Origin of the sequence: Winslowiella iniecta, from assembly GCF_001267535.1 — a bacterium.
In the GTDB taxonomy this organism is placed as follows: Bacteria; Pseudomonadota; Gammaproteobacteria; order Enterobacterales; family Enterobacteriaceae; genus Erwinia; species Erwinia iniecta.
Genome location: NZ_JRXE01000002.1, coordinates 38,058 through 93,319, shown reverse-complemented (window position 1 = coordinate 93,319; position 55,262 = coordinate 38,058). Strand labels below are relative to the sequence as shown.

The 55,262-nt window shown below is 52.8% G+C and carries 52 protein-coding genes and 2 tRNA genes; 28 read left to right on the top strand and 26 right to left on the bottom strand.

Going from position 1 to position 55,262, the window contains the following annotated elements; genetic code table 11:
• The 4 genes from NG42_RS01590 (at nucleotide 1) to NG42_RS01575 (ending at nucleotide 2,470) form a co-directional block, all read left to right on the top strand.
• Nucleotides 1-76, top strand: a tRNA-Val gene (locus NG42_RS01590).
• A gap of 4 nt (nucleotides 77-80) precedes the next feature.
• Nucleotides 81-156, top strand: a tRNA-Lys gene (locus tag NG42_RS01585).
• Between the two features lie 206 nt (nucleotides 157-362).
• Nucleotides 363-1,901 (top strand): methyl-accepting chemotaxis protein, encoded by a 1,539-nt coding sequence (locus NG42_RS01580; protein ID WP_052897088.1) that lies wholly within the window; start codon nucleotides 363-365, stop codon nucleotides 1,899-1,901.
• 209 nt (nucleotides 1,902-2,110) lie between these two features.
• Nucleotides 2,111-2,470, top strand: a complete 360-nt coding sequence (locus tag NG42_RS01575; protein WP_052897086.1) for a FlxA-like family protein — start codon at nucleotides 2,111-2,113, stop codon at nucleotides 2,468-2,470.
• Here NG42_RS01575 and NG42_RS01570 read toward each other — a convergent pair.
• Nucleotides 2,467-3,387 (bottom strand): LysR family transcriptional regulator, encoded by a 921-nt coding sequence (locus NG42_RS01570; protein WP_052897084.1) that lies wholly within the window; start codon nucleotides 3,385-3,387, stop codon nucleotides 2,467-2,469. The genes NG42_RS01575 and NG42_RS01570 overlap by 4 nt on opposite strands.
• Nucleotides 3,388-3,484: 97 nt before the next feature.
• On the opposite strand from NG42_RS01570, the gene NG42_RS01565 reads away from it, so the two are divergent.
• Nucleotides 3,485-4,507: a bile acid:sodium symporter family protein gene (locus NG42_RS01565; protein WP_052897082.1), complete on the top strand. Its 1,023-nt coding sequence runs from the start codon at nucleotides 3,485-3,487 to the stop codon at nucleotides 4,505-4,507.
• 33 nt (nucleotides 4,508-4,540) lie between these two features.
• Here the strand turns inward: NG42_RS01565 and NG42_RS01560 are convergent, their stop codons facing one another.
• The 3 genes from NG42_RS01560 to zipA form a co-directional block, all read right to left on the bottom strand.
• Nucleotides 4,541-4,759 (bottom strand): DUF3820 family protein, encoded by a 219-nt coding sequence (locus NG42_RS01560; protein ID WP_052897080.1) that lies wholly within the window; start codon nucleotides 4,757-4,759, stop codon nucleotides 4,541-4,543.
• A 1-nt stretch (nucleotide 4,760) separates the two neighbouring features.
• On the bottom strand, nucleotides 4,761-6,779 hold the full coding sequence (gene ligA, locus NG42_RS01555; protein ID WP_052897079.1) for an NAD-dependent DNA ligase LigA: 2,019 nt from the start codon (nucleotides 6,777-6,779) through the stop codon (nucleotides 4,761-4,763).
• A gap of 69 nt (nucleotides 6,780-6,848) precedes the next feature.
• Nucleotides 6,849-7,829 carry a cell division protein ZipA gene (gene zipA, locus NG42_RS01550; RefSeq protein WP_052897077.1) on the bottom strand — a complete coding sequence of 327 codons (981 nt, stop codon included), beginning with the start codon at nucleotides 7,827-7,829 and terminating at the stop codon, nucleotides 6,849-6,851.
• A gap of 219 nt (nucleotides 7,830-8,048) precedes the next feature.
• On the opposite strand from zipA, the gene cysZ reads away from it, so the two are divergent.
• The 5 genes from cysZ to crr all read left to right on the top strand — a co-directional run bounded on the left by cysZ (nucleotide 8,049) and on the right by crr (nucleotide 13,195).
• Nucleotides 8,049-8,819, top strand: a complete 771-nt coding sequence (gene cysZ, locus NG42_RS01545; protein WP_052897075.1) for a sulfate transporter CysZ — start codon at nucleotides 8,049-8,051, stop codon at nucleotides 8,817-8,819.
• Nucleotides 8,820-9,001: 182 nt separating this feature from the next.
• Nucleotides 9,002-9,973: a cysteine synthase A gene (gene cysK, locus NG42_RS01540; RefSeq protein WP_052897073.1), complete on the top strand. Its 972-nt coding sequence runs from the start codon at nucleotides 9,002-9,004 to the stop codon at nucleotides 9,971-9,973.
• A gap of 530 nt (nucleotides 9,974-10,503) precedes the next feature.
• Nucleotides 10,504-10,761, top strand: coding sequence for a phosphocarrier protein Hpr (ptsH, locus tag NG42_RS01535; RefSeq protein WP_052897070.1), 258 nt, complete (start codon nucleotides 10,504-10,506; stop codon nucleotides 10,759-10,761).
• A 159-nt stretch (nucleotides 10,762-10,920) separates the two neighbouring features.
• The gene (gene ptsI, locus NG42_RS01530; protein ID WP_052897068.1) at nucleotides 10,921-12,648 is read left to right on the top strand and encodes a phosphoenolpyruvate-protein phosphotransferase PtsI; all 1,728 of its coding nucleotides are present in this window, start codon (nucleotides 10,921-10,923) and stop codon (nucleotides 12,646-12,648) included.
• Between the two features lie 43 nt (nucleotides 12,649-12,691).
• Nucleotides 12,692-13,195 (top strand): PTS glucose transporter subunit IIA, encoded by a 504-nt coding sequence (gene crr, locus NG42_RS01525; RefSeq protein WP_052897066.1) that lies wholly within the window; start codon nucleotides 12,692-12,694, stop codon nucleotides 13,193-13,195.
• A 51-nt stretch (nucleotides 13,196-13,246) separates the two neighbouring features.
• On the opposite strand, the gene NG42_RS01520 is transcribed toward crr, so the two are convergent.
• Together NG42_RS01520 and NG42_RS01515 are read right to left on the bottom strand one after the other, a co-directional pair.
• Nucleotides 13,247-14,593, bottom strand: coding sequence for an ATP-binding protein (locus NG42_RS01520; RefSeq protein WP_052897064.1), 1,347 nt, complete (start codon nucleotides 14,591-14,593; stop codon nucleotides 13,247-13,249).
• Nucleotides 14,590-15,270 (bottom strand): response regulator transcription factor, encoded by a 681-nt coding sequence (locus NG42_RS01515; RefSeq protein WP_052897062.1) that lies wholly within the window; start codon nucleotides 15,268-15,270, stop codon nucleotides 14,590-14,592. The genes NG42_RS01520 and NG42_RS01515 overlap by 4 nt, the downstream gene beginning before the upstream one ends.
• A 173-nt stretch (nucleotides 15,271-15,443) precedes the next feature.
• On the opposite strand from NG42_RS01515, the gene NG42_RS01510 reads away from it, so the two are divergent.
• Both NG42_RS01510 and NG42_RS01505 read left to right on the top strand, forming a co-directional pair.
• Nucleotides 15,444-16,637, top strand: coding sequence for an efflux RND transporter periplasmic adaptor subunit (locus NG42_RS01510; RefSeq protein ID WP_052897060.1), 1,194 nt, complete (start codon nucleotides 15,444-15,446; stop codon nucleotides 16,635-16,637).
• Between the two features lie 3 nt (nucleotides 16,638-16,640).
• Nucleotides 16,641-18,581 carry a MacB family efflux pump subunit gene (locus tag NG42_RS01505; protein ID WP_052897058.1) on the top strand — a complete coding sequence of 647 codons (1,941 nt, stop codon included), beginning with the start codon at nucleotides 16,641-16,643 and terminating at the stop codon, nucleotides 18,579-18,581.
• Nucleotides 18,582-18,628: 47 nt separating this feature from the next.
• Here NG42_RS01505 and cysM read toward each other — a convergent pair whose 3' ends face one another.
• The 5 genes from cysM to NG42_RS01480 form a co-directional block, all read right to left on the bottom strand.
• Nucleotides 18,629-19,513 (bottom strand): cysteine synthase CysM, encoded by an 885-nt coding sequence (gene cysM, locus NG42_RS01500; protein WP_052897056.1) that lies wholly within the window; start codon nucleotides 19,511-19,513, stop codon nucleotides 18,629-18,631.
• Between the two features lie 84 nt (nucleotides 19,514-19,597).
• Nucleotides 19,598-20,686: a sulfate/thiosulfate ABC transporter ATP-binding protein CysA gene (gene cysA / locus NG42_RS01495; protein WP_052897054.1), complete on the bottom strand. Its 1,089-nt coding sequence runs from the start codon at nucleotides 20,684-20,686 to the stop codon at nucleotides 19,598-19,600.
• Nucleotides 20,676-21,551 carry a sulfate/thiosulfate ABC transporter permease CysW gene (gene cysW, locus NG42_RS01490; RefSeq protein WP_052897052.1) on the bottom strand — a complete coding sequence of 292 codons (876 nt, stop codon included), beginning with the start codon at nucleotides 21,549-21,551 and terminating at the stop codon, nucleotides 20,676-20,678. The genes cysA and cysW overlap by 11 nt, the downstream gene beginning before the upstream one ends.
• Entirely contained in the window at nucleotides 21,551-22,384 is an 834-nt protein-coding gene (cysT, locus tag NG42_RS01485) for a sulfate/thiosulfate ABC transporter permease CysT (RefSeq protein WP_052897050.1), read from the bottom strand. Before cysT ends, cysW begins: the two co-directional genes overlap by 1 nt.
• A complete protein-coding gene (locus NG42_RS01480; protein WP_052897048.1) occupies nucleotides 22,384-23,400 on the bottom strand; it encodes a sulfate ABC transporter substrate-binding protein in 1,017 nt (338 codons plus the stop codon). The genes cysT and NG42_RS01480 overlap by 1 nt, the downstream gene beginning before the upstream one ends.
• Nucleotides 23,401-23,774: 374 nt before the next feature.
• Between NG42_RS01480 and NG42_RS01475 the strand changes: the two genes are divergently transcribed.
• Nucleotides 23,775-25,238 carry a PhoPQ-activated pathogenicity-related family protein gene (locus NG42_RS01475; protein WP_053115860.1) on the top strand — a complete coding sequence of 488 codons (1,464 nt, stop codon included), beginning with the start codon at nucleotides 23,775-23,777 and terminating at the stop codon, nucleotides 25,236-25,238.
• 198 nt (nucleotides 25,239-25,436) lie between these two features.
• Here NG42_RS01475 and NG42_RS01470 read toward each other — a convergent pair whose 3' ends face one another.
• The 4 genes from NG42_RS01470 to NG42_RS01455 all read right to left on the bottom strand — a co-directional run bounded on the left by NG42_RS01470 (nucleotide 25,437) and on the right by NG42_RS01455 (nucleotide 28,062).
• Entirely contained in the window at nucleotides 25,437-26,333 is an 897-nt protein-coding gene (locus NG42_RS01470) for a Dyp-type peroxidase (RefSeq protein ID WP_052897046.1), read from the bottom strand.
• A 113-nt stretch (nucleotides 26,334-26,446) separates the two neighbouring features.
• Complete coding sequence (locus tag NG42_RS01465) at nucleotides 26,447-27,061, bottom strand: RpoE-regulated lipoprotein (protein ID WP_052897044.1); 615 nt, start codon at nucleotides 27,059-27,061, stop codon at nucleotides 26,447-26,449.
• A gap of 66 nt (nucleotides 27,062-27,127) precedes the next feature.
• The gene (locus NG42_RS01460; protein ID WP_052897042.1) at nucleotides 27,128-27,577 is read right to left on the bottom strand and encodes a DUF2919 domain-containing protein; all 450 of its coding nucleotides are present in this window, start codon (nucleotides 27,575-27,577) and stop codon (nucleotides 27,128-27,130) included.
• Between the two features lie 59 nt (nucleotides 27,578-27,636).
• Nucleotides 27,637-28,062, bottom strand: coding sequence for a GNAT family acetyltransferase (locus tag NG42_RS01455; RefSeq protein WP_052897040.1), 426 nt, complete (start codon nucleotides 28,060-28,062; stop codon nucleotides 27,637-27,639).
• Between the two features lie 207 nt (nucleotides 28,063-28,269).
• Here NG42_RS01455 and amiA point away from each other — a divergent pair, with 207 nt between their 5' ends.
• Together amiA and hemF are read left to right on the top strand one after the other, a co-directional pair.
• Nucleotides 28,270-29,139 (top strand): N-acetylmuramoyl-L-alanine amidase AmiA, encoded by an 870-nt coding sequence (gene amiA / locus NG42_RS01450; protein ID WP_052897038.1) that lies wholly within the window; start codon nucleotides 28,270-28,272, stop codon nucleotides 29,137-29,139.
• Nucleotides 29,140-29,175: 36 nt separating this feature from the next.
• A complete protein-coding gene (hemF, locus tag NG42_RS01445; RefSeq protein ID WP_052897036.1) occupies nucleotides 29,176-30,090 on the top strand; it encodes an oxygen-dependent coproporphyrinogen oxidase in 915 nt (304 codons plus the stop codon).
• A gap of 39 nt (nucleotides 30,091-30,129) precedes the next feature.
• On the opposite strand, the gene maeB is transcribed toward hemF, so the two are convergent.
• Nucleotides 30,130-32,409, bottom strand: a complete 2,280-nt coding sequence (gene maeB / locus NG42_RS01440; RefSeq protein ID WP_052897034.1) for an NADP-dependent oxaloacetate-decarboxylating malate dehydrogenase — start codon at nucleotides 32,407-32,409, stop codon at nucleotides 30,130-30,132.
• Between the two features lie 525 nt (nucleotides 32,410-32,934).
• Here maeB and tal point away from each other — a divergent pair.
• Nucleotides 32,935-33,885: a transaldolase gene (gene tal, locus NG42_RS01435; protein ID WP_052897032.1), complete on the top strand. Its 951-nt coding sequence runs from the start codon at nucleotides 32,935-32,937 to the stop codon at nucleotides 33,883-33,885.
• A gap of 93 nt (nucleotides 33,886-33,978) precedes the next feature.
• Nucleotides 33,979-35,979: a transketolase gene (gene tkt, locus NG42_RS01430; protein ID WP_052897030.1), complete on the top strand. Its 2,001-nt coding sequence runs from the start codon at nucleotides 33,979-33,981 to the stop codon at nucleotides 35,977-35,979.
• Nucleotides 35,980-36,683: 704 nt separating this feature from the next.
• Here tkt and NG42_RS01425 read toward each other — a convergent pair.
• The 4 genes from NG42_RS01425 to NG42_RS01410 all read right to left on the bottom strand — a co-directional run bounded on the left by NG42_RS01425 (nucleotide 36,684) and on the right by NG42_RS01410 (nucleotide 40,775).
• Nucleotides 36,684-37,742 carry a DUF1176 domain-containing protein gene (locus NG42_RS01425; RefSeq protein WP_052897028.1) on the bottom strand — a complete coding sequence of 353 codons (1,059 nt, stop codon included), beginning with the start codon at nucleotides 37,740-37,742 and terminating at the stop codon, nucleotides 36,684-36,686.
• Nucleotides 37,743-37,971: 229 nt separating this feature from the next.
• A complete protein-coding gene (nudK, locus tag NG42_RS01420; RefSeq protein ID WP_052897026.1) occupies nucleotides 37,972-38,550 on the bottom strand; it encodes a GDP-mannose pyrophosphatase NudK in 579 nt (192 codons plus the stop codon).
• Between the two features lie 125 nt (nucleotides 38,551-38,675).
• Nucleotides 38,676-40,172, bottom strand: coding sequence for an L-asparagine permease (ansP, locus tag NG42_RS01415; protein WP_052897024.1), 1,497 nt, complete (start codon nucleotides 40,170-40,172; stop codon nucleotides 38,676-38,678).
• A gap of 327 nt (nucleotides 40,173-40,499) precedes the next feature.
• Nucleotides 40,500-40,775 carry a YdgH/BhsA/McbA-like domain containing protein gene (locus tag NG42_RS01410; RefSeq protein ID WP_052897022.1) on the bottom strand — a complete coding sequence of 92 codons (276 nt, stop codon included), beginning with the start codon at nucleotides 40,773-40,775 and terminating at the stop codon, nucleotides 40,500-40,502.
• A 526-nt stretch (nucleotides 40,776-41,301) separates the two neighbouring features.
• Here NG42_RS01410 and NG42_RS01405 point away from each other — a divergent pair.
• The 6 genes from NG42_RS01405 to NG42_RS01380 all read left to right on the top strand — a co-directional run bounded on the left by NG42_RS01405 (nucleotide 41,302) and on the right by NG42_RS01380 (nucleotide 47,119).
• Nucleotides 41,302-42,159 carry a metal ABC transporter substrate-binding protein gene (locus NG42_RS01405; protein WP_241488286.1) on the top strand — a complete coding sequence of 286 codons (858 nt, stop codon included), beginning with the start codon at nucleotides 41,302-41,304 and terminating at the stop codon, nucleotides 42,157-42,159.
• Entirely contained in the window at nucleotides 42,156-42,944 is a 789-nt protein-coding gene (locus NG42_RS01400; protein ID WP_052897018.1) for an ATP-binding cassette domain-containing protein, read from the top strand. The genes NG42_RS01405 and NG42_RS01400 overlap by 4 nt, the downstream gene beginning before the upstream one ends.
• Nucleotides 42,941-43,792 (top strand): metal ABC transporter permease, encoded by an 852-nt coding sequence (locus tag NG42_RS01395; protein ID WP_052897016.1) that lies wholly within the window; start codon nucleotides 42,941-42,943, stop codon nucleotides 43,790-43,792. The genes NG42_RS01400 and NG42_RS01395 overlap by 4 nt, the downstream gene beginning before the upstream one ends.
• The gene (locus NG42_RS01390) at nucleotides 43,789-44,628 is read left to right on the top strand and encodes a metal ABC transporter permease (RefSeq protein WP_052897014.1); all 840 of its coding nucleotides are present in this window, start codon (nucleotides 43,789-43,791) and stop codon (nucleotides 44,626-44,628) included. Before NG42_RS01395 ends, NG42_RS01390 begins: the two co-directional genes overlap by 4 nt.
• An 82-nt stretch (nucleotides 44,629-44,710) precedes the next feature.
• Nucleotides 44,711-46,405 carry a nitrate/nitrite two-component system sensor histidine kinase NarQ gene (gene narQ / locus NG42_RS01385; protein WP_052897370.1) on the top strand — a complete coding sequence of 565 codons (1,695 nt, stop codon included), beginning with the start codon at nucleotides 44,711-44,713 and terminating at the stop codon, nucleotides 46,403-46,405.
• Nucleotides 46,406-46,486: 81 nt separating this feature from the next.
• On the top strand, nucleotides 46,487-47,119 hold the full coding sequence (locus NG42_RS01380) for a response regulator (protein WP_052897012.1): 633 nt from the start codon (nucleotides 46,487-46,489) through the stop codon (nucleotides 47,117-47,119).
• Between the two features lie 145 nt (nucleotides 47,120-47,264).
• Here the strand turns inward: NG42_RS01380 and NG42_RS22855 are convergent, their stop codons facing one another.
• Complete coding sequence (locus NG42_RS22855) at nucleotides 47,265-47,432, bottom strand: hypothetical protein (protein WP_162231007.1); 168 nt, start codon at nucleotides 47,430-47,432, stop codon at nucleotides 47,265-47,267.
• Here NG42_RS22855 and acrD point away from each other — a divergent pair.
• On the top strand, nucleotides 47,350-50,466 hold the full coding sequence (gene acrD / locus NG42_RS01375) for a multidrug efflux RND transporter permease AcrD (RefSeq protein ID WP_052897010.1): 3,117 nt from the start codon (nucleotides 47,350-47,352) through the stop codon (nucleotides 50,464-50,466). The genes NG42_RS22855 and acrD overlap by 83 nt on opposite strands.
• 100 nt (nucleotides 50,467-50,566) lie before the next feature.
• Here acrD and ypfM read toward each other — a convergent pair whose 3' ends face one another.
• Nucleotides 50,567-50,626 (bottom strand): protein YpfM, encoded by a 60-nt coding sequence (gene ypfM / locus NG42_RS22545; RefSeq protein ID WP_101505280.1) that lies wholly within the window; start codon nucleotides 50,624-50,626, stop codon nucleotides 50,567-50,569.
• A gap of 189 nt (nucleotides 50,627-50,815) precedes the next feature.
• Here ypfM and NG42_RS01370 point away from each other — a divergent pair, with 189 nt between their 5' ends.
• Nucleotides 50,816-51,253: a GNAT family N-acetyltransferase gene (locus NG42_RS01370; protein WP_052897008.1), complete on the top strand. Its 438-nt coding sequence runs from the start codon at nucleotides 50,816-50,818 to the stop codon at nucleotides 51,251-51,253.
• An 87-nt stretch (nucleotides 51,254-51,340) separates the two neighbouring features.
• Here the strand turns inward: NG42_RS01370 and NG42_RS01365 are convergent, their stop codons facing one another.
• From NG42_RS01365 to NG42_RS01360, 3 genes are all read right to left on the bottom strand, one after another.
• Nucleotides 51,341-51,493, bottom strand: coding sequence for a Hok/Gef family protein (locus tag NG42_RS01365; RefSeq protein ID WP_052897368.1), 153 nt, complete (start codon nucleotides 51,491-51,493; stop codon nucleotides 51,341-51,343).
• A gap of 332 nt (nucleotides 51,494-51,825) precedes the next feature.
• Nucleotides 51,826-51,945, bottom strand: coding sequence for a Hok/Gef family protein (locus tag NG42_RS21800; RefSeq protein WP_241488280.1), 120 nt, complete (start codon nucleotides 51,943-51,945; stop codon nucleotides 51,826-51,828).
• 366 nt (nucleotides 51,946-52,311) lie between these two features.
• Entirely contained in the window at nucleotides 52,312-52,464 is a 153-nt protein-coding gene (locus NG42_RS01360; protein ID WP_052897006.1) for a Hok/Gef family protein, read from the bottom strand.
• A gap of 321 nt (nucleotides 52,465-52,785) precedes the next feature.
• On the opposite strand from NG42_RS01360, the gene NG42_RS01355 reads away from it, so the two are divergent.
• Genes NG42_RS01355 through NG42_RS01345 form a run of 3 tightly spaced genes read left to right on the top strand, consistent with a single transcriptional unit; the run spans nucleotide 52,786 to nucleotide 54,511 of the window.
• Nucleotides 52,786-53,169 carry an ArsC family reductase gene (locus tag NG42_RS01355; protein ID WP_052897004.1) on the top strand — a complete coding sequence of 128 codons (384 nt, stop codon included), beginning with the start codon at nucleotides 52,786-52,788 and terminating at the stop codon, nucleotides 53,167-53,169.
• A gap of 1 nt (nucleotide 53,170) precedes the next feature.
• Complete coding sequence (gene dapE / locus NG42_RS01350) at nucleotides 53,171-54,298, top strand: succinyl-diaminopimelate desuccinylase (protein WP_052897002.1); 1,128 nt, start codon at nucleotides 53,171-53,173, stop codon at nucleotides 54,296-54,298.
• A gap of 24 nt (nucleotides 54,299-54,322) precedes the next feature.
• Nucleotides 54,323-54,511 carry a YpfN family protein gene (locus NG42_RS01345; protein ID WP_052897000.1) on the top strand — a complete coding sequence of 63 codons (189 nt, stop codon included), beginning with the start codon at nucleotides 54,323-54,325 and terminating at the stop codon, nucleotides 54,509-54,511.
• Nucleotides 54,512-54,565: 54 nt separating this feature from the next.
• On the opposite strand, the gene NG42_RS23210 is transcribed toward NG42_RS01345, so the two are convergent.
• The coding region (locus NG42_RS23210) for a GNAT family N-acetyltransferase (protein WP_241488279.1) at nucleotides 54,566-55,262 on the bottom strand (697 nt) is incomplete at its 5' end.

The following is a 55,262-nucleotide window of genomic DNA, read 5'->3' as shown; positions in this document are numbered from 1 at the left end:
GGGTGATTAGCTCAGTTGGTAGAGCATCTCCTTTACACGGAGGGGGTCGGCGGTTCGAGCCCGTCATCACCCACCATTTCGGGTCGTTAGCTCAGTTGGTAGAGCAGTTGACTTTTAATCAATTGGTCGCAGGTTCGAATCCTGCACGACCCACCAAATTCAGAAACAAGCACCCTATGGGTGCTTTTTTCGTTTCTGACCTTCTCACTCCCCCGCTCTTCCCTCCACCTTGCTTTAATCGACGCCGATCACAGAATTACATCAAGTTTTCAACACTAATGCCGATTTATCCCTCTTCAACGAGCGCAATGAAAAGCGCTTACTGTATTTAATTCAGAGGGATATCAGTGAAAGCTTCAATAATGAATTTAAAAGTCGGCGTCCGGCTGGGCGCAGCCTTTAGCCTGGTGATACTGCTGCTGATTATCGTCAGCGCCACGGCGATGGTGAAAACCAGCAATATTAATGAAGCGATTGAAAATATCGTTAACGACCGTTACGTCAAAGTGCGACTGGCCTTTGACGCACGCGACGGCGTCAACGATCAGATTAAGTTTTTGCGCGGGATGGTGATTGATACGGCAAAAACAGATGCCAACCAAAAACGCTTAGTTCAGCTCGACAGCGCAATCCAGCAAACCGATAACGCCATTGCGAAAATAGCCAAACTGCAAACCACTGCCGTCGGCCAGAAGAAAATCCAGGCAGTGATTGAGGCCGGGCAAGTTTTTGCTACTGCCAGACAGCAGCTGATCGCCATGATTCAGGCGGGCAATGAGGAGGAAGCGTCGGAGTTCGTGCTGCGTAAAATTACCACCACGCAGAATGCGTTTCTCGATATTGTGGTCAAATTTGCCGATTCGCAATCCGGGCAGCTACAAGCCGAAGGCAAGAAAGCATTGGCGGATGCCACTACTGCCATTAACGTCACCCTGATTTTCTCCGCCCTGGCGATCATTGCCGCGATTATTCTTGGCCTGGTACTGACACGCTCGATTGTCCGTCCGCTGCGGGAAGCGGTCAGCATTGCTGAAAACGTGGCCGCCGGCGATCTGCTCACCACGATTCAGGTTAACTCCGCCGATGAGACGGGTCAGTTGATGCAGGCGCTGAAGAAGATGAATGACAATCTGCTGACGATTGTCACTGAAGTGCGCGCGGGCACCGACCTGATTGCCACCGCCTCCGGTGAAATCTCCGCCGGCAATATGGATCTCTCTTCACGCACCGAGCAGCAGGCAAGCTCGCTGGAAGAGACGGCATCGGCAATGGAGCAGATGACCTCGACGGTGAAACAGAATGCGGATAACGCGCGTCAGGCCAATCAGTTAGCCGCACAGGCTTCAAAAGTGGCACTGCAAAGTGGCGATGCGGTGAAGCAGGTGGTCAGCACCATGGATATGATTAACGGTTCGTCGAAAAAGATTGTCGATATCATCAGCGTAATTGATGGCATCGCTTTCCAGACCAATATTCTGGCATTGAACGCCGCTGTAGAAGCGGCGCGCGCCGGTGAACAGGGGCGCGGTTTTGCCGTTGTCGCCTCGGAAGTGCGCAGTCTCGCACAACGCTCGGCTTCCGCTGCCAAAGAGATTGCCCAGCTGATTGGCGATTCGGTTGCCAAAGTCGACGAAGGCGGCAAGCAGGTTGCCCGAGCCGGAGCCACCATGGAAGAAGTGCTTACCAGCGTTAAAAGCGTGACCGAAATCATCGGTGAAATCTCGATCGCCAGTTCCGAGCAAAGCACCGGTATTGATGAAATCAATATGGCGATTACCCAGATGGATCAGGTGACTCAGCAAAACGCCGCGCTGGTCAATGAATCGGCTGCGGCGGCACAGTCGATGCAGGAACAAGCCGAGCAGCTCTCTCAGGCGATGCAGGTGTTTAAAACTGTCTGACCACAGTGGCGGGGTTAACCCCCTGCATACCATCAGGACGGGAGCCGAAAGCGGCTCCCCAACAATATTCCAGTAATCCCGGTGACTGGCCTTAAACGTCTCCCCTTTTTCGCCTTGACAGCATGCTGGCAAAAGTTTAACGCTTTGCTGACTCAAGCTTTGTCTCTCTGTTCCGATACTTCAACCGATGAACGTTACAGGAGGCCTCTATGTCATCAACTATCTCAACCACTACCACCACCCGCATTGGTCAGGGTAGCGACAGCAGTACCAACAGCAACAACGGCAGTATCTCATCGCAAATCGCCAGCGTCACAAAACAGATCCAGAGCGCCACTCAGCAATTGAAAGAACTGGCAACCACTGCCGATCTCACCACCGAGCAGAAAGCCGAACAGCAACAACTGCTGGAATCGCAGATACAGATGTTGCAGGCGCAACTGGCCCAGCTGCAACAAAAGCAGGCGGAAAAAGCGCAGTCAAAGCAGGATTTATCCAGCACCACCGCCTTCAAAGCCGATGGTGTTAACCGGCCAGACGACAACAATGCGCTGAACGTCTATATCTAAAACGCCGGATTCGCTTCTCTTCGTTGCGTCAGCAGCACCGCTTGCTGACGCACTTCCTGCCAGATTGCTTCTGCTGCGGGCGATAACGAGCGGTTTTTACGTCGAATCAGCATCAACGTACGGTTAATCACCGGGAAAATACGTCGCACCATTAATGGCCGCCCTTCCGGCAAGGGTAACGCCAGCGCGGGTAAAATACTGATGCCGATCCCTGCTTCCACCATCGGGTAGAGCGTCACCGGGTGACCAATCTCCTGCACGATCTCTGCCTGCACCTGTTGCCCGCGGAGCGCTTCATCAATTAGCCAGCGGCTACCCGACGCATAATCCTGTAGCACCATGGTGCGACCATTCAGCAGCGACCAGCTGATCTCCGGCGCACTCGCCAGGCTATCGTCACGCCGACACAGCAGCAGGAAGGGTTCATCAAGAATCGGCTCGCAGGCGAAATCGGGCGACTGTAGCGGCCCCACTACAATGCCAAAATCGACCTCGGCATTGCGCACGCTCTGCAATACCCACTGCTGCGGGCGATCGCGCAGCATGATTTTAATATCCGGGAAAGCCTGCTGACTGGCAGCCAGCGTTTGCGGCATCAGCTGCGCTGAAATGGTCTGGCTGGCGGCGACGCGCACCGTACCGCTCCGCTGCTGTCCGTAGCTGCGCACATCAAGCAAGGTGGTGTTCAGCTCCTCCAGCAGGCGTTCCAGCCGCGTCGCCAGCTGCTGTCCGGCCTCGGTCAGCATCACTTCGCGCGTGGTTCTGTCCAGCAGACGAATGCCCATCTCCGCTTCCAGCTCTTTAATACTGTGGCTGACTGCCGACTGACTCAGGCCAATGCTCTGGCCCGCCTGACTGAAACTGCCATGCTGCGCAACAGCGACAAAGACTCTGAGTTGGCGAATACTGTAATTCATCGATTTAATTCATATATAAATTCAATAAATCAATTTTATTTCTAAAACCAGTCATCGCACAATAGCCGGATGTATTAAATTAACCAGGCATTAACAAATGGGTATTTTTCGTCTTGATCCGATGATGGTAAAACTGATTATCACCGTGCTGCTGGCCAGTTTCCTGCCCGCACGCGGTGATTTCGTGGTGTTTTTCCACTGGCTGACCACCGCCGCGATTGCGCTGCTGTTCTTTATGCATGGCGCCAAGCTGTCGCGCGAGAAAATCATCGCCGGTAGCAGCCACTGGCGGCTGCATCTGTGGGTGATGTTCAGCACCTTTGTGCTGTTTCCGATTATCGGCCTGCTGTTTGCCTGGTGGCATCCGCTAAAAGTCGGTGACGAAATTTATACCGGCTTTATGTATATGTGTATTCTGCCGGCCACTGTACAGTCTGCCATCGCCCTCACCTCGCTGGCGGGCGGCAACGTCGCTGCCGCTATCTGTAGCGCCTCGGCCTCCAGCCTGCTCGGCGTATTTATCTCGCCACTGCTGGTCGGTCTGGTGATGAACATTCACAGTGACAACGCAGGCGGCAGCTTTGAACAGATTGGCAGTATTATGATGCAACTGCTGCTGCCGTTTGTTATCGGGCATCTTTCTCGCCGCTGGATTGGCGGTTGGGTGGAAAGACATCGCGGACTGATTGGCAAAACCGACCAGGCATCGATTCTGCTGGTGGTGTATTCCGCCTTTAGTGAGGCGGTGGTGAACGGCATCTGGAACCGCGTTGGCGTGACCACGCTGCTGTTTATCCTCGTTGGCTGCCTCGGCATTCTGTTTGTGGTGCTGGCGATTAACCTGCTGGCTGCCCGTCTGTTTGGCTTTAACCGTGCGGATGAGATTACCATTCTGTTCTGCGGTTCGAAAAAGAGCCTGGCAAACGGCGTGCCGATGGCTAACATCCTGTTCCCGGCTTCGGCAGTGGGGATTATCGTGCTGCCGCTGATGATTTTCCATCAGGTGCAGCTAATGGTCTGCTCGATGATTGCTCAGCGCTATAAGAAAAAAGGCGAAGCGGAAGCGGCCAGAGAGCTGGCGAGTCATCAAAGCAAAGCGGTGGTTGAATCGCAGAAGTAAAAAAAAACGGCTCGTGAAAACGAGCCGTTTTTTTTATCCGTTACGCCGTAAAGGCTTCACCAGACCTTCGAGTCCATCGACCTTAATCGCCAGTGTCAGTTCCATCAGTTCGCCCAAGTGCCCCTGTGGAAACTCCCCCTTGCGGGCAAACCACAGCAGATATTCTTCCGGCAAATCAATTAACACGCGCCCCTGATACTTACCAAACGGCATCACGGTATTAGCGATCTCAATCAGGTGCTCTTTTTCCATTTTATTCACCCAGCAGACGAATCATTTCGGCTTCATCAATAACCTCAATGCCGAGCTCCTGCGCCTTCGCCAGTTTGGAGCCTGCCGCTTCACCGGCAATCACCAGATCGGTTTTTTTCGAGACGCTACCGCTCACTTTGGCACCCAGCGCCACCAGTCTGGCTTTGGCATCATCACGCGACAGAATGGTCAGGCTACCGGTCAGCACCACGGTTTTGCCGGAGAACGGGCTGTCGATCTCTTCCGGCTTAATCACTTCCACCGCTGTCCAGTGAATGCCGATATCCTCCACCAGCTGCCGAATCACCTCGCGGTTACTCTCTTCTTCCATAAAGTTACGCACATGGCTGGCAACCACCGTGCCGACATCCGGCACCGCAATTAATGCTTCCAGATCGGCATCCATAATCTGCTCCAGCACGCCAAAATGCGCCGCCAGATTCGCTGCGGTAGCTTCACCGACCTCACGTATGCCCAACGCATAGAGAAAACGCGCCAGCGTGGTTTCTTTCGCTTTATTCAGGGCATCGACCACATTCTGTGCCGATTTCGGCCCCATGCGATCCAGCCCGGTCAGCAGGCCAGCGCTCAGACGGAACAGATCGGCTGGTGTTTTGACATACTCTTTGTCCACCAGCTGATCGATAATCTTTTCGCCCATCCCGTCAACATCCATCGCGCGACGCGAGACGAAGTGCTTCAGCGCTTCTTTCCGCTGTGCACCGCAAATCAGCCCGCCGGTACAGCGGGTCACCGCTTCGCCTTCAACGCGCTCGACATCGGAACCGCACACCGGACAGTGTTCGGGGAAAACAATCTCGCGCGTATCTTCAGGACGCTCTGATTCCACCACGCCTACCACCTGCGGAATCACATCACCGGCACGACGAATCACCACCCGGTCGCCAATGCGTAAGCCGAGGCGCTCAATTTCGTCGGCATTATGCAGCGTGGCATTACTGACCATCACGCCCGCAACCTGCACCGGCTCAAGACGCGCCACCGGGGTAATCGCGCCGGTACGCCCGACCTGGAACTCGACATCACGCACCGTGGTCATCTGCTCCTGTGCCGGGAACTTAAACGCCACCGCCCAGCGTGGCGCACGCGCCACAAAGCCCAGCTGTTCCTGCAACGGCTGCGAGTCGACTTTAATCACCACGCCATCGATATCAAAACCGAGTGTCGGGCGGTCAGCCTCAACCTGATGATAAAACGCCAGCACCTCTTCCGCGCTGTGGCACAGGCGAATCCGATCGCTGACCGGCAAACCCCAGGCTTGCAACTGTTGCAGGCGCTGCCAGTGGCTGGCAGGCATTTCCCCGCCCTCCAGCAGGCCAAAGCCGTAGCAGAAAAAGGTCAGCGGACGCTTAGCAGTAATGCGCGGATCCAGCTGACGCAGTGAGCCAGCGGCGGCATTACGTGGGTTGGCAAACACCTTATTGCCGCTACGCCGCGCTTCGTCATTCAGTTTTTCAAAGCCCGCCTGCGGCATAAACACTTCGCCGCGCACTTCAATACGTGCCGGAATATTTTCACCGTGCAGGCGCAAAGGAATGGCGCGAATGGTACGCACATTGGCGGTGATATTCTCACCGGTGGTGCCATCACCACGGGTTGCCGCCTGCACCAGCAAACCATTTTCATACAGCAGGCTGACCGCCAGACCATCGAGTTTCAGTTCACAACAGAACGTGATGTCGTCGGTGGTTTTCAGCCGGTCCTGTACCCGCTTGTTAAACGCGAGGTAAGTGGCTTCATCAAAGGCGTTATCCAGCGACAGCATCGGCACTTCATGGCGCACCTGCTCAAAGGCGGTTAATGGCGCGGCACCCACGCGTTGGGTCGGCGAATCCGGCGTGATTAATTCAGGATGCTGCGCTTCCAGTTCACGCAGTTCCCGCATCAGGCGATCATATTCTGCATCCGGCACTTCCGGCGCATCCATAACGTGATACAGGTATTCGTGATGACCAAGCGTGGTTCGCAAATGGGTGATTTTGTTTTGTATAGATTCCATAAGCACCATCGGAGATAAAAAACCCCCGACAAGCGGGGGTTCAGGGGATAATGATTAAACCGTCGACGTTTACATATTCGCTTCGATCACATCGCGAATTCGTGCTTTATACGTTTCCAGCTTCTGCGGCGTCATCATTCGACGCTCGTCATCCAGCACCACACCACCGACATCGTCAGCAATGCGCTGTGCCGATTGCAGCATCAGCTTAAAGTTCTGATTTGCATCGCCATAAGACGGCACCATCATAAAAATAGAGACGCCAGGCGTGGAAAAGTCAGACATTTCATCGGGGTTGAAGGAGCCAGGCTTCACCATATTCGCCAGACTGAACAGCACCGGGCCGCTGCCCGCCGGGTTCAGGTGACGATGGAAAATATTCATTTCGCCAAACTGGAAGCCAGCCTGCAACACACCCTGCAACAGCGCTTCACCGTTAATCACGCCACCGGCATGCGCGGCGACATGCAGCACCAGCACCGTCTCTTTACTGCGCTCTTTTACCGGCTCAGCAACTGGCTGCGGCTGACGTTCTTCAACCTCTTCCTCGTCCTCTTCCGGCTCGTCATCCAGCAGTGGATCAAACTGCGGCGCTGATTTCACTGGCTGTGGTGGCGCAGGAACAGGCTCGGGTCGACGCGCCGGTTCTGACGCACGTGGCGGCTGCGCTTTCGGCTCAGCAGCATACGGCGGTTCAGCATCGAACAGCGGGTCCAGCTCAGGCGACTCTTCAACCGCAGGCACATGACGTACCGGCTCAGGCTGTTTGCGTGGCGCAGGCTGACGCGGCGGTTCATCATCATCAGCCGCATCGAAGCCGCCAAATGACGGTTCATCGTGCTTAGACGGTGAACGACGCACACGCACCTCACCAACACCTTCGTCGTCGTCGGCCTGGCTTTCTTGTTTATCGTGCTTTAAACGCTTGTGAGGGCGATCGCGAAAAACGGATGAGCGCTCTTTACGGCTAGTCCAGAGGCCGTGAAGGAGAAGCGCTATTATGGCGATCGCGCCAACAACGATTAATATCAGACGCAAATCCTGCATCATTGTATTCTCTGTTGTTCCAATACCTTGCCACCGCGGCAAACTTTATCCTCTAACTGTATTTGCCCAAGTACACAAGTGCAAGTCTGTGCACTATTTTCTGACAAATTAGATCGCGCCAGCACGCTTATTTGCTGTTTTTTCGTCCAATTACCCGTTAGCCAGAGTAAAAAGCTGCGTTATGATAGCCGTGCACCACCGCCAAATGGAGAAAAGCTGTCGATGGTTAGTGAGAATAATCTTAACGCACATAACGGAATTCATTATTTCATCCAGGGATGGAAACTGATTCGCCTGCCGGGGATTCGTCGTTTTGTCATCCTGCCGCTATTGGTCAATATCCTGTTGATGGGTGGCGCGTTTTACTGGCTGTTCAATCGCCTGGGGCACTGGATTCCTGCGCTGATGGCGCATATTCCTGACTGGTTACAGTGGCTCAGCTATCTGCTGTGGCCGCTCACCGTGATATCGATTGTGCTGGTATTCAGTTATCTGTTTTCTACCGTGGCCAACTGGATTGCCGCGCCGTTTTGCGGCCTGTTGGCCGAACAGCTTGAAGCGCGCCTGACCGGCGAGCCGCTGCCCGATAGCGGCTGGATTGCCCTGATAAAAGATATCCCGCGCATTATGAAGCGCGAATGGCAAAAACTGGCTTATTACCTGCCGCGTGCGCTGGGGCTGCTGCTGCTCTGGTTTATCCCTGGCTTTGGCCAGACGGTGGCCCCGGTACTGTGGTTTTTATTCAGCGCCTGGATGTTGTCGATTCAGTACTGTGACTACCCGTTTGATAACCATAAGGTCAGTTTCCAGCAGATGCGGGCGGCGCTGCGTCAGAACAAAACCGACAATATGCAGTTCGGGGCGCTGGTCAGTCTGTTTACCATGATCCCGATTCTGAACCTGGCTATTATGCCGGTCGCCGTTTGTGGCGCGACCGCCATGTGGGTCGACCGTTATCGTGGTCAGCTGGGGCAACATCTGCGTACGCAATAACCCTGTAAACAGTGCGGGCGGCGTTTTCGCCGCTCGCGGACGGCTTATTCCCGCGCCTTATGCCATTTCGCTAAGCCTTATTTCACTCAATCATATACATATACGATTTCTTTCCTTCCTTGCAGAATTTGAACGGGTATGCTCTTAGGGTTGCCAATATTTCATACAGTTAAGGACGGGCTATGAGTAAGATCTATGAAGACAACTCTTTGACCATCGGTCATACGCCGCTGGTTCGACTGAACCGCATCGGTAATGGGCGCATTCTGGCGAAGGTAGAATCCCGTAACCCAAGTTTCAGCGTCAAATGCCGTATCGGTGCCAATATGATTTGGGACGCAGAAAAACGTGGCATTCTGAAACCCGGCATTGAGTTGGTGGAGCCGACCAGTGGTAACACCGGTATCGCGCTGGCTTACGTTGCCGCTGCACGGGGTTACAAATTAACGCTGACCATGCCAGAAACCATGAGCGTGGAGCGCCGTAAGCTGCTGAAAGCGCTGGGCGCAAACCTGGTGCTGACCGAAGGTGCCAAGGGCATGAAAGGGGCGATTGCGAAAGCCGAAGAGATTGTGGCAGGCAATCCGGATAAGTTTGTGCTGCTACAGCAGTTCAGCAACCCGGCCAACCCGGAAATTCATGAAAAAACCACCGGCCCGGAAATCTGGGAAGATACCGATGGTGAAGTGGATGTGTTTATTGCCGGTGTCGGCACCGGCGGTACGCTGACTGGCGTCAGCCGCTACATTAAAAATACCAAAGGCAAAAAAGATCTGATTACCGTCGCCGTTGAGCCGACGGATTCCCCGGTTATCGCGCAGGCGCTGGCGGGCGAAGAAATTAAACCAGGACCGCATAAAATCCAGGGTATCGGTGCGGGCTTTATCCCCGGTAACCTCGATCTTAAACTGGTTGATCGCGTGGTGGCGATCACCAACGAAGAATCCATTTCCACTGCCCGTCGTCTGATGGAAGAAGAAGGGATCCTGGCCGGTATCTCTTCAGGTGCCGCCGTAGCCGCCGCCCTGAAACTGCAAGAAGATGAAGCTTTCGCCAACAAAAATATCGTGGTGATCCTGCCCTCTTCCGGTGAACGTTATCTCAGTACCGCCCTGTTTGCCGATCTGTTCACTGAAAAAGAACTGCAACAGTAAATATCGCCGTCAGTGATGATTTGTGACGCTATAAAATGATGCCGACATAAAACGCTCCTTCCGGAGCGTTTTTTTATCGTGCTGCAATTAGTCTGATTTTCGCAGTTTTACACAGCCGAGGCTGGATAAAATCTCAGCGTAAAACCGATGAAAAATCACCTGGCGCAACCGATGGAACCGGCTTTTTTTGTGACCGCCATCAAATTTTAATGGGGGTACAGATTGATTTTACCCTCCCTGGTCTGGTATTTAAGCTGCCAATTATTTCGATCCACAAAATTAATCGCCGCGCAAAATGGATCAAGCTGAATCGATTTACTGGTTTGGCGCAGCAGCGCAAAGCGCGGCATAATGGGAAGTGGGGCAGCGAAGCATTTTTATGATGTTGTTACGCTGCAGCTTATACCCTTAATTGCGCATTTTTTGGCGAGTCCTGTACTCATGCCAGCGCGACCAACACAGGCTAAAGTCCGCCCTCCAGGCTAGACTTTAGATCCACAACACCAAACCAATTAAGTTGGGGAAACATAATGTTCCAGCAAGAAGTGACAATTACCGCACCAAACGGTCTTCATACTCGCCCGGCTGCACAGTTCGTTAAGGAAGCTAAAGGCTTCGCTTCTGAAATCACCGTAACCTCCAATGGTAAAACTGCCAGCGCGAAAAGCCTGTTCAAGCTGCAGACTCTGGGTCTGACTCAGGGCACCGTTGTCTCACTGTCGGCTGAAGGTGAAGATGAGCAACAAGCTGTTGAGCATCTGGTTAAACTGATGGCTGAGCTCGAGTAATTCGCCCAGTCTTTCAAGAAAGCTGTTTCATCAGGCTAGCTGAGTGCAAACACTTTGATCGCGGACATGACGTCCGCGTTATTGCTTCCGTAAAGTATGCTTTTGCAACACTGGCACTGCACTTCGCCTTATGAGCCATCGTTATAAAAAGGTAGGGTTATGATTTCAGGCATTTTAGCATCACCGGGTATCGCTTTCGGCAAAGCACTTCTGCTGAAGGAAGATGAAATCGTCATCAACCGGAAAAAGATCTCTGCTGAACAAGTGGACCAGGAAGTAAAACGCTTCCTTGATGGCCGTTCTAAGGCCGCGGAGCAGCTCGAAGCAATCAAAATCAAAGCCGGTGAAATATTCGGTGAAGAAAAAGAAGCGATCTTCGAAGGCCACATCATGTTGCTGGAAGATGAAGAGCTTGAGCAAGAAATCATAGCCCTGATCAAAGACGAGCTGGCTTCTGCCGATGCTGCGGCTCACTCAGTGATCGAAGGTCAGGCCAAAGCGCTGGAAGAACTCGACGACGAATACCTGAAAGAGCGTGCGGCTGACGTGCGTGATATCGGTAAGCGCCTGCTGCAAAACATTCTTGGCCTGCATATCGTTGACCTGAGCGCGATTAAAGACGAAGTGCTGCTGGTAGCGAAAGACCTGACCCCATCAGAAACCGCGCAGCTGAACCTGAAAAAGGTACTGGGCTTTATCACTGATTTGGGCGGTCGTACTTCCCACACCTCGATTATGGCGCGTTCCCTTGAACTGCCTGCCATCGTCGGTACCGGTGACGTCACCAGTCGCGTTAAAAACGATGATTATCTGATTCTCGATGGCGTTAACAATAAAATTTATGTTAACCCGACTGCTGAAGTTATCGAGGAACTGAAAGCGGTACATAATCAGTATGTTACTGAGAAAAACGATCTGGCTAAACTGAAAGATCTGCCGGCTATCACGCTGGACGGACATCAGGTTGAAGTCTGCGCCAACATCGGTACCGTGCGTGATATCGCCGGTGCAGAGCGCAATGGCGCTGAAGGTGTTGGCCTGTATCGTACCGAATTCCTGTTTATGGATCGCGACGCGCTGCCAACCGAAGAAGAGCAATTCCAGGCCTATAAAGCGGTTGCTGAAGGTATGGGCTCGCAAGCGGTTATCGTGCGTACCATGGACATCGGCGGCGATAAAGACCTGCCGTATATGAATCTGCCAAAAGAAGACAACCCGTTCCTCGGCTGGCGCGCCATTCGTATCGCGATGGATCGTAAAGAGATTCTGCATGCACAGCTGCGTGCGATTCTGCGTGCCTCTTCGTTCGGCAAACTGCGCATCATGTTCCCGATGATTATTTCGGTTGAAGAAGTGCGGGCACTGAAAGCTGAGCTGGAGCTGCTGAAAGCGCAACTGCGCGATGAAGGCAAAGCCTTCGACGAGAGCATTGAAGTCGGCATTATGGTGGAAACCCCGGCCTCAGCAGTGATCGCGCATCATCTGGCAAAAGAAGTTGATTTCTTTAGTATTGGAACCAACGACCTGACACAGTACACTCTGGCGGTTGATCGTGGTAACGATCTGATCTCCCATCTCTACAACCCAATGACCCCTTCTGTCCTTGGCCTGATCAAGCAAGTTATTGATGCTTCTCATGCTGAAGGCAAATGGACCGGCATGTGTGGTGAGCTGGCTGGTGATGAACGTGCTACACTACTGTTATTGGGAATGGGGCTGGATGAATTCAGCATGAGTGCCATTTCTATCCCACGCATCAAGAAAATCATTCGTAATACGAATTTTGAAGATGCGAAGGCATTAGCAGAGCAGGCTCTGGCTCAACCGACCGCGGAAGAGTTAATGAACCTGGTCAACAAGTTCATTGAAGAAAAAACACTCTGCTGATTCCGCGAGACGCTGGCCCAATATTACTGCTTAGGAGAAGATCATGGGTTTGTTTTCAAAACTTTTTGGCGATAAATCAGAAACAACCTCTGGTGCCATTGAGATCGTTGCACCACTGTCTGGTGAAATCGTAAACATTGAAGATGTGCCGGATGTTGTGTTTGCAGAGAAAATTGTTGGTGATGGTATCGCCATCAAGCCTGCTGGCAACAAAATGGTAGCGCCGGTAGACGGTACCATCGGTAAAATTTTCGAAACTAACCATGCTTTTTCTATCGAATCTGACAATGGCATTGAGCTGTTTGTTCACTTCGGTATTGATACGGTTGAGCTGAAAGGTGAAGGCTTCAAACGTATTGCCGAAGAAGGTCAGAAGGTTAAGAAAGGCGATGTAGTCATCGAGTTTGATCTGGCTCTGCTGGAAGAGAAAGCGAAATCAACGCTGACGCCGGTAGTCATCTCCAATATGGATGAGATCAAAGAGCTGATTAAACTGACGGGTAGCGTGACCGTGGGTGAAACCCCGATCATTCGCATCAAGAAGTAATTCGCCTTACAGTAAAAAACGGCACCTCAGGGTGCCGTTTTTTTTTGCTGCTTACATCAGCCAGCGCGGCAGGCGAATGGTCAGCTCCAGCCCGCCCTGCTCCGCATTCACCGCCTGCACTTCACCATGATGCGCCAGCACCACTTTACGCACGATTGACAGGCCCAGGCCGTAGCCTTTGCCCATCAGCGGAGAATTAACGCGCACAAAGGGGTCAAAAATACTGGAAAGTTTATCTGCATCGACGCCTGGCCCTTGATCGCTGACGCAAATGGTCAGCCAGCTGCTCTCCTGCTTCAGGCTGACAGTAACTTGCTGCCCCTGCTGCGAAAAACGCAGTGCGTTTCGCACCACATTTTCGACCGCCCGGCGGATCAGTTCAGCATTGCCTTTCACGGTATAGTCGGCGTCCTGACTGGCTTTCAGAACAATCTCTACCCCTGGCACCTGCGCCTCAAAGCGCGCATCGTTAACCACCGCTTCCAGCAAGCCCGACAGATCGAAATATTGCTCATCCGGCATCGTTTCATTTTCGGCACGCGATAAAGTCAGCAGCTCGCCAATCATCTTATCCAGCCGACGTGCTTCCTCGTCGATGCGATCAAGCGAGCTGTTAACCGAAGCGGGGGTCTGACGCGCCAGACCGGTCGCCAGTTGCAGACGTGCCAGCGGTGAGCGCAGTTCATGGGAAACATCATGCAGCAGCTCTTCACGCGCACGCACCAATACTGACAGGCGTTCGACCATTGCATCAAAATCACTCGCTACCATTGACAGTTCATCACGGCGGCGGCGCATCGTCGGAAACAGTCGCACCGATAAATCGCCGTTCGAGACGTTGGCAAAACCTTCGCGCAACTGGCGCATCGGGCGCGTCAGATTCCAGGCCAGCAACAAACTGAACAGCAGACCCACGGCACCGGCAATGATAAACATCGGCTCAGGGATATTGAGGAAGCTGCGCGGATGCCCCATTCTGCTGTCTTCACGCAGCCCTTTGACGTCATAGCGCAGCTGATATTGCTGACCATCAGCGCCGGTAACCCATTCAATCACTTCACTGGGGAACTCACCGGGCGGTAAGACGCGATCAAGGTCGCGGCGCGGCTTCTCCTGCGGTGGCATCGGCATCGCCACCACAGAGAAAAAGCGTCTGTCGCCCGGCGACCAGTCGGCCATCATATCATTCAGCGCCGACAGGCCACCGCGCTGCAACACCGACACTGCCGAGGTCATTTGCAGGTTAACGATGCGGCGGACGGTGATATTTTCCGGTGGCTCATGATGCTTACCGTTAAGCGAAAAACCCAGCCATAACAGCTGGCCTATTAGCAGAAACACCAGCCAGAAACCAAACAGAATTTTCCAGAACAGGCGACCACGAAAACGGCTGTTCATCGAATACGGTAGCCGATGCTGCGCACCGTCTCAATATTGATGGTATCGCCCGTCAGCTGCGACAGCTTCTGGCGGATATTGCTGATATGAACATCGACGCTGCGGTCGTAGGCTTCACGTGGACGGCCTAAGCCTTTTTCCGACAGCTCATCTTTAGATACCACGCGGTCAGGCGAACGCAGTAGCAGATCGAGCAAGTTAAACTCCGAGGCAGTCAGATCAAACGGCTGTTTTTTCCACTCGCTGATGCGGGTTGCCGGATTTAGCACCAGCTCTCCCCAGCTAATCAGATCTTTTTTCTCGGCTACCGGCGTCTGCTCTTCGAAACGGCGCAATACCGCGCGCAGACGCGCCACCAGCTCACGCGGGTAGCATGGCTTGGGCATATAATCATCGGCTCCCATCTCCAGACCAATCACGCGATCGATATTGTCGCCTTTGGCCGTCAGCATGATTACCGGTATACGGCTGTTTTGCCGCACCTGACGCAGCACATCGATACCACTCATATCCGGCAGCATAATATCAAGGATCATCGCGGTGTAATCACCGGATAGCGCCCCTTCCACCCCGGCTCTGCCGGTCAGCACCAGCGAGGCATCAAAACCTTCACCAATCAGGTATTGGCTGAGCATGGTGCCTAATTCAACATCATCATCGACTAATAAAATTTTCATGCGGGCTATCCTGGTCATCGTTGGCGCTATTTTCACCTTTACCAAAGGCTTTGGCAGCTGATTTTACTCAATCCTTACAGTCAATCAGCGCACACTTGTCGCGTGGTTTAGCTTTATTGGCGTAAAATTTTACGTTATATCTGTCCCTAAAGGGTTTTAAGGATTTTTTTGCTATGGAATTACGCCGTTCACCAGGCCGTCGTTGGATAATCATTATCGTACTTATTGTGGCCGTTGCCGCAATTATTGGCTGGATGACCCTGCATCAGGGCCAGCAGAAAGCCGATTATATAACCGCCGTTGCCGAGCAACGCGATCTACAGCAAACCGTGCTGGCGGACGGAAAAATCACCGCCAGTAAACAAGTCAGCGTGGGTGCGCAGGCTTCCGGCCAGATAAAGTCGCTGCTGGTGTCGCTGGGTGACACGATCAAACAGGGCCAGCTGATTGCTGAAATCGACAGCATGACGCAACAAAATGAGCTGAAAAACGCGCAGGCGGCGCTGAAAAATATCGAGGCACAGCGCGCGTCAAAACAGGCGATTCTGACGAATTATCAGGCAACCTTCTTACGCCAGAAAGCGATGCTGGCAAAAAACCTGACGGCAAAATCTGACTATGATGCCGCGCTGGCTAACCTTAACAGCACCGAAGCCGATATTCAGGCGCTGGATGCACAAATTGTGCAGTCGCAGATTCAGGCCAATAATGCTCAGGTCAACCTCGGTTACACCAAAATTTCCTCGCCAATCGACGGCACCGTGGTGTCGATTCCGGTAGAGGAAGGACAGACGGTTAACGCCGTGCAGAGTGCGCCGACCATCATTAAAGTGGCGAATCTCAATACCATGACGGTAAAAGCACAGATCTCAGAAGCTGACGTGGTGAGCGTAAAACCGGGCATGAAAGTGTGGTTTACCATCCTCGGCCAGCCGAATAAACGCTACAACGCCACGCTGCGCGCCATTGAACCTGCGCCCGACTCAATTAATACCGACAGCAGCCTCTCCAGCTCCAGCTCTGACAGCTCATCTTCAACCACCGAAGCGATTTATTACTATGGGCTGTTTGATGTCGATAATCCGGGGCAAGTATTACGTATCTCAATGACGGCAGAAGTGCATATTGTGGTCAGCGATCAACCTGATGCCATAGTTATCCCTTCCACCGCGCTGGATACCGTTAACGGTAAAAACACCGTGCAGGTGGTGGACGGGCAACAGAAAGTCAGCCGTCGTGAGGTTGAAGTCGGGATTAATAACAATATCGAAGCGCAGATTATCAGCGGCCTGAAAGCCGGCGAACGCGTAATTATCAGCCAGGGAGCCGCGCAGGACAGTTCACACGGCTCGCCGGTGGGGACGTAATAGATGGCGCTTTTGCAGCTTAATCAAATTAATCGCGAGTTTATCAGCGGCGAGCAGCGCATCCGCGTACTGAAAGATATCAATCTGTCGGTTGAGGCTGGCGAGTTCGTGGCGATTGTCGGTGCCTCAGGCTCCGGTAAATCGACACTGATGAACCTGCTGGGCTGCCTAGATAAACCGAGCAGCGGCGATTATCAGGTTGCCGGTAAATCGACAGTTAAGCTGGAAAGTGATGCGCTGGCCGAACTGCGGCGCGAGCATTTTGGCTTTATCTTTCAGCGCTATCATCTGCTGGGCGATCTCAGCGCGCTGGGCAATGCCGAGATCCCGGCGATTTATGCCGGTAAGAGCCACACTGAACGCCGTGAGCGCGCCACTGCGCTGTTAACACGCCTCGGGCTGGGTGAACGTCTGCACTATCGTCCGGGTCAGCTTTCTGGCGGTCAGCAGCAGCGAGTCAGTATTGCTCGTGCGCTGATGAACGGCGGCGAAGTAATCCTTGCCGATGAGCCAACCGGCGCACTGGACAGCCACAGCGGTGAGGAAGTACTGACTATTCTGCGCGACCTGCATCAGCAGGGGCATACCGTGGTGATTGTGACCCACGATATGCGTATCGCACAAAATGCCGACCGCATTATTGAAATTCATGACGGCGAAATCATTGCTGATACCTGTAGCCAGAGCAGCCGGACGCATGCGCGCCTGCCCCAACCAGCACGTCATTCTGCCCAGCCGTGGCGCGCACTGCGCGACCGTCTGAGCGAAGCGTTTAAAATGGCGCTGGTGTCGATGATGGCGCAACGACTGCGCACTTTCCTCACCATGCTGGGTATTATTATCGGTATCGCGTCGGTGGTATCGGTGGTGGCGCTGGGCAAAGGCTCACAGCAAAAAATCCTGGCCGATATCAGCGCGATGGGGACCAGTACGCTGGACGTTTATCCGGGTGCGGATTTCGGCGATATGAACTCCGCGCGCATCCAGACGCTGCGCCCCAGTGATGCCGATGCGCTGGCACAACAGCCCTATGTGCATAGCGTTACGCCAACCATTACCAACAGCACCACGCTAAAATACCGTAATCAGGCGTTAACCGTGACCGTCAATGGTGTCGGCGAGCAATTTTTTACCGTCCGCGGCTACACCCTTTCGCAGGGGATGGCGTTTAATCGCGCCAGTGTTGATGCGGTTGCTCAGGAAGCGGTGATTGATGAAAACACCCTGAAAAAACTGTTTCCGCAGAATCAGAATCCGATTGGTCAGGTGATTATGCTCGGCAATATGCCGGTACGCATCGTCGGCGTGGCTACCCGCCAGAGTAGCTTCGGCAGCGACAGTAGTCTGAATATCTGGGTGCCTTACACCACCGCGATGAAACGGATGATTGGTAAAACCTTTCTTAGCGGCATCACGGTGCGAATAAAAGATGATATTGATCTTAACCTCGCCGAACAGGCCGTGACTAAACTGTTGCAGCAGCGCCACGGCAGCAAAGATTTCTTTATCTTCAATACCGACACGATCCGCAACGCGATTGAAAGCACCACCAATACCATGACATTACTGGTCGCGGCTATTGCGCTGATTTCACTGCTGGTTGGCGGTATCGGGGTGATGAATATTATGCTGGTGTCGGTAACGGAAAGAACGCGTGAAATTGGCGTGCGTATGGCGGTGGGGGCGCGCGCCAGCGATATTATGCAGCAGTTCCTGATAGAAGCGGTGCTGGTCTGCCTGACGGGCGGCATCCTCGGCGTGTTGCTGGCGCTGGTGCCAGGTATTTTATTGGGGCAAACCAGCACTCACTTCGCGATGATCTATTCACCCTTCTCGATCATCGCGGCGTTTGTCTGCTCAAGTATGATGGGCGTACTGTTTGGCTTCTTCCCGGCACGTCGCGCGGCGCGGATGGACCCGATTCATGCCCTGGAACGTGAATAACAAGCAGGTATCGCAGGGGGCCGCCTGTGCCGAAAACGGCTCCCCTGTCATTCGTGATGCACACCGGTCGATAAATAGCGGTCGCCGCGATCGCAGATAATCGCCACCACCACACTGCCAGGCTGCTCCGTGGCAATACGTAACGCGCCGGCTACGGCACCACCAGAGCTGACGCCGCAAAACACCCCTTCACGCTGAGCCAGCAGGCGCATAGTCTGCTCGGCATCCTGCTGATTAATATCCATCACCTGATCCACCAGTTCCGGGCGATAGATGCCTGGCAGATACGCTTGCGGCCAGCGACGAATGCCCGGAATCGCGCTGCCCTCTTCCGGCTGCAAACCGACGATTTTCACGTCGCGACTCTGCTCTCGCAGAAAACGCCCGACGCCGGTAATCGTGCCGGTGGTGCCCATGCTGGAAACAAAGTGCGTCAGACGCCCAGCGGTCTGTTGCCAGATCTCCGGCCCGGTGGTGCGGTAATGGGCCAGCGGATTATCCGGGTTATTAAACTGATCCAGCACCTTGCCTTCGCCGCCGGTAGCCATCGCCTGCGCCAGATCACGCGCACCTTCCATGCCCAGCACGCGGCTGACCAGAATCAGTTCGGCGCCATAGGCTTGCATCGCCGCCTGACGTTCAATGCTCATATTGTCCGGCATCAGCAACTTCAGCCGATAGCCTTTCATTGCCGCAATCATCGCCAGCGCGATACCGGTATTCCCACTGGTGGCCTCAATCAGCACGTCGCCTGGCTGGATTTCACCACGCTGCTCCGCTTGCTGAATCATCCACAACGCCGCGCGATCCTTGACTGAACCGGCCGGATTATTGCCTTCCAGCTTTAGCCAGATTTCACTGCCGTTGTCCGGCGTCAGGCGTTGTAATTTAATCAGCGGCGTATTACCGATGGTCTGTTCGAGAGTGGTCACTGTATGTTCCTGACGGCAAATAGACAAAGAAAGAGGCGGGAAAAATCCCGCCTCTGACAAGTTATGAGATATGCAGAGAAAATATCAGGCGCTTTCGGCTAAGGCAACCGCGCGTAATGGAACATCGCCGTTATACAGGCGTGCCTGTTGTAAACCGACAAATAAGCGCTCTCCGCGTACCGGTGCCACACTGTCACCTTCCAGCACCAGCGTAATGGGCTCATCATGCCAGCCAGCCGGTTGAGCCACCAACTGCCAGTAATGACCACGTGGGCTGACTTCCAGAATCTGAACCGGCAATGGGGTTTCCAGGCTGCTCTGACGGCTGACGTCAATTTCCCACGGGCGCAGGAATAGCTCCACCTTACCCTGATGGGCTGGCGCATAGCCCAGCGGCCAGTGATGCGCGCCAACATGGAATTGCGAACCGTGGATTTCACCGTCAAAGCGGTTCACTTCACCGAGGAATTCCAGCACAAAACGGGTCGCCGGATCGCGCCAGACTTCATCCGGCGTGCCAACCTGTTCGATATTCCCCTGGCTCATCACCACCACCCGATCAGCCACTTCCATCGCTTCTTCCTGATCGTGGGTAACAAATACACTGGTGAATTTCAGTTCTTCATGCAGCTGACGCAGCCAGCGGCGCAGCTCTTTACGCACCTGAGCATCCAGCGCACCAAAGGGTTCATCCAGCAGCAAAATCTGCGGTTCAACCGCCAGCGCACGCGCCAGCGCCACACGCTGTTTCTGACCACCGGATAACTGTGCCGGGTAGCGATTCGCCAGGTGGCCTAACTGCACCATCTCCAGCAGTTTGGTGACTTTCTGCTTAATTGCGGCGGCAGAAGGACGCTCGCGACGCGGGAGCACCGTCAGACCAAACGCAATATTGTCGAAAACCGTCATATGGCGGAACAGCGCATAGTGCTGGAAAACAAAACCAACCTGACGATCGCGCGCATGCAAACGGGTGACGTCTTTGCCATGGAAACTCAGCTGACCGCTGTTCTGATGTTCCAGACCGGCAATAATGCGCAGCAGTGTGGTTTTACCGGAGCCTGATGGCCCCAGCAGCGCCACCATTTGGCCAGAAGGGATATCCAGCGAGATGTCATTCAGCACCTTAGTGCGACCAAACGATTTATTGATGTAATTAATCTCAATGCTCATGATTTCCCTCCTGTTGCAAACGCTTCTGCTGGTTCTCTAATCGCCATTGCAGTGCGCTCTTCAGAAACAGTGTCACTATCGCCATCAGGGTCAGCAACGCGGCGGCGGTAAACGCGCCGACACTGTTGTAATCCTGATGCAGTAATTCAACTTGTAATGGCAGCGTATAGGTTTCGCCGCGAATCGATCCCGATACCACCGAGACCGCACCAAATTCACCAATCGCACGGGCATTGGTCAGCACGATACCGTATAGCAACGCCCAACGGATATTCGGCAGCGTTACGCGGCGGAACATCTGCCAGCCGGATGCGCCTAACAGCACCGCAGCTTCATCTTCGTGGCTGCCCTGGCTCAGCATCACCGGCACCAGTTCACGCACCACAAACGGACAGGTGACAAACACCGTCACCATGACCATACCCGGCCACGAGAACATCAGCTGAATATTGTGCGCATCCAGCCAGCCGCCAACCGGGCCATTAGTGCCGTAAAACAGCAGATAAATCAGACCGGCAACCACCGGTGAAACCGCAAACGGCACGTCAAACAGCGTTAACAGCAGCTGACGCCCTGGAAAAGTAAAGCGCGTCACCAACCATGCCAGCAGCGTACCGAACACCAGGTTAACCGGTACGGTAATCAACGCCACCATCACCGTCAGCCAGATGGAGTGCAGCATATCCGGGTCTTGCAGATTGCTGAATACCGCACCCATCCCCTGAGCAAAAGCTTCAGCGAAGATGGCGATCAGCGGGACCACCAGCAAAAACAGCGAAATCAGCATGCCGAGGCCAATCAGAATCCATTTACCCCAGTTAAAACGCGGACGCACCGCGCCCTTAAACTCAGAGACATCAGCCATTAATGACCTCCCAGACGACGGCCAAAGCGGCTCTGCAAGGTATTAATGCTAAACAGCAGCAGCAACGATGCCGCCAGAATCACTGACGCAATCGCACTGGCCGCCGGATAATCAAATTCCTGCAGGCGAACAAAAATCATCAGCGAGGTCACTTCGGTTTTCCACGCGATATTACCGGCGATGAAAATCACCGCACCAAATTCACCGAGGCTGCGGGTAAACGACAATGCTGTACCGGCCAGCAGCGCCGGTGCCACTTCCGGCAGCACCACGCGACGGAAGCTCTGCCACGGCGTCGCGCCCAGCGTCTGCGCGGCTTCTTCATACTCCGGCCCTAACTCTTCCAGTACCGGCTGAACGGTGCGAACCACAAACGGTATGCTGGTAAACGCCATTGCCACCGCGATACCGAGCCAGGTGTAAGAAACCTTGATGTCATACTGTGCCAGCCATTCGCCATACCAGCCGTTAACTGAAAACAGCCCGGCGAGGGTTAAACCCGCGACGGCGGTCGGCAATGCAAAAGGCAGATCCATCAGCCCATCAAGAATACTGCGCCCTGGAAAGCGATAGCGGGTTAAAATCCATGCCATCAGCATGCCAAACAGCGCATTAAAAATAGAGGCCACGCCCGCTGACAGCAGAGTCACTTTATAGGCTGCCACCACTTGCTCGTTGGTGATCACTTCCCAGTACTGCGCCAGCGTCATTTGTGACAACTGCATTAACAACGCACTCAGCGGTAGCAACAACACCAGACAGGTGAAAAACAGGCTACTGCCAAGACTGATACCAAAACCGGGCAGCACCCGTTTACTGCTTGCTGCAAACATTAACCCCGCCCCGCCGCTAACAACTTATCTAACTCGCCACCGCTGGCGAAATGGGTTTTCATCACTTGCTCCCAACTGCCGAAAGCGTCTTCCACCCGGAACAGTGCCGTGGCCGGGAAGCGCGCCTTTTGTTGCGCCATCAGTTCAGGATTATTCACGCGGTAGTAGAACTGCGTGATGATCTGCTGTGCCTGTGGCGTATAGAGATAGTTCAGGTAATTTTTGGCAGCTTCAGTGGTGTTATTGGCGGCGATATTTTTATCGACCCATGCCACCGGAAACTCGGCCAGAATATTGGTTTTTGGAATGATCACTTCGTAGTCATCTTTGCCGTACTGATTACGAATGTTATTCACTTCCGATTCAAAACTGATCAGCACATCACCCAGTCCACGTTCGACAAAGGTGGTGGTCGCGCCACGTCCGCCGGTATCAAAGACTTCGACGTTTTTCAGGAATTGGGTCATAAACTGCCGGGTTTTGGCCTGGTCTTTGCCATCCGCCTGATCCGCCGCACCCCATGCCGCCAGATAAGTGTAACGCGCATTACCCGACGTTTTTGGATTCGGGAAAATCAGCTTTACATCGTCGCGAACCAGGTCACTCCAGTCATGAATGTTTTTTGGATTGCCCTTACGCACCAAAAAGCCCATGGTGGAATAGAATGGCGAACTGTTGTTCGGCAGGCGCTGCTGCCAGTCCGCTGCAATGAGCTTGCCGCGATCGTGCAAAATCTGCACGTCAGTCACCTGGTTGTAGGTGACGACATCCGCTTTCAGACCCTGTAAAATGGCCAGTGCCTGTTTGGATGAACCTGCATGAGACTGTTTAATAGTGAGCTTGTCACCCGGATGCTGCTCGGCCCACTGCTTTTCGAAAGGCGCGTTCAGCGCGACAAACAGCTCGCGTGAGACGTCGTAAGAGCTATTCAGCAGCTCAGTCGCCTGCGCACTACCTGCCAGCAGCAAAGAGAATGCTGCACCGCTTATGAATTTTTTCACCCTCGGAGAATTCATTTCGCACCCTGATTTCCGGAATCGGCCCATGCCACCCTATCCTGTCAGTGTATTTATAACCCGACTAAAAGCTGTAACGGTTTTATATACCGTTTGGTGATTTGGAAGTCGAAAAAGCTATAAGCCCACTGGAAAGGTTATGCGCATGATGGGAATGGGTATCTGTTATAGCACCGCCCTGCTTTAAGCCTCACACTTTTTTGAACCATTCGTTTCATATGAAAAAAAATGAAATTTTATGTACAAAATCATTTGCCGGGACACCCCAGCGCTGTATATAATTTAATCAACCCGGTCGGGGGATTTAAATTATCAGGCGAACTTATTCCAGCGAAAGATCTCGCTGCGACACAAATTGCACAAGGAGAATAGCGATGCTACGTGCAAAATATCTATCATTTGTTGCTCTCTTAATTATCAGCGGCAATAGCTGGGCAGGGAGTTCTGAAACATCCTGCTTAAGTCCGGATAGCGACTATTCACATCTATTATCCTGCTATCGTCAAAAATTGCTTTCTCTGCCCTTAACATATAACTTTATTAATAAGCAAAACTTACCTGAAGTTGAGCTGCGGCATTACGAATTAATTTCGCAAAACTGGCCCGAAAAAAAATCCATCTGGTTACAATGGCAGCATAAAGTCGATATCTATATTCCTGAAAAGCCGCTCGCTAAACGCGCGCTGATTTTTATTAATAACGGCATTAACCGTAATATCGAAGGTAGACTCGCGGAATTGCCTTCAGATATGAGTCAGCAGTCACTGGCATCTGTCGCCCGACTCACCCGAACCATTGTGGTTTCCGTCAGTAACATTCCCAATCAGTATCTGACTTTGGCCGGAGAAAGTATTCTCCGTAAGGAGGATGATGCTGTGGCTTACAGCTGGTCACTGTTTCTGCAGGATCCAGCTAAAAATGCAGAAATCCCGTTACACATTCCAATGGCCGCTGCTGTTTCTCAGGCGATGTCGCTCGCAGAGCGAGAGTTAACCGACTGGAAAGTTGACCGATTTGTGGTGAGCGGCGTGTCAAAACGCGGCTGGACATCCTGGCTGACGCTGGTCTCCGACCCGCGCGTGGATGCCATCGTGCCGTTTGTTTTTGACTTACCGGGTATCCGCCTGGCACTAACCCATATGTATCGCTCGTATGGTAATAACTGGCCAGTCGCTTTTTATCCTTATTATATGCAGAATATTGATACGCAAATTGAAAGCAACGGATTTACCAGACTGCTGAGCATGATTGATCCGCTGCAATATAAAGATACCCCTTATCACTCCCGGCTGTCAGTACCCAAATATATGATTAATGCCAGCGGTGATGATTTTTATGTCCCGGACAATACGCGTTATTACTATGACCAACTGGCAGGCGTTAAATCACTGCGCGTCGTTGCTAACAGTGGCCATTACGATATTATAAAGTATGCCGAGTCGTCGCTGGTGCCATTTATCAATCGTCTGCAACAGGATAAAATTCTGCCAGTGATAAAAACTGTGCACCAACAACAAAACCTGTCGTTCTCTTTTTCCGAACCACCGAAAATGATTAAACGCTGGAGCGCCATAAATAAGCAGGCGCGCGATTTTCGCTACGCCTGTGGCATTCGTTATACCGCTACCACTATTCCGGTAAGCAATAATATTGATATCACACTGGATACGCCGCAACAGGGATGGCAGGCCAGCTATATTGAAGCAACCTTCAGTGATGGCTATGTGGCAACGTCACAGGTCTATATTACGCCCGACGGCAAATATCCGGTTACCGCACCGCCGGTGGTGGGTGAGGCATGCAAAACATTGCCCGGACGCGGGCTGGGTGCAGGTTAAGGTCATTTGAACACGTCTGACGCCGCCCGTGCCGAAGTTTGGCACGATGCATATTTTTAACACGGGGGCCGAAAACGGCTCCCCTACGGTATTCGGTGAACCGGGTAAACAACCTGCACCAGACACTTAGGTGGTTATAACGGCGTATTATGTAGAGGCGGCGTTCTCGCCGCCCATGCCGAGTGATAGCACCAGACCTTATAACGCCATCAGTTGCTCAACTGAGGGAGCAAAGAAGTAGCTGCCGGTAACCGGTTTAGTAAATCGCAACATCGCATCGTACTTGCCGTCGGTTTCACCGAACATGCTCAGCAATTGCTGCTCAATATTATATAAGGTGGCACAGTAAGCGATAAAAAATAACCCGTTAGTGCCGCTGGCGCTGCCGTAAGGCAGGCTCTGGCGCAAGATTTTCAGCCCCTGACCATCCTCTTTTAAATCCACCCGACTCACGTGCGACGTGACCGGTCGTGTCTCGCTGTCCAGCTCTTCATTGCTGACTTTGGTACGCCCCATTACCTGCTCTTGCTTACTGACGTCCAGCCGTTGCCACTGCTTCAGATTATGCTGCCAGCGCTGAGTCAACACATAGCTGCCACCCGCGTCTTCACCGTCGGCAATAATCGCTACCTGCTGGCGCTTCTCGCCCTGCGGGTTTTCGGTTCCGTCAACAAATCCGGAAAGATCACGCTCTTCGACCCAGCGGAAACCATGAGTCTCGTCTTCAACGGTGATGGCATCACCAAATGAGGCCAGTGCTGCCTGCGCCACGCTGAAATTAACATCATGGCGTAGCGACTGGATATGAATCAGCAGATCACGCTGGGTAGCGGGGGCAATGCCTTTGCCAAGCGGCTGAAAGTCTTTTAACTGCGCTGCGCCCTGACCGCCGCTCAGATCGCGCCACAGGGTATTACCAAAGGCGATAACCGCACCGAGGCCGGCATCCGGGAAGGTTTGCTGTAGCTCAGTCAGCTGTTGCAGGAACTGTTTGCTGCCACTGGCGATAGCCGCGATATCACCTTGCGCGCTGGCTTCAAGATAAATCGCAAAACGGCGATGCTCCAATAAAATGCCGCTCTGAAACTGAGACATGCTAATGCTCTCCTGCAATATGATGCTTACCGACGGAATGTGGCGCTTATCATACCCGATGTTTCAGGCGGCATCTTGCGTCATGGCAAAATAACCGTGGAATCAATACGTCATTAACGACGCCAGATGATTTTACTCAGCGTCCAGTTTTTCAGCGTGTCATCGGACGGCATTAAACCTTCCGGACCATGCCAGTCGCCGCTGTAGACATAGCTGATATGCTGGCTGTTTGGCACTTTACACTCCACAGCGTTGTTTTCAGTGGTTTCCGCTTTCTGACAGGCACCAAACGCTTTGCTGTAAAGATCGCTGAATTTGTTGCCAATTTTGCTGCCATCCGCGCTGGCAATGGCTTCATCCATCACTTCAATGCTGCTGACGGTACTCTGGCCGTTAATCACCAGCTTAACGTTGTCGTCATCCAGTGCCTGCCAGAATGAAACCACCTCACCGTTGCTGCTGCGCATGCCTTTACGCAAGGTGTAATCACCCTTAAGCCCTTTATCAATCGCCTGTTCGGTCATGGCGGTGCTACCGTTAATGCCGCCGACACCTTGCTCACTCACTTCCAGCGAAGAACCAAACCAGTTAAACGGTGACAAGCTTGACCAGGAAACGCCGGAGAACGGGTTCCACCAGCTGGAATCAGACGACGAGCCGGAGCCAGAACTGGCACAGCCGGATAACACTAATGCGGCGATGATCAACGCCGGGCGAACAGATTTCATTGCAACTCCTGTAGTCAACACGTTATGCGTGTGAGTCAGCTTTGAGTGCTGAATAACGAAAAAGTTTTATTCCGCCGCGTTTAGCTGCGGGTTAAAGCAGTTAAGCAGCCGCTGGCTCAGCACCAAATAGCCCAGCGCCAGTAAATCAAACAGCGACAACAGCACCACCAGCAGCGACAGTTGCTCATCGCCCTGCCATAGCGTCAGACCCTGCATCAGCATCATCGCCAATAGCGCACCACATAATACCCAGCGCCAGGCTTGCCAGAGTCGTGGCAGCCGCTGACGATAACCCGTAAGCAGCAGACCCAGCGCCGCCGGTATGCCCAGCGCCATGCCGATCCAGAATGCCCGGGTGTCAGGATAAAACAGCTCCAACAGGTCGCTGCCCTGCTCGCGCGAGGCACCGGCCATGACAAATAACAGCCAGGTACGCGCCTGTAACAGCAGAATAAACCAGAAGGTAAAAGGCAGCCGCAACTGGCCTTTATGATCGTAATCGTCGGGGGAAATCATAGACAGGCGGAAACCGTTGTTAAGGTCAAAATGGGCGAGAGCACTCGCCCGCAGGCAGCCTAATATTCACGGTCTTCAATCAGACGCTTGCCGAGGCACACAGAATCCTGCATTTCGTAATCGAGCTTTTCATAAAAGCCGATCACCGCATCGTTCTCTTCACGCACCATCAGATTGATTTTCGGGCAGCCGCGCGCGATCAGCTTTTTTTCCAGCCGGTTAATCAGCGCATTAGCGAAACCACGACCACGATAGTCAGGGTGGACGCCAAGATAGTAAGCCGAGCCGCGATGACCATCGTAACCGCCCATTAGCGTGCCGACGACTTCGCCGCCAACCACCGCCACCAGAAACAGGTCGGCGTCATGATTCAGTTTACGTTCAATATCCATCTCAGGATCGTTCCACGGACGTAACAGGTCACAACGTTCCCAGAGAGTGATCACTTCTTCAAAATCTTCCTGGCGGAATACGCGGATTTCCATGAAATTTACTCAGATGTTTAGCAGAATTTGCTGATTATCACGCTTTCTTTTACCGGTGCAAGCTTCGAATCTGTTTCCGGAGAAAAAAAAGCGTTTTTGCTTTGTCAGCTTGCTGAAATAAATAGTAAAACGCTGAAATAGTTCCGGGGTCGCCTGCGCGCGATTGTTACGATATAACAATACGTTTTTACGCCGAGCGGAACCGATATGATGAAGATGACGCAATTGACCCCACTGGCATCACGCCGCCAGCTGCTGCTTTCCGGCCTGGCGCTGGCGTTATTGCCAGTGAAACCGCTACAGGCGAAAACTGAGGACGCGACGCTGAAAGTCGCCTCACGCCAGAGCAAACCCGCTCCGCCGCCCGGCAATGGTAAAAAGATCGTAATGATCGATCCGGGTCACGGCGGCATTGATTCCGGTGCCATCGGCCATGAAGGCTCGGAAGAGAAACATATCGTGCTGGAGATCGCCAATTATATTCGCCATAAACTCAGCAGTCATAAGGGTATTGAAGTGCGCCTGACGCGCGAAAGCGATCATTTTATCCCGTTGTTTCAGCGCGTTGAAATCGCCCACCAGCATGGTGCCAGTTTGTTTATGTCGATTCATGCGGACGGTTTCACCAGCCCGGATGCTAATGGCGCATCGGTGTTTGCACTGTCAAATCGCGGTGCCAGCAGCGCGATGGCACGCTATCTGTCGGACAAAGAGAACGCCGCTGACGAGGCTGGCGGCGTAAAAGCTGCGGAGAAAGATCACTATCTGCAACAGGTGCTGTTCGATCTGGTGCAGACCGATACGATTAAAAACAGTCTGACCCTCGGCAAACATGTGCTGAATCAGATCCGCCCGGTGCACCATCTGCACAGTCAGCATACCGAACAGGCGGCGTTTGCGGTGCTGAAATCACCGTCAATTCCTTCCGTACTGATCGAAACCTCGTTTATCACTAATCCGGCCGAAGAGCGGCTGTTGGGCACCACCGCCTTTCGTCAGAAGATTGCCGGAGCCATCGTTGACGGCATTGTCAGCTACTTTGATGAGTTTGATCGTCACAATCGTCGTCCGGGTTAGGTATAATCAGCGCAAATTTTTGCAGATGGCAGGCTTATGAACACTCCTGATATTGCACGCGTAAAACAATTTCTGCTCTCGCTACAGGACAATATTTGTCAGCAACTGGCGCTGGCCGACGGCGGCGCACAGTTTGAAGAGGACAGCTGGCAGCGTCCGGGCGGCGGCGGCGGGCGCAGCCGCGTATTGCGTAACGGCGGGCTGTTTGAACAGGCCGGCGTCAATTTTTCCCATGTGCATGGCGACGCGATGCCCGCTTCAGCCACCGCGCATCGCCCGGAACTGGCGGGACGCAGTTTTGAAGCCATGGGGGTTTCGCTGGTTATCCACCCGGAAAACCCGTATATCCCGACCAGCCATGCCAATGTGCGCTTTTTTATTGCTGAAAAGCCCGGTGCGGAGCCGGTTTGGTGGTTTGGCGGCGGCTTTGATTTAACCCCCTACTACGGCTTTGCTGAGGATGCGCAGCACTGGCATCAGACCGCGTTTAATCTCTGCCAGCCGTTTGGCGAAGCGGTATATGACCGTTATAAAAAGTGGTGTGATGACTATTTCTATATCAAACATCGTGATGAGCAGCGCGGCATCGGTGGCCTGTTCTTTGACGATCTGAATACGCCGGATTTCGATCGCTGCTTCGACTTTATGCAGGCGGTCGGCAACGGTTTCCTCGATGGCTATCTGCCGATTGTCGAGCGCCGCAAAGCGCTACCGTGGGGCGAACGCGAGCGTCAGTTCCAGCTGTATCGTCGCGGGCGTTATGTAGAATTTAATCTGGTGTGGGATCGCGGCACACTGTTTGGCCTGCAAACCGGCGGGCGCACCGAGTCCATTCTGATGTCAATGCCGCCGCTGGTTCGCTGGGAGTATGATTACCAGCCGGAAGCCGGTTCGCCGGAAGCGGCGCTGTATAGCGACTTCCTGCCGGTCAGAGACTGGCTGGCGAAATAATCCGGTTCCCTCCCCCAGCGCATGGGGGAGGAATACCGGCTACAGCGGCTGTGTCTGCGCTTCCACCACCGCCAGCGCCACCATATTGACGATTCGGCGCACCGAAGCGATTGGCGTCAGGACATGCACCGGTTTGGCAATGCCCATTAATACCGGCCCTACCGTCACCCCTTCCGAGCAGGAGACGCGCAGCAGGTTATAGCTGATTCGCGCAGCTTCCATATTTGGCATAATCAGAATATTGGCCGCGCCTTTTAACGGGCTGTCCGGCATCAGATCATGACGGATACTCTCGACCAGTGCCGCATCGCCATGCATCTCACCATCAATCTCCAGTTCCGGTGCGCGGGCATTGACCAGCGCCAGCGTGTCGCGCATTTTACGCGCCGCCGGTGCATCTGACGTGCCAAAACTGGAGTGTGACAGCAGCGCCACCTTCGGTTCGATACCGAAACGGCGCACGGTTTCTGCCGCCATAATGGTCAGTTCAGCCAGCTCCTGCGGCGTCGGGTCTTCATTAACATAGGTATCGGCGATAAAAGTATTGCCGCTTGGCAACAGCAGCGCATTCATCGCCCCGGCCATTTTCATATCCGGGCGAAAACCAAACAGTTTTTCCACAATATTATAATGTGATTTGTAATCACCAATGGTGCCGCAAATCAGCGCATCGGCCTCGCCGCGATGAACCATAATCGCGCCAATTAACGTCGGGTTACCAATCACCGCGCGCTGCGCCTCTTCTGCTGAGACACCGCGACGCTTCATCATCTGGTAGTACTCATTCCAGTAGGTTTTAAAGCGTGGATCGGATTCGTTATTTACCACTTCGAAATCTTTACCGGCTTCAATTTTCAGCCCCAGTTTTTTCAGCCGCATCTCAATCACGCTGGGACGACCAATCAGAATCGGTTTCGCCAGTCCGAGGGTTACCAGCTCCTGCGTGGCATGCAGCACCCGCGCCTCCTCTCCCTCCGCCAGCACCACGCGCTGCGGATCTTTGCGCGCCTGAGCAAAGATCGGTTTCATAAACAGGTTGGTGGTATAAACAAATTCCGCCAGTTTTTCGCGATAAGCATCAAAATTGTCGATTGGCCGGGTGGCAACGCCGGAATCCATCGCCGCTTTCGCCACTGCCGGGGCGATTTGCACGATCAGGCGCGGATCGAAGGGTTTCGGGATCAAATATTCCGGGCCGAACGACAGCTCCTGATCGCCATAAGCTGAAGCCACCACTTCACTCTGCTCTGCCAGCGCCAGCTCGGCAATCGCATGCACCGCCGCCAGTTTCATCTCTTCATTGATCGCCGTGGCTCCGACATCCAGCGCGCCGCGAAAGATAAACGGAAAGCACAGCACGTTATTGACCTGGTTGGGATAGTCCGAGCGGCCGGTGCAAATAATCGCATCCGGGCGCACTTCTTTCGCCAGGGTTGGCAAAATTTCCGGCTCCGGGTTGGCCAGCGCCAGAATCAGCGGATCCTTTGCCATCCGTTGCACCATCTCCGGCGTCATGACTTTCGGGCCGGAGCAGCCAAGGAAAATATCGGCGTCGGTGATCACTTCATCCAGCGTGCGCCTGCCGTCATCCACAACCGCATACGCCGCTTTGGTTTCGGCCATATCCGCTTCACGCCCCTGGTAAATCACCCCTTTCGAATCACACACCACGATATTGTGCTTCTGCATCCCCAGCGCCACCAGCAGGTTCATACAGGCAATCGCCGATGCGCCAGCGCCGGACACCACCAGCCGCACGTCAGAGATATTTTTCTTCACCACCCGCAGTCCGTTCAGCACCGCGGCGGTACAAATAATCGCGGTGCCGTGCTGATCGTCATGGAATACCGGAATTTTCATCCGCTCACGCAGCGCTTTTTCGATGTAGAAGCACTCCGGCGCTTTGATATCTTCGAGGTTGATGCCGCCAAAGGTCGGCTCCAGGGCGGCAATCACGTTAATCAGTTTGTCAGGATCTCGTTCATCGATCTCGATATCAAACACGTCGATACCGGCGAATTTTTTAAATAATACCCCTTTGCCTTCCATTACCGGTTTACCCGCCAGCGCGCCGATATTCCCCAGCCCCAGCACCGCCGTGCCGTTGGAAATCACCGCCACCAGATTACCGCGCGCAGTATATTTATGCGCCGCTAACGGGTCGCGGGCGATCTCCAGACAAGGTGCTGCCACGCCCGGTGAATAGGCCAGTGCCAGATCGCGCTGGGTGGCCAGCGGCTTGGTGGGGGAAACCTGAATTTTGCCAGGGGTGGGGAATTGGTGAAAATCGAGCGCACTCTGTTTCAATTGTTCGTCCATCGTCTGATTCCTTGGCTTTGGTTATGAAAGGCTGGAACCAAACAGTATAGAAGCGGCAAAAGTGGAAAAAACTTGAGCCGCTTCAAACTTTTCGGCAACCAGGCACAAAGATGGAAACTATTTCCAAAATTTCTCAAACCCGATGCCTCGCCAGTAAAAAAAATCCAGCGGAGGAACCGGCACCTTCGCTGTGCGGCCCCACGCTTTTTTATCCAGCTGCTATACTTTTTGTTCAGCTTTTTTACTGCCCGCTACGCGGTCATTGAGCGAACCCATCGCAACAATCAGAGAAAACGCATTTTCATTACCGGACGTCTGATGCAATGTTTCGCCTAAGAACACTCAGCCGTGTCGGTTAGCGCCGTTGTACCGTCTTTGTCCTGGCGCCTGTACAGGCAAAGGCAGCGACATGCCACTCCAGGTCGCCCGCTGGTTAAAGCGCACGCCCCTCTGGCAAGACAACTGCGGCGATAACTGCGCCACGGCTCTATTCGCATTATTGATTGCACATCAAGGAGCCATGAGATGAACCAGCTAGAGGCATTAAAACAGTTCACTACCGTCGTCGCTGACAGTGGTGATATTGAATCGATCCGTAATTACCATCCTGAAGATGCCACCACCAATCCTTCTCTGATCCTGAAAGCATCCGGCCTCGACGCCTATAAACACCTGATCGACGATGCCGTCAACTACGCCAAAAAACAGGGCGGCAGCAAAGAGACGCAGATTATCAACGCCAGTGACAAAGTGGCGATTAACCTTGGCCTCGAAATTCTGAAAAGCGTGCCGGGTCGCGTATCGACTGAAGTCGATGCTCGTCTCTCTTTCGATCGCGGTATGTGTGTCACCAAAGCAGAAAAACTGGTGAGAATGTATGAAGAGCACGGCATTGACCGTTCACGCATCCTGATCAAACTGGCGTCCACCTGGGAAGGTATCCGCGCGGCGGAAGAGCTGGAAAAAAATGGCATCAACTGTAACCTGACGCTGCTGTTCTCCTTCGCCCAGGCGCGTGCTTGCGCCGAAGCTGGCGTATTCCTGATCTCGCCATTTGTTGGCCGTATTTATGACTGGTACAACACGCGCAAACCACTTGACCCGTATGTGGTTGATGAAGATCCGGGTGTAAAATCAGTGCGCAGCATTTATGAGTATTACAAGCAGCATCGCTATAATACGGTGATTATGGGTGCCAGCTTCCGTAAAGTTGAGCAGATCCTTGCGCTGGCCGGTTGCGACCGCCTGACCATTTCTCCTGACCTGCTGAAAGACCTGCAGGCCAGCGATGCGCCGGTTGAGCGCAAGCTGAAGCCATCTACCGAAGCTTTCAACCAGCCAACGCCACTTTCTGAATCCGAGTTCCGCTGGGAACATAATCAGGATCCAATGGCGGTAGAAAAACTGGCGGAAGGTATTCGTCAGTTCGCGGTCGACCAGCAGAAACTGGAAGATGTGCTGGCTGCTAAGCTGTAATTCATCCGCCGTATTCAACGTGCAACCTGCACGACCGGGCGGCATCACTGCCGCCCGACAGATTTTTTGAATCAATCTAACAGGGGAGAAAATATGTCCTCACGCAAAGAGCTTGCTAACGCCATTCGCGCACTCAGTATGGATGCAGTGCAAAAAGCCAAATCGGGCCATCCAGGTGCACCGATGGGAATGGCGGATATCGCCGAAGTGCTGTGGCGCGATTTCCTCAAGCATAATCCGACGAATCCGGCCTGGGCCGATCGCGACCGCTTTATTCTGTCAAACGGACACGGCTCAATGCTGCTGTACAGCCTGCTGCATCTCACCGGCTACGATTTGCCGATTGAAGAGCTGAAAAACTTCCGTCAGCTGCACTCGAAAACCCCAGGCCACCCGGAAATTGGTTATACCCCAGGGGTGGAAACCACCACCGGCCCGCTGGGTCAGGGTCTGGCTAATGCCGTAGGCTTAGCGATTGCCGAACGTACGCTGGGTGCGCAGTTTAACCGCCCGGATCATGAGATTGTTGACCACTTCACCTATGTGTTCATGGGCGATGGCTGCCTGATGGAAGGCATTTCCCATGAAGTCTCTTCCCTCGCCGGTACGCTGGGACTGGGTAAACTGATCGGTTTCTACGACCATAACGGTATCTCCATTGATGGCGAAACGAAAGGCTGGTTTACCGATGACACCGCCAAACGCTTCGAAGCCTATAACTGGCATGTGGTGCATGAAATTGACGGCCACGATCCACAGGCGGTCGCCGACGCCATCAAAGAAGCGCAAAGCGTCACGGATAAACCTTCACTGATTATCTGCCGCACCGTTATCGGCTTTGGCTCACCGAATAAAGCGGGTAAAGAAGAAGCACACGGCTCACCGCTGGGTGATGAAGAAGTCGCACTGACGCGTAAAGCGCTGGGCTGGAATTATCCGCCGTTTGAAGTGCCAAAAGAGATCTACAGCCAGTGGGATGCCAAAACCGCGGGTCAGCAACGTGAGCAGAGCTGGAACGATAAGTTCGCCGCTTATAAAGCCGCACATCCGGAGCTGGCAAAAGAGTTCAGCCGTCGTATGGATGGCGGAATGCCGGAAAACTGGCAGGCTGAAACGCAGAAATTTATCGAGCAGTTGCAGGCGAACCCGCAGAAAATCGCCAGCCGTAAAGCTTCGCAAAACGCGCTGGAAGCGTATGGCAAACTGCTGCCTGAATTCCTTGGGGGTTCTGCCGACCTCGCACCCAGCAACCTGACGATCTGGTCCGGATCGAAATCGATCAAGGATGATCTTGCCGGTAATTATATCCACTACGGCGTGCGCGAGTTTGGTATGACGGCGATTGCTAACGGTATCGCGCATCACGGTGGCTTTGTGCCTTATACCGCTACTTTCCTGATGTTTGTCGAATATGCGCGTAATGCGGCGCGTATGGCCGCACTGATGAAAGCCCGTCAGATTATGGTGTATACCCATGATTCGATTGGCCTTGGCGAAGATGGCCCGACGCACCAGCCGGTTGAACAGCTTGCCAGCCTGCGCGTAACGCCGAATATGAGCGTCTGGCGACCGTGCGACCAGGTGGAAACTGCGGTAGCCTGGAAACATGCGGTTGAACGCCATAACGGCCCGACCGCGCTGATTCTGTCACGACAGAATCTGGCACAGCCACCGCGCAGCCAACAGCAGCTGGAAGATATCTCACGCGGTGCTTACATTCTGCAAGATGCCAACGGCACGCCGGATGTGATTCTGATCGCTACCGGTTCCGAAGTGGAAATCACTCTTGGTGCCGCCGAGAAACTGTCGGCTGGCGGCCACAAAGTGCGTGTGGTTTCGATGCCCTCAACCGATCTGTTTGATAAGCAGGATGCCGCCTACCGTGAGTCAGTACTGCCGTCTACCGTTACTGCCCGCGTGGCGGTCGAAGCGGGTATCGCCGACTACTGGTACAAATATGTGGGTCTTAACGGTGCGATCGTCGGCATGACCGGCTTTGGTGAGTCCGCCCCGGCAGAGAAACTGTTTGCCGAATTTGGCTTTACGGTGGAAAACATTGTCAGCAAAGCGGAAGCCTTGTTAAAACCGCACTGATGTTGGCTTTACTCTTAGCACATTAATTAAACAATCCGTCATGCTTCACCGGGTGGCGGATTTTTTTTGCCCCCCGCCCGCGTCCGAAAATATCCCCTGAAGCGCCTTCGCGATCGCCGTCACGGTAAAAAACTAATTACCGTGTGAAATTAATCAGAATAACTCATCTTTCACCTCTGCACGCGGAAGCCGTGACGAGATAAAACAAACCGGACAGGACGTCTGAACCATGAACGATAATCGTGCAGCCCGTCAGGGAGATGCGCTGATGCACGCCAGCGTGTTTGCCGAGATCACCAGCCGATTGGGATGGCGTGCGGGCTGAATCTTTATGCTTGTGCGCCGAATTCGCTATCGTGGAGTGATCCTCTGGGGTTAATGGCATGTAATGATAAAACTCGTGTCCGTCATTATACGGACCGGAAAGGTTCAGTTGCTATTTAAGAAAGTACACTAATCAAAGCTCAAGAGTTAGGTTAGTGATACTGGAAATGACCTGTCAGGAATCAAGCGGGTTATTGATTTTAGCCGTTGATAATATGCTGAATGAAACATACCGTCAGCAACAGGAGAAATATCCCTGTAGAATCTGTGCTCAAAGAACCAGCACCTCGACAGGGCTGCACTACAATCTTTTTCGTTGCTATAACCCGTTGTTGGAGCGGTTTACACAACATGATCCGGCTGCCAGCTAGCTCAAAAATTCACTCCGCCCGCTGGCTCACCCATAGCGTCGGCCAGTCGTCGCTGCTATGCCAGGCATCGCAGGTTGATTCTTCGGCATATTCCGCCAGCACAAAATTGCGGCCATCAAACTGCCAGCGCGAGGCGTTGCCGCAATCTCCTAATCCACGACCTTTGGCAAAGGTCAGTAGCTGACTGGTCGCCGCGTCATATTCGGCATTAATCAGTTCCATCTGTTTTTCACTGCGATTTGGCGGGGTAAAAGGCAGATTAAGTGTCAGGCCACGCGCGACATAAGGTAAGGTACGGGTCACTTCAAATGCCAGCTGAATCACGTTGTACGCTCCCATTTCACAGCTGACCAGCAGTAAAGCCTTTTTATCACTCAGCGGCGCAACACTGACTTCTCGCCGCATTGGGTCAAGCGAGCATTCATCCGTGTTAACGCGCCAGGTACCAAAATCGATTAATCCCGTGCTCTCTTCGCGCGTCAGCGGCTCTGGAGGCTGTTGCGGCGTACGCAACAATGGCGGCTGCGGTTCCGGCGGCACATCAAATGCCACGCGATCGCCGCGCCGGACCCAGGCGCTCATGCCATTTACCCTGCCCTGTATATCATCCATCAGCAGTAAGGCGGCTTTCATTCCATGCAGCGAAATCGTCGCCTGCGGGCGGAAAGTCAGCTGAATAGTGTCAGCATCCATCACCTGCGAGAGAAACTCATCAATAGAGATGGGGTGTGAGGTCGAGAGATGATGCGGCTCAACCGTCCAGTGTTTCAGATCGGGACGCAGGCGCTGCTGATCGAGCAACAGATTATCTTTCAGCGTGCCGCCGTTCAGCTCGCCGCTGTAGCGATTACCATAATCGATGCGCAATAACGGACGATCGCTGACACCCGCATGACGGGAAATGGTCATCGCCAGGCCGTTGTCGCCCGGAAGGCTTCTGGCCTGACAAAAATTAAGGTTATTACAGGTCACTTGCCAGTCGGAAAAAGTCTTTTGCAGCGGCTCTGCCCGCACGCATGCGACGAACAGAAAAGGCAATAACAGCAGCGATTTCATCCAATATGGCATTAAATAATCTGGTCCCGAATAGTTGAAGCGGTGATGATAACGCAACGGCAACCAATCAACATGCCTTAATCTGTGACCTGGCCCATAAAGCGGAGCCAGGCGGTGAAAGATCAGGCGTAACAGAGTGTGTTGCTAAGCTTTTATCATCCTGACGCAGAGTCAGTAGCTCAATCAGATTTATCGGACAAGTAATCACCAGTAACGGACGAGGCAGCGACCCGCAATAAAATCAGGCTTTCAGCCAACCGGCAATCTGCGCATGTTGCAGCAGCATAATGGTTTTTCCGTCACGGATACGGCCATCTTTCACCATTGCCAGCGCCTCAGGAAAAGGCACTTCCATCACGTCGATATCTTCATCTTCTACCCCGCCGCCGCGATTATCACGCAGCGATTCATCATACTCAGCGGCAAAGAAATGAATCAGTTCGGTAACGCCACCCGGCGACATATAGGCTTCAAAGATCTTTTCCACTTGTCCGACAGCATAACCGGTCTCTTCAATCGCCTCTTTGCGGATGCAATCTTCCGGTGAATCATCATCAAGCAGGCCTGCACAGGCTTCAATCAGCATGCCATTGTCATTGCCGTTAACGTAAGTGGCGATGCGAAACTGTCGGGTCAGCACCACGCTGTTTTTATCGCGGTTATATAACAGGATAGTGGCACCGTTGCCGCGATCGTACACCTCGCGCTTGTGGCGTAGCGTCGAGCCATCTTTGCCAACAAGGTCGTAGGTGAAATTACGCAATACGAACCAGTTTTCTGACAGGAGTTTATTTTTAATAATTTCAACTTTCGCTGACATACCGTCTCCATACCACAATAAAGGAGCCTGTTATCTTAAGATGCGTAGCGAGAGAAAACTATCTGAAAGCGAAGGATTAAGCAGATACCGGTGGGCCAGCACAGGCCAGCCCACCGCGGTGCTATTTAGTGTGGCAGTTTTTCTGCCGGGCGATCCTGTTGGTCATGCACTTCGTGATGGTCCTGCTCGCTATGCCCAAGCGTATGGACGCGTTTACGCACGCCAAACCAGCCAAGAATCAGCACCACCGCAATCACGGGAATTGAGGCGATAGTGTAAGTGCCGTTCGGATAGTCGAACGCCATCAGCACCAGCACGCTGGCAAGGAACAGCAGCGTCAGCCACGAGGTGAATGGAGCCCATGGCAGTTTAAAGCTGACATCATCGGCTTTGCCCTCTTTGATCGCCTTACGCAGCCGCATCTGGCATACCACGATAAATGCCCAGGAAGTGATAATTCCCAGCGAGGCAACGTTAAGCACAATCTCAAACACCTGTGACGGCACGTAGTAGTTCAGCACCACACCAATCACATACACGCCAATAGTGACCAGAATCCCCGCGTAGGGCACCTGCTGCTTACTCATCTTCGACATAAACTGCGGTGCGGAACCGCCCATCGACATTGAACGCAGGATACGGCCAGTGGAATAGAGACCGGAGTTGAGGCTTGAAAGCGCCGCACTCAACACCACAATATTCATGATACTGCCAATATACGGCACGCCCAGTTTACTGAAGAAGGTCACAAACGGGCTTTGGTTAGCCTGATAAGCATTCCACGGTAGCAGCAATACCAGCAGGACCACGGAGCCAACGTAAAACAGGCCAATACGCCAGATTACGCTGTTGATCGCCTTCGGCAGCATGGTTTGCGGGTCTTTACACTCCCCTGCGGCAGTCCCCACCAGCTCAATCGAAGCAAAGGCAAACACCACGCCCTGCACCAGCACTAATGCCGGTAACAGGCCATGCGGGAAGAATCCGCCATTGTCCGTGATCAGATGGAAACCGGTGGCGTTGCCGTCCAGCATCTTACCGCTGCCCAGAAACACCACGCCGACGATCAGGAAGATAGCAATCGCCAGTACCTTCACCAGCGCAAACCAGAACTCCATCTCGGCGAACCATTTCACGCCAATCATATTCATAGTTCCGACTATCGCCAGCGCGCCCAGCGCAAACACCCATTGCGGCACATCGCCAAATGCGCCCCAGTAATGCATATACAGCGCTACTGCGGTGATGTCGACGATACCGGTCATCGCCCAGTTGACGAAATACATCCAGCCCGCCACATAAGAGGCTTTTTCACCCAGGAACTCTCGAGCGTAAGAGACAAAACTACCGCTGCTGGGGCGATGAAGCACCAGTTCGCCTAATGCGCGCAGAATAAAGAAAGAGAAGATCCCGCAGACTAAATAGACCAGCGCCAGGGCCGGACCGGCAGCCTGCAGACGCCCGCCAGCACCAAGGAACAGACCGGTTCCGATGGCGCCACCGATAGCAATCATCTGAACGTGACGATTACCCATCGCTTTTTGATAGCCGGTATCGTGGGAATTCAACCAGCGTCGTTTTGCAGCGCGAAGTTCAGCTGCGTTTTTTTTCGTAGCTTTCATTACCTGTCCTATTTTCCTGTCCATTGATAGAGCGCCTGTACGCTCTACCCATCGCCGGATGGCGCAACCAAACGATTGCGCTGCGCCGTCTGAAATGGGGGTAAATCGCTATCACTCTGTTATTTATAATGTTACGAGTGAAGCTAAAATAACGGCGATGAATCCTACCCGTTCTCCGGGGGCGAAGCAAAATATCCCCCGGGTGAATTCGTTATGATTTGTAATTATGTGGAGTGACAGGCAAAAAAAACCGACCGTAAAGGTCGGTCGGTTTAGTCGATGCCCGCAGGCAAACTAAGGCTACAGGGATGGAACGGGAATTAAGGATTAGCGATAAATTTCAGCGGTACCGCTCCAAAGGCTTGAATCGCCTGGATTATCGACACCAACCACACGGTAATGAGTCGCTCCCATCTCTTCCGCTTTTTGCGAAAGCTGGCGCGTTGCGTCATCCAGTGAACCGCTGACGGCGGAAATGGAAACGCTACCCATACTCTGCAAATCTTGCGCCTGTTGACGGTCGACTTGAGTGGCTGCCATGGTAGTAAATGAGGTGGTGGCAAACAGAGCAACAGCAATAATTGCGGGTAATTTAATCTTCATCAGAAGCTCCTCGTCATTCGTTTTACGTTATTCGTAAGGCGTTGCGTTAATCACGAGATTGATTATTACCGTTACAATGAAAACCAACGTTACGGATGGGTAAAAGCATTAAAGCTTTGTGAAGGGAATAAGGAGCAATCCAGGGAAATGTCAGGATGGGTTGTTTTTTGTTCGCCGCGTAACCCGATGTGTACAACCATGTGAAAACAGAAATATTCTGCGCTGAAATCAGCGAAGCCGTCCCACTGTAATGTTTTTCCCCTGCTTTCTTCAAGCCCCCGTGGTGAGCCCCCCTCCCTTTCAGACCCGCGACAAACAATCTTGCCGGACAGAAGCAATAATAATTATCATTTACATTATTCATAGCTCTTGCTAACTAATATAGCCAATGCTATATCTGTATATAAAACCGTCTCTTGTTGCTGTATTTTGATACCTTCTGGTCTGAGGAAAGACTCTTATGAGAATTGTTTCTGCATTGAAGTTTCCTGTTTTCAACAAGCTAATGGCAAGTTGCTCGCTCAGCATGCTGATGATTTTTTCCGCTGGCAGCGCCCATGCAGCGGAAAAATTTAAGGTTGTGACAACTTTCACTATTATTCAGGATATTGCACAAAACATAGCAGGTGATGCAGCGGTGGTTGAATCCATCACCCGGCCGGGTGCTGAAATCCACGATTATCAGCCAACCCCGCGCGACGTGATGAAAGCACAGTCTGCCGACCTGATTTTATGGAACGGCCTGAATCTGGAACGCTGGTTCAGCCGCTTTTTTTCCAACCTGCATGATGTCCCCTCAGTCGTGGTGACCGACGGAATCGAGCCAATGCCGATCAGTGATGGCCCTTACGTCAATAACCCGAACCCTCATGCCTGGATGTCGCCAGCAAATGCGCTGATCTATATCGAAAATATTCGTCAGGCGCTGGTGAAATACGATCCTAAAAATGCTGAAACCTATAACCAGAATGCGAAAACCTATGCTGACAAAATCTCAGCACTGGATGCCCCGCTGCGCGCTCGCCTCGACAAGATCCCGGCCAGTCAGCGCTGGCTGGTCACCAGTGAAGGGGCATTCAGCTACCTGACGCGTGACTATCAGTTAAAAGAAGTGTGGTTGTGGCCAATTAATGCTGATGAGCAAGGCTCGCCGCAGCAGGTAAAACGGGTGATTGATACCGTGCGTCAGCATCAGATTCCGGTGGTATTCAGTGAAAGCACTATCTCCGACAAACCGGCTAAGCAGGTAAGTAAGGAGACCGGTGCACGTTATGGCGGCGTACTGTATGTCGACTCGCTGTCACAGGCTGATGGCCCGGTGCCAACTTATATTGACCTGCTGCAGGTGACGGTCAATACCATCGCGACAGGATTCGGTCAGTGACCGCGCCCGCCCACCTGTCGGTGCAGGATATCACCGTGACATGGCGTAACGGTCATACCGCGCTGGCTGATACCAGCTTTGAACTTAATGCCGGTAGTCTGTGCGCCTTGATTGGCGTCAATGGCAGCGGCAAGTCGACACTGTTCAAAAGCATTATGGGGCTGGTGAAGCCGGTGAGCGGTAAGGTGGAAATCAATCATCAGCCGGTGGGTAAAGCACTGCGCAGTAATCTGGTGGCCTATGTGCCACAGACTGAGGAAGTGGACTGGAATTTCCCGGTCCTGGTCAGCGATGTGGTAATGATGGGCCGTTACGGCAAAATGTCATTCCTGCGCATCCCTTCCGCCGAAGATAAGCGTCAGGTTGAGCAGGCGCTGGAGCGCGTCGGCATGCTGCATTTGCGCAATCGACAGATTGGTGAGCTTTCCGGCGGCCAGCGCAAACGCGTCTTTCTGGCAAGGGCGCTGGCGCAACAGGCCAGTATTCTGCTGCTCGACGAACCTTTTACCGGCGTAGATGTGCAAACAGAAAATGCCATCGTCGATATGCTTAAAGCGCTGCGTGATGAAGGGCATTTGTTGCTGGTCTCAACCCATAATCTCAGTGCCGTTCCGACCTTTTGCGATCGGGTGGTGATGATTAACCGCACGGTGATCGCCGCCGGGCCAACGGCCAGCACCTTTACCCATGACAACCTGCAGCAGACTTTTGGCGGTGTGCTGCGCTATATCAATCTGTCCGCCGCACCAGCAGATTTGCCGCGCGATGGAGGCATACCATCATGATCGACCTGTTGCTGGAGCCGTTTAACTATAACTATATGGTCAAAGCGATAGCCGTCAGTGCGCTGGTCGGTGCCAGCTGTGCCTTTTTATCCGCCTATCTGATGCTGAAAGGTTGGTCGTTAATGGGCGATGCACTGTCGCATTCGGTAGTGCCTGGCGTTGCCGCTGCCTATGCACTCGGCTTGCCGTATGCGCTGGGCGCATTTATTACTGGCATGCTGGCGGCGCTTGGCATGACGCTGGTGCGCCATCTGACGCGCTTGCGCGAAGATGCCATCATCGGCTTTGTATTTTCGACCTTTTTTGCCGCTGGCCTGTTAATCATTTCGCTCAATCCCACAGCGATCAATATCCAGTCGATTATCTACGGCAATATTCTGGGTATTGCCGACAGCGATGTAATTCAGGTGGCGTTAATCAGCGCGATATCACTATTGGTGTTGCTGATTATCTGGAAAGATCTGCTGGCGGTATTTTTCGACGAAGGCCATGCGGTCTCCGTCGGCATCTCGCCTTTAAAGCTGAAAATAATCTTTTTTACTCTACTCAGTGCCTCAACCGTGGCCGCGCTGCAAACCGTAGGAGCCATTCTGGTAATTGCGATGGTCATCACCCCCGGTGCGACCGCCTGGTTACTGACCGACCGTTTTCCGCGATTATTGCTGATCGCAGTATTACTGGGTGCCTCGACCAGCGCGACAGGTGCCTGGCTGAGTTATTTCCTGGATGGGGCCACTGGCGGCGTGATTGTCACACTGCAAACCGTCATTTTCCTGCTGGCATTCTTTTTTGCCCCGAAATACGGCATGTTTTCCCGCCGTGGTAAATCGCGAGGTGCCGCCGCATGAGCAGCTTACTGGAGCTGATTACCCAGCCGCTTAGCTTCCCGTTTATGCAGCGGGCTCTGCTGGCGGCGATGGTCAGTGGCATGGTGTGCGCCATTCTCTCCTGCTATCTGGTACTGAAAGGCTGGTCACTAATGGGTGATGCCATTTCCCATGCGGTACTGCCTGGGGTGGTACTGGCATGGGTTGCTGGCGCACCGATTGTGGTGGGCGCTTTTGCTTCCGGTCTGCTGTGTTCAGTGTTCACCGGCTACATCAAAGAGAACTGCCGCATCAAAGAAGATACGGTGATGGGGATCGTTTTTTCCGGCATGTTTGCCATCGGGCTGGTGCTGTTTGCGCGTATCGAAACCGATCAGCATCTGAGCCATATTCTGTTTGGTAACGTGCTTGGCATCAGCAACGCGGAATTGTGGCAGTGTCTGATTATCAGCCTGATTGTAACGCTGGTGATGCTGGTCAAGCGCAAAGATATGCTGTTGTATTGCTTCGATCCGGCTCAGGCACGCGTCATTGGCCTGAGGGTCAAATGGCTGCACTATGGCTTACTCTGTATGCTGGCATTGACCATTGTCGCCGCATTACAGGCCATTGGCATTGTGCTGGTGATTGCGATGCTGATTACGCCGGGCATCACCGCTTTTATGCTGTGCCGCCGTTTTAATACGATGCTGATTTGTGCGGTACTGACCTCACTGTTTTCTTCGGTGGTCGGTACCCTGGCCAGCTTCTGGCTGGATGCCGCTACCGGCCCGTGCATTGTGCTGGTACAAGCCAGTCTGTTCCTGCTGGCGTGGCTGATAACGGCGATAAAAGGGCCCAATAAAAAACCAGCCTGAACAGGTTATCAGCATTATCAGAGCGCTTTCACAGCAAAAACAGCGCTATAATATCCGCTTGTTGTTTGTGGAAACTCAGCAAGTGATGGTAAAACGTTCGGTAACTGGCAGTATTGCACGTGCGCTGGCCGGCATTGTTATGCTGTCAGTACTCTCCACCGGGCTGGCGCTTCTGACGCTTTCCGGCAGCCTGCGCGATGCTGAAGCGCTGAACGTTGCCGGTTCACTGCGGATGCAAAGCTACCGGCTGGCATGGGATGCCAGCACACAATCGGCTGAGTTTTCTGCCCACTTGCAACTTTATCAGCAATCGCTGGACGCAGCGGCACTGCGTAATCTTGAGCATTTTTATGTTCCCGCCGCACTCAATGCACGCTATCAGCAGTTACAAGCCGACTGGCCTGAACTGCGACAACATCTGAAAACTGGCGATCCGCAGCGTTATCAGCAACATGTAGCGACATATGTCGGCGAAATCGAGCACTTTGTGCTGGATTTACAGCGTTACGCTGAGCTTAAAATGCGCCTGGTGGCTATCACCAGCCTGTTAGGCTTTATTGCCATCGCTGCGCTGACTTTCCGGACTCTCCGCCTGAGTCGTCGGCAAATTGTTATCCCGCTGAATCAGATGGTCACCGCCAGCCGCTATATCGAACAGGGAACATTTAGTTACCCGCCGCTCAATACCCGGCTGCCCAATGAGCTGGGGGTGCTGGCAACGGCCTTTACCCGGATGTCAGGTGAGCTGGAAAAACATTATCAGTTGCTGGAAAAAACTGTCGATGAGAAGACCCGCAATCTGACTCAGGCAAATCATATGCTGAGCACCTTGTACGAATGCTCGCTGGCGCTGGCGGTGAATAAACTCGATCGCAGTGCGCTGCAACAGGTGCTTGAACGGGTTTATCAGCATGAAAAGTTGCGCTGCATTGAGATTGGGATAAATGACGAATGGCGCGTAATGCAAGGCTGTGCCGACAGCGATCTGCCGTGGCATCAGTTGCCGCTGCTGAAAGAAGAGAGCAGCGTCGGCGAACTGCGCTGGCAAACAGCCCATCACTTACCTTCTCCGCGCTTAATGCAAAGTGTTGCCAATATGCTGGCGCACAATGTGCAAATTTACCAGGCGCAGAAACAGTCGCAGCAACTTATGCTGATGGAAGAGCGCGCCACTATTGCGCGGGAACTGCATGACTCGCTGGCTCAGGCGCTCTCCTATTTACGTATTCAGTTGACGTTACTCAAACGCAGCGTTGATAACCAGCCGGAACGCGCGCAAAAAATCATCCAGGACTTTGATCAGGCGCTAAGCGATGCCTGGCATCAACTGCGAGAATTGCTCGCCACGTTCCGCCTGACGATTGATCAGGCCGATCTGGCGGCGGCACTGCAGGAGATGATTGATCCCTTGCGTCAGCAAAGTCAGGCGGAGATTGTGCTGAGCGGTCAGGCCGATGCCCTCGCCCTTGACGCACCGCAACAGGTCCATGTATTGCAAATTATTCGCGAAGCGCTGCTTAACGCCATTAAGCACGCGCAAGCCAGCAAGATTGATGTCCAGGTACAGTCGTTGCCGAATGGTGACAGCCATATCGCTATCGTCGATAACGGCATCGGCATTGCCAGCCTTGAAGAACCGCATGGACATTATGGCCTGACGATTATGAACGAACGGGCAGAAAGACTGGGGGGAACACTGCAAATCCAGCGTCATTTTCCCACCGGCACTCAGGTAACTTTGGTGTTTTCGCCACACCAGAAACCGCCAGCGGGCTGAAACAGAGTTACTGGCCGTTAACAGCCGATTTTATTTGCCAGATATTTTCCCATCGGGAATTTTGCACAGGGAGCCCATTTAATGGAACGCAACAACATCACCGTGATGATCGTCGATGACCATCCGCTTATGCGTCGTGGTATTCGTCAGTTACTGGAGCTGGAACCACAATTTAGCGTGGTCTCTGAAGCCAGCAATGGCAGCGAAGCTGTTGCACAAGCACGCCGTCTGGCGCCCGATTTAATCCTGCTCGATTTAAATATGAAAGGTTTGTCCGGCCTCGATACGCTGAAAGCGTTGCGCCAGGAAGCGATCGGCTCGCGTATTCTGATTCTGACGGTTTCTGATGCCCGCAATGATATTTATACGTTGGTGGATGCCGGAGCCGATGGCTATTTACTGAAAGACAGCGAGCCAGAACAGCTGCTGAAACAAATTTTGCAAGGCGCACAGGGGCAAAAGGTTTTCAGCGACGCGGTCAGTGATTATCTGTCCGGGCGTGAATTCAGCTCCAACCCTTTTGCCTCACTGACCGAGCGCGAACTGGATGTGTTGCAGGAAGTGGCGCGTGGCATGTCAAATAAAGAGGTCGCAGTGACGTTACATATCTCCGAAGAGACGGTAAAAGTGCATATCCGCAATTTGCTGCGCAAACTGAATGTCCGTTCACGCGTCGCGGCGACAGTGCTTTATCTTGAGAGCAAAAATAGCTGAATATGTTGTAGAGAAACTGTCCGTCGAGCTTTACGACGATTATTTACATTTTCTCCTTAATTTCTCCACGATTCTTCAATCCGCTACGGGTAAAGTGAATTACTGCCGGAGCGGCTTGAAACAACAGATAAATTTACCCGGCAAGTCATTTAATCCCTTCGCCAATCAGAGCATCGCTGGCGTTTTTTTCTGCTAATTTTGACGAAACGCTGCTGAGGAGCTCTGATTCGATGGCGAATTTCTTTATTGATCGCCCGATTTTTGCCTGGGTTTTGGCGATCATTATGTGTCTGACCGGCGTCTTGTCGATCATGTCACTTCCCGTTGAGCAATATCCTGATCTCGCGCCGCCTAATGTGCGTATTACCGCCAACTATCCTGGCGCTTCAGCGCAAACGCTGGAGAACACGGTCACTCAGGTTATCGAACAGAGCATGACCGGCATCGATAATCTGATGTATATGTCTTCGCAAAGCAGTAACACCGGCCAGGCGACGATTACACTGACTTTTGATGCCGGAACCAATCCGGATGAAGCACGTCAGCAGGTGCAAAACCAGCTCCAGTCCGCCTTACGTAAACTGCCGCAGGATGTTCAGCAACAAGGGGTAACGGTTAACAAAACTGGCGACACCAATATTTTGATGCTGGCTTTCGTCTCTACCGACGGCAGTATGGATAAGCAAGATATTGCGGATTATGTTGCCAGTAACATCCAGGATCCATTAAGCCGCATCAGCGGCGTCGGCCAGGTTGATGCCTACGGTTCACAATATGCTATGCGTATCTGGCTGGATCCAAACAAACTGATTAACTATTCCCTGACCACCGAGGATGTGGTTAACGCCATCAGCTCGCAGAACAGCCAGATTGCCGTCGGCCAGGTCGGTGGAACGCCATCAGTCGATAATCAGGCGCTGAATGCCACGATAAATTCTCAGTCATTACTGCAAACGCCGGAGCAGTTTAAAGCGATTACGCTGCGTACCAATCAGAATGGCTCGGTGGTGACGCTCGGCGATGTCGCCGAAGTGCAATTAGGCGCGGAAAAATATGACTATCTCAGCCGTTATAACGGCCAGGCCGCGTCCGGGCTGGGGGTTAAACTGGCTTCAGGTGCCAATGAACTGGAAACTGACAAGCTGGTCCGCGCGCGTATCGAAGAGCTTTCCCACTTTTTCCCGCACGGGCTGGAAGCCAAAGTGGCCTATGAAACCACGCCGTTCGTTACCGCCTCGATTCACGATGTGGTGAAAACCCTGTTTGAAGCGGTACTGCTGGTGTTTCTGGTGATGTATCTGTTTTTACAGAATTTCCGCGCCACGCTTATCCCGACGATTGCTGTACCGGTGGTGCTGCTGGGTACTTTCTCGGTGCTGTATATCTGCGGCTTCAGTATCAACACTCTGACCATGTTTGCCATGGTACTGGCGATAGGGTTGCTGGTCGACGATGCCATTGTTGTGGTGGAAAACGTTGAACGAATAATGAGTGAAGAAGGCCTGTCGCCGCGCGAAGCGACACGAAAATCAATGGGCCAGATGCAGAGCGCACTGGTCGGGATTGCACTGGTGCTGTCGGCTGTATTTGTGCCGATGGCATTTTTTGGCGGCACAACCGGCGCTATCTATCGCCAGTTCTCAATAACCATTGTCGCCGCAATGGTGCTGTCGGTACTGGTGGCGATGGTACTGACTCCGGCACTCTGCGCCACTATGCTCAAGCCTCTGGCTAAAGGCCATCATCATGGCCGACGGGGCTTTTTTGGCTGGTTTAACCGAAAATTCAACAGTAGCAGCGAACGTTATGAGCGCGGCGTAGCCAAAATTTTACTGAAAAGCGGCCGCTGGATGCTGCTCTATATCGCCATTATCGGCATCATGGCGTTGCTGTTTATGCGCTTGCCGGGGTCGTTTCTGCCGCTGGAGGATCGCGGCGTGTTTACCACTCAGGTTCAGCTCCCTCCAGGTTCTACCCAGCAACAAACGCTGAAAGTGGTGCAAAAGGTTGAGCACTATTATATGACTCAGGAGCAGGATAATGTTCAGTCGGTGTTCGCCACCGTTGGCTCCGGCCCCGGTGGCAACGGGCAGAACGTTGCGCGTCTGTTTGTGCGCCTGAAAGACTGGGAACAGCGCCCCGGCGCTGAGCGCACCTCTTTTGCTATTATCGAACGTGCCACCCAGGCGTTCAGCAAGATAAACGAAGCGCGCGTGATTGCCAGCAGCCCGCCAGCAATTACCGGAATGGGTAACTCTGCCGGTTTTGATATGGAACTACAGGATCACGCGGGAATGGGTCATGACAAACTGATGCAGATGCGCGATCGGCTGCTGGAAATGGCAGGTAACCATCCGGATCTGGCGCGCGTTCGCCACAACGGGTTAGATGACAGTCCGCAATTACGTATTGATATCGATCAGCGTAAAGCGCAGGCGCTGGGCGTCTCGCTTGATGATATTAACGATACACTGAAAACCGGCTGGGGCTCGACCTACGTCAACGACTTCCTCGACCGTGGTCGGGTAAAAAAAGTATATGTGCAGGCTGCCGCAAAATTCCGCATGTTGCCTGACGACATCAGCAAATGGTATGTGCGCAACAGTGCTGGCGGCATGGTGCCATTTACCGCCTTTGCCAAAACCTCGTGGGAAACAGGTTCCCCGCGGCTTGAACGCTATAATGGCTATTCTGCGCTGGAAATTGTCGGCGAGGCGGCTAGTGGTGTCAGTACCGGCACGGCAATGGATGTAATGGAAAAACTGGTCAGCCAGCTGCCACTGGGCGTGGGTTTTGAGTGGACCGGTGCCTCTTATCAGGAGCGCCTTTCCGGCTCGCAGGCTCCGGCCTTGTACGCCATCTCATTACTGGTGGTGTTCCTCTGTCTGGCAGCACTTTATGAAAGCTGGTCTATCCCGTTCTCGGTAATGTTGGTGGTGCCGCTCGGGGTATTTGGCGCGCTGGTGGCCACCTGGATGCGCGGGCTGGAAAACGATGTCTATTTTCAGGTTGGACTGCTAACGGTAATTGGTTTGTCGGCGAAGAACGCGATTCTGATCGTCGAATTTGCCAATGAAATGAATACCAGGGGGCGCGATTTAATTGAGTCAACGCTGGAGGCCTCACGTCAGCGACTGCGTCCGATTCTGATGACGTCACTGGCCTTTATCTTTGGCGTATTGCCGATGGCGATCAGTCATGGCGCAGGTTCGGGCAGCCAGCATGCGGTTGGCACCGGGGTAATGGGCGGTATGATTTCCGCCACCATTCTGGCGATCTTCTTTGTGCCGTTGTTCTTTGTGGTGGTACGGCAACGCTTTCCGCTAAAAGAGAAAGTCAGACCCTGACAGTATAAAGGCAGCCAACAATCTGGCTGCCTTTATTATATTGACTTATGGTCAGAGCATTGAGCAATGGATACTGTCGCCGCGTTTCTTAAAGAATCGCTTACTTACGTAACATTGCTTCGATAAAGTCTTTCCAGTTCCCCAGTTCCAAATCGATCATGATAGCCTCTCTTATAATTGAGGCCAGTATACGCTTATTTTTTGTTCAGGAAAATGTATTCAGAAAGATAATGATACTGTCATATCAATCAGCACAATAAATTTTACTCGTCGTAAATTTACAGTTGAATAAAGTTGCTAAATCAGTGATTAATTATGCCATCCCATTAAAAATATAAGGATGATAATAATGAGTTTTGTACTTTTAACCCAGAATGATAATCCGATGGTTAACTGGCAGGAACTGGCAGAGCTGATTGAAAAAGCCGGCCTTGGTGCTCGTGACATCACCAGCTTAAAGCGTGCTTATCAACACAGTCAGTTCAGCTGGTTTGGCTTTAATGAAGGTAAGTTGATGGCAACTGCCCATGCAATCAGTGATCTGACCTGGAGTTCTTATCTTTCTGATGTGGTTATCGATCCGGCATTCCAGGGGAAAGGCTACGGACGGCAATTGATGCAGTCGATTCTTGATACACTTTCACCGTTTGGCAAAGTTATTATTTACGCCATGCTGGATAAAACAGAATTTTATCAGCATCTTAATTTTCACCCGCTGAATACTGCTATGGTTTACGCACCGGACAACACGATTATTCGCCTGCGCGCGGGCGGCTTTATTAATTAGCATTAACATTATTTAAATGAAATATAATAAAGGGTGCCCGAAGCCCCGACACCCACAATAAACAGGCGGGGTTTTCCCCGCCTGCGGTTAGCGCTTAACTTCGTAGTTTAAGAACGCCGCATATTCATTACTGCCATGAGTAATACGCACCTCGCACAGACTGTCACGTATCAACCACAGGCTGGCCAGCATTGTCAGACAAAGCACAATCAGCCGTGGTAATAAATATTTTTTTGGCATCTTAACCTCCATTGCAAATCTGCTGTTAAGAGGCTATCCTGACATTGTGGTTGTGCAGGAGTGGCCTCAGGTTAATGAAAATTGACCTGGGGCCTTCTTCTGTCTGCTCCTGAATAATGCCTGCAGCAAACAGCCTCAGGCACCCGACAGAATGCTACCGCAAACTTTTCATCCCCGTCATTAGTGGTTTGTGGCTAAATAGCAAAAACCTGCGGCAACCCGAGTTATTTACCGCCACTCACAACCTGACGGTAAATAAATCAATAATATTTAAAAGGGTGCCCGAAGCCCCGACACCCACAATAATCAGGCGGGGTTTCCCCCGCCCGCGGTTAGCGCTTAACTTCGTAGTTTAAGAACGCCGCATATTCATTACTGCCATGAGTAATACGGACTTCGCACAGACTGCCACGTATCAACCACAGACTGGCCAGTATTGTCAGACAAAGCACAATCAGCCGTGGTAATAAATATTTTTTGGCATCTTAACCTCCATTGCAAATCTGCTGTTAAGAGGCTATCCTGACATTGTTGGTGTTCAGGAGTGGCCTCAGGTTAATGAAAATTGACCCGGGGCCTTCTTCTGTCTGCTCCTGAATAATGCCTGCAACAAACAGCTTCAGGCACCCGACAGAATGCTACCGCAAACTTTTCATCCCCGTCATTAGTGGTTTGCGGGTAAATAGCAAAAACCTGCGGCAACCCGGAATTATTAGCCGCCACAAAAAAACTGACGGTAAATAAATCAATAATAATTTAAAAGGGTGCCCGAAGCCCCGACACCCACAATAATCAGGCGGGGTTTCCCCCGCCCGCGGTTAGCGCTTAACTTCGTAGTTTAAGAACGCCGCATATTCATTACTGCCATGAGTAATACGGACTTCGCACAGACTGTCACGTATCAACCACAGGCTGGCCAGTATTGTCAGACAAAGCACAATCAGCCGTGGTAATAAATATTTTTTTGGCATCTTAACCTACATTGCAAATCTGCTGTTAAGAGGCTATCCTGACATTGTTGGATGTGCAGGAGTGGCCTCAGGTTAATGAAAATTGACCTGGGGCCTTCTTCTGTCTGCTCCTGAATAATGCCTGCAGCAAACAGCTTCAGGCACCCGACAGAATGCTACCGCAATCTATTTACTGTCGTCATTAGCCACTTCATTAATAAACAGTCAAAAATCGAGTCGCGTCGCAAATAATATTACCCTGCCTGATAACGTTATTACATGACCATTAAGCCTGAGATTGATACACTATAATTCATATTATTATCTGGAGTATTATCTACCATGGCTGATTCAAATCAGAAAAAAACCCTGAAAATGTACGGCATTAAAAATTGCGACACCATCAAGAAAGCACGCCGCTACCTGGAAAGCCATGAGGTTGACTATCAGTTTCATGACTATCGCGCCGATGGTATTGACGCTGCGCTGCTGCAACGTTTTATTGATAAGCTCGGCTATAGCGCATTGCTGAACACCCGTGGCACCACCTGGCGTAAACTACCGGAAGCGCAACGTGACAGCATTGATAACGCGGATGCCGCACGGGAATTGATGCTGGAGCAGCCCGCCATCATCAAACGCCCATTGCTCTGCAACGCCAGCGGCTCTATGCTGCTGGGTTTTAGCGAAGCAACTTATCAGCAGTTTATTCAGGAGAAGTCATAATATGTTCTGTCCGGTCATTGAGCTGACGCAGCAGCTCATTCGTCGCCCTTCCCTCAGCCCGGATGATGCCGGATGCCAGGCCATCATGATTGAGCGCCTGCAGGCGATTGGCTTCACTATCGAACCGATGAACATCGACGATACGCTGAATTTTTGGGCATGGCGCGGTCAGGGTGAAACGCTGGCGTTTGCTGGCCATACCGATGTGGTGCCAACGGGTGATGCCAGCCGCTGGATTAATCCCCCTTTCGAACCGACCATTCGCGATGGCATGCTGTTTGGTCGCGGCACTGCGGATATGAAAGGATCGCTGGCGGCCATGGTCGTGGCAGCCGAGCGCTTTGTCGCAGCATACCCCAATCATAAAGGACGACTGGCGTTTTTAATCACCTCGGATGAAGAAGCCAGCGGCACTAATGGCACCGTTAAAGTCGTTGAAAGGCTAATGGCGCGTAAAGAACGCCTCGACTACTGCCTGGTCGGCGAGCCTTCCAGCACCGAAGTAGTGGGTGACGTAGTAAAAAATGGTCGTCGCGGCTCCATTACCGCCAACCTGACGGTTCATGGCGTGCAGGGGCACGTTGCTTATCCGCATCTGGCAGATAATCCGGTGCACCGCGCGCTTCCGGCATTAAATGAGCTGGTCGCCACCGAATGGGACCAGGGCAATGAATTCTTCCCGGCGACCAGCATGCAGATTGCCAATGTGCAGGCAGGCACCGGCAGCAACAATGTCATTCCCGGCGAGCTGTTTGTGCAGTTCAACTTCCGTTTCAGTACTGAGCTGACCGATGCGCTGATTAAACAACGCGTGGAAGAGTTGCTGCAACGTCATCAGCTGCGCTATACGCTGGAGTGGAAACTCTCTGGTCAGCCGTTCCTGACCTCACGCGGTAAGCTGGTTGATGCGGTAGTGAATGCGGTTGCGCACTATAATGAAATTAAGCCGCAGTTGCTGACCACCGGCGGCACGTCTGACGGTCGCTTTATCGCTCGTATGGGCGCACAGGTTGTTGAGCTGGGTCCGGTGAATGCCACCATCCACAAAATCAACGAATGCGTGAAGGCTTCCGATCTGCAACTGCTAAGCCGCATGTATCAACGCATTATGGAACAGCTGGTCGCATAAGCGCGACGCTGGGGAGAAAGCATCATGGAATGGTTTAAAGAGTATTGGTGGATCCTGGTTATCGTATTGATGGTTGGCGTACTGATGAATGTCTACAAGGATCTGAAGCGTATCGATCATAAAAAGTTTCTCGATAACAAACCTGAACTACCACCGCATCGTGACTTTAACGATAAATGGGATGACGAAGACGACTGGCCGAAAAAGAAATAGTGATTAAGCGCCTGTTGGTCCTCTCCCTTAAGGGGAGAGGACCGTACTCAAGATTTATTGCAACAAGATAACCCGCTTACGCCAGGCCTCGGCACACGCCGGGTCAATGGTCAGCAACGCCTCGCCCGCTTCCTGACGCCAGCGCTGAATCAGCGACTTACGTCCGGGCAGAGCCAGCTTCTGGCATAACTCCGCATCAGTTAAACGCTGAGTGAGGGTGCCGCGCAACGCGGGAAGCGCCAGTGTCGACAGGCTCAGTAACCGCTCAAGTGCCGCCCCGGAGGCTTCAAACGGACGAAAGGCAAAAGCGAACCCGGCCACTTCCTGCCAGTCATCGGCGTTAAAGCTCTGCTGCGGATCGATTTCAATCGCGACAGATTGATCAATATGTTGCCGCAGCCAGTGGTAATCACGCGCCAGCCGCTTTACCGCACGCGCGGTCAGCGCAGCGCCCGCAGGGCTCAGCGGCAGTAATGCCATGGCCGCATAACAACCGCTACTGGCTTCCCGCTGGCTGCCAATACGAACCAACTGAAATCCACAGGCCTGCCAGAACTGCCAAAGCTCTGCGGTATAACCAAAGCTGACCGAGAGGAAATCCAGCCCACGGGTGTTGGCCAGACTCTGTTTGATCAACTGACGACCCAGACCCCGCCGCCTGTGCTGCGGCGCGATGGCTATCCTGCTGATACGCCGCGAGCGTAATTGTGCAGCTTCATCCAGCCCGGCATGCGCCGCCAGCGACTGAGCA

Bases quoted from the DNA above. Each gene is read 5' to 3' on its own strand.
- maeB (WP_052897034.1), bottom strand. From the start codon at position 32,409: ATGGACGAACAATTGAAACAGAGTGCGCTCGATTTTCACCAATTCCCC.
- NG42_RS01365 (WP_052897368.1), bottom strand. From the start codon at position 51,493: ATGCCAAAAAAATATTTATTACCACGGCTGATTGTGCTTTGTCTGACA.
- NG42_RS01425 (WP_052897028.1), bottom strand. From the start codon at position 37,742: ATGCCATATTGGATGAAATCGCTGCTGTTATTGCCTTTTCTGTTCGTC.
- nudK (WP_052897026.1), bottom strand. From the start codon at position 38,550: ATGTCAGCGAAAGTTGAAATTATTAAAAATAAACTCCTGTCAGAAAAC.
- cysK (WP_052897073.1), top strand. From the start codon at position 9,002: ATGAGTAAGATCTATGAAGACAACTCTTTGACCATCGGTCATACGCCG.
- NG42_RS01465 (WP_052897044.1), bottom strand. From the start codon at position 27,061: ATGAAATCTGTTCGCCCGGCGTTGATCATCGCCGCATTAGTGTTATCC.
- acrD (WP_052897010.1), top strand. From the start codon at position 47,350: ATGGCGAATTTCTTTATTGATCGCCCGATTTTTGCCTGGGTTTTGGCG.
- NG42_RS01570 (WP_052897084.1), bottom strand. From the start codon at position 3,387: ATGAATTACAGTATTCGCCAACTCAGAGTCTTTGTCGCTGTTGCGCAG.
- amiA (WP_052897038.1), top strand. From the start codon at position 28,270: ATGATGAAGATGACGCAATTGACCCCACTGGCATCACGCCGCCAGCTG.
- NG42_RS01405 (WP_241488286.1), top strand. From the start codon at position 41,302: ATGCTGATGATTTTTTCCGCTGGCAGCGCCCATGCAGCGGAAAAATTT.
- cysW (WP_052897052.1), bottom strand. From the start codon at position 21,551: ATGGCTGATGTCTCTGAGTTTAAGGGCGCGGTGCGTCCGCGTTTTAAC.
- NG42_RS01580 (WP_052897088.1), top strand. From the start codon at position 363: ATGAATTTAAAAGTCGGCGTCCGGCTGGGCGCAGCCTTTAGCCTGGTG.
- NG42_RS01510 (WP_052897060.1), top strand. From the start codon at position 15,444: ATGGAATTACGCCGTTCACCAGGCCGTCGTTGGATAATCATTATCGTA.
- NG42_RS01345 (WP_052897000.1), top strand. From the start codon at position 54,323: ATGGAATGGTTTAAAGAGTATTGGTGGATCCTGGTTATCGTATTGATG.
- NG42_RS01380 (WP_052897012.1), top strand. From the start codon at position 46,487: ATGGAACGCAACAACATCACCGTGATGATCGTCGATGACCATCCGCTT.
- NG42_RS01575 (WP_052897086.1), top strand. From the start codon at position 2,111: ATGTCATCAACTATCTCAACCACTACCACCACCCGCATTGGTCAGGGT.
- ptsH (WP_052897070.1), top strand. From the start codon at position 10,504: ATGTTCCAGCAAGAAGTGACAATTACCGCACCAAACGGTCTTCATACT.
- NG42_RS01520 (WP_052897064.1), bottom strand. From the start codon at position 14,593: ATGAACAGCCGTTTTCGTGGTCGCCTGTTCTGGAAAATTCTGTTTGGT.
- NG42_RS01475 (WP_053115860.1), top strand. From the start codon at position 23,775: ATGCTACGTGCAAAATATCTATCATTTGTTGCTCTCTTAATTATCAGC.
- NG42_RS01360 (WP_052897006.1), bottom strand. From the start codon at position 52,464: ATGCCAAAAAAATATTTATTACCACGGCTGATTGTGCTTTGTCTGACA.
- ansP (WP_052897024.1), bottom strand. From the start codon at position 40,172: ATGAAAGCTACGAAAAAAAACGCAGCTGAACTTCGCGCTGCAAAACGA.
- NG42_RS01395 (WP_052897016.1), top strand. From the start codon at position 42,941: ATGATCGACCTGTTGCTGGAGCCGTTTAACTATAACTATATGGTCAAA.
- NG42_RS01355 (WP_052897004.1), top strand. From the start codon at position 52,786: ATGGCTGATTCAAATCAGAAAAAAACCCTGAAAATGTACGGCATTAAA.
- NG42_RS01515 (WP_052897062.1), bottom strand. From the start codon at position 15,270: ATGAAAATTTTATTAGTCGATGATGATGTTGAATTAGGCACCATGCTC.
- zipA (WP_052897077.1), bottom strand. From the start codon at position 7,829: ATGATGCAGGATTTGCGTCTGATATTAATCGTTGTTGGCGCGATCGCC.
- NG42_RS01410 (WP_052897022.1), bottom strand. From the start codon at position 40,775: ATGAAGATTAAATTACCCGCAATTATTGCTGTTGCTCTGTTTGCCACC.
- NG42_RS01390 (WP_052897014.1), top strand. From the start codon at position 43,789: ATGAGCAGCTTACTGGAGCTGATTACCCAGCCGCTTAGCTTCCCGTTT.
- NG42_RS01470 (WP_052897046.1), bottom strand. From the start codon at position 26,333: ATGTCTCAGTTTCAGAGCGGCATTTTATTGGAGCATCGCCGTTTTGCG.
- NG42_RS01505 (WP_052897058.1), top strand. From the start codon at position 16,641: ATGGCGCTTTTGCAGCTTAATCAAATTAATCGCGAGTTTATCAGCGGC.
- NG42_RS01455 (WP_052897040.1), bottom strand. From the start codon at position 28,062: ATGGAAATCCGCGTATTCCGCCAGGAAGATTTTGAAGAAGTGATCACT.
- ligA (WP_052897079.1), bottom strand. From the start codon at position 6,779: ATGGAATCTATACAAAACAAAATCACCCATTTGCGAACCACGCTTGGT.
- tal (WP_052897032.1), top strand. From the start codon at position 32,935: ATGAACCAGCTAGAGGCATTAAAACAGTTCACTACCGTCGTCGCTGAC.
- cysZ (WP_052897075.1), top strand. From the start codon at position 8,049: ATGGTTAGTGAGAATAATCTTAACGCACATAACGGAATTCATTATTTC.
- cysA (WP_052897054.1), bottom strand. From the start codon at position 20,686: ATGAGCATTGAGATTAATTACATCAATAAATCGTTTGGTCGCACTAAG.
- hemF (WP_052897036.1), top strand. From the start codon at position 29,176: ATGAACACTCCTGATATTGCACGCGTAAAACAATTTCTGCTCTCGCTA.
- cysT (WP_052897050.1), bottom strand. From the start codon at position 22,384: ATGTTTGCAGCAAGCAGTAAACGGGTGCTGCCCGGTTTTGGTATCAGT.
- NG42_RS01480 (WP_052897048.1), bottom strand. From the start codon at position 23,400: ATGAATTCTCCGAGGGTGAAAAAATTCATAAGCGGTGCAGCATTCTCT.
- dapE (WP_052897002.1), top strand. From the start codon at position 53,171: ATGTTCTGTCCGGTCATTGAGCTGACGCAGCAGCTCATTCGTCGCCCT.
- NG42_RS01370 (WP_052897008.1), top strand. From the start codon at position 50,816: ATGAGTTTTGTACTTTTAACCCAGAATGATAATCCGATGGTTAACTGG.
- crr (WP_052897066.1), top strand. From the start codon at position 12,692: ATGGGTTTGTTTTCAAAACTTTTTGGCGATAAATCAGAAACAACCTCT.
- NG42_RS01565 (WP_052897082.1), top strand. From the start codon at position 3,485: ATGGGTATTTTTCGTCTTGATCCGATGATGGTAAAACTGATTATCACC.
- tkt (WP_052897030.1), top strand. From the start codon at position 33,979: ATGTCCTCACGCAAAGAGCTTGCTAACGCCATTCGCGCACTCAGTATG.
- ptsI (WP_052897068.1), top strand. From the start codon at position 10,921: ATGATTTCAGGCATTTTAGCATCACCGGGTATCGCTTTCGGCAAAGCA.
- NG42_RS01560 (WP_052897080.1), bottom strand. From the start codon at position 4,759: ATGGAAAAAGAGCACCTGATTGAGATCGCTAATACCGTGATGCCGTTT.
- NG42_RS01460 (WP_052897042.1), bottom strand. From the start codon at position 27,577: ATGATTTCCCCCGACGATTACGATCATAAAGGCCAGTTGCGGCTGCCT.
- NG42_RS22855 (WP_162231007.1), bottom strand. From the start codon at position 47,432: ATGATCGACAAGACGCCGGTCAGACACATAATGATCGCCAAAACCCAG.